Below are 57,671 nucleotides of genomic sequence, written 5' to 3' on the forward strand. Positions count from 1 at the left end.
GATTTATTTTTAATACTATTTTATAGGAGCAACCATGAAAATCGAACTGACCAACCAAACAGGCGGAGTCAAAGCCTTTCTATCGGGCTTTAAAACCGATGATGTCAGCGCTAAAATCGAAGCGTGCCGCAACGGTGCGTGCGAATGTGACTGCGATCCTGCTCTGATGCAAAAGATCGCCAAAATCGAACTCTCGACCGCCGAGGGTGGAACCACCATCACCATCGAGGGGGACGTCGATGCAGAGACCCTCGCACCGATGATGCAAGAATGTTTAATAGGAGACCACAAATGAAAATCGAAATTTTGGGAACCGGATGCGCGAAATGTAAAACTCTCGAAGAGGCGACTAAACAAGCGGTCGCCACAAGCGGGATGTTTGCCCAAATCGAAAAAGTCGATGATATCATGAAGATCATGGAATACGGTGTGATGAGCACTCCGGGACTCGTGATCGACGGAAAAGTCGTCAGTACCGGCAAAGTGCTAAGCGTGAATGAAATCATAGAGCTGATCAAAGCGCAGTAGATGGAAAGTTTCCTCTTAGGACTTCTCGAAACCCACGGAGCATTGGTATTTGCCGGAGCATTCAGTGTCGGAGCCCTAACCTCGATTGCCCCTTGCTCTATCATCTCCGTCCCGCTGCTGGTGGGAAGCGCACTGGGGATGAGTTCTCATCTCACAGCGCGAGAGAGGGTCGTCTTTACCTATCTCTTCTCCTTGCTGTTTGCGTTTGGGGTGACGGTGAGTTTTTCGATCCTTGCGTATATGGTGGCGAAAATGGGGTACTTTTTCTCCGTCGCACCGCTGGAAGCGTATATCGCCGGGGCGATTGCGGCCATCGCGATCGGTCTGTATTCTCTGGGGATACTCCCTGAGGTTATCGACAAATCGCGCTGGATGAGCCGTCTCATCACCCTGCGCTATGTGGGGGCATTTTTGATCGGGATGCTGTTTGGTCTCGTCTCCACCCCGTGCGCCTCGGCTCCTCTGGTGGCGATCATCACGGTGGCCTCCAATGCCCCCGATTGGTATGCCTATGCCCTTGTCCTCACCTTCGCGCTGGGGCATTCGCTCTTGCTTCTGGCGGCGGGGGTATCGGTGGGATTTGCCCAGAGTGTCGCCTCCAGCTCCACAATCGCGTTGATGACCGGATGGATCACCAAACTCTTCTCCTTTGCCCTGATCGGTATCGGAGTCTATCTTTTTACCCTTGCCTACGAGCAATTTTAAAGGATTATCATGTTTAAACTCATTTCACTTCTTGCTTTTTGCGCATCGTTATTCTCCGCCGAACTGCAACCGCGCCCGTATGCACTGGTCCTTCAAGAGATAGGCAAAGGGCAAACGGTTATGGTCGAAGCGGGTTCTACCAAATGCAATGCCTGTAAAGAGATGGGGGCACTGCTCTACCGTGAAATGGAACTCAACCCCAAACGAAAAATCTTTTTTGTCAATGTTGCAGAAGAGCGTAGCGCGGCGCGTGCTATGAAAATCCAGATGATCCCGACACAGATCGTCTACGATCCGCAGGGTCGCGAAATCGACCGTCATATCGGAGGGTTTACGACCGACGCTCTAAAACAGTTTTTAGCCAAGAATAAAATCTAGGAGAAATATATGAAAAAAATATTAGCGATTCTTCTGTTCGCAGGTTCACTTAGCGGCGAAACATTCGACCATTACCTCAAACGCTTCGATTACAATGAACGTACTGAAATGAAGATTAAAAGTCTTGAGGCCGTTGAACTCTATAAAATGGGAGAAGTTGAATTCGTCGATATACGTTTTAAAGAGGAACAAGCGATCTGGAGTTTTCCGTTTATGAAAAAAATACCTCTTAATGAACTGCCCGACCGTCTAAACGAACTCGATAAAAACAAAACGATCGTTACCGTTTGCCCTCACTATGATCGTGCTGAAATGGCCCGTATTTATTTGACTCTTAAAGGGTATAAAAGTCGCTATCTTACCGATGGAATGATTGGACTTGCGGGTTATCTGCGCGGAGATGAAGCAAAAGAGTTTATCGAAGAGACTAAGAAAAGATAGAAACGCTATTTTTTCCCTCTGCTTTTGCATTATAGAGAGCTTTATCGGCGCGTTCGAGCAATGTTTTCGGATTGATCCCCTCATGGTATTCTTCAAAACTAGCACCGATGGAAATCGTTACATAACCGTATGGAACATTTTCGGTATGTTCTATCTTTAACTCCTCCACATTCTTACGCATCCGCTCGGCGATGGAGAGCATTTGAGCTTCATTGTCAGCTGAGATAATTACGGCAAACTCTTCGCCCCCTAAACGAAAAGCATAATCCCCTTTACGCTGAAGGGAGTTTTCAATCGCTTTTGCCACTTTTTGGAGGGCGACGTCTCCGGCGTTATGTCCATAGGTATCGTTATAGCGTTTAAAATGGTCTATATCGAGATAAAGAGCCCCAATTGCATGTTCATCAAACTGCTTGTCCATATTCGCAAATATCTCGTCAAATGCCCTGCGATTTAATAATCCGGTAAGCGGATCATTTTTATTGATCTGTTCAAGCCGTGCAATATACCCTTGCATCTGTTCCAAGAGCTGCGAAAAACTCCCAGCCAAGAGGCCAATCTCATCACTTTGCTCTTTTGATGGGATATTTTTCGGATTTAATGTACCGAAGTCCCCTTTCAAATATTCAGAAAGGCTTTTAATCGGTCGGACGATATTGGCCGACAATAGCCCAAGAACAATAAGAGAAAGTGCCAATGCGATGATCGATTCCATGATAATATCATCTAAGATTCGCTGACGAATCGATGCGATCTCTGAGATATCAAAGGCTAAGTGTACCGTTCCGCCGTTTTTATTATCGGTTTTCAAAGCAATATAAAGTCGTTTTGCTTCAAAATCGACCGTCGTGTCAGATGTTTTTAAAAAAGGTTCCATCTGGTTTGCCATTTGAGCACTCATGTGACGATCATGGAAATAGGTACGCTTCATATCCTCTAAACGTGCGATTAAAAATTCAATTTTGACCTTGTCGGTCGAGGGATTACTCAAACGTTCCTTGAGCGAAGCGATCTGTGATGATGTCTGTTGTTCAAAATTTTGAGGATATGTTCCTCGCCAGAGTTCCCCTTTTTTCTTATCATAGTAAGCTTTATAATGAGCGGAAGAGTAATCGCTTCTCCCCTCAACCATCATCATGAGGAGCTTATGGTTACGTTTGAGTTCATTGACAAATTCACCCATTTGGAGGTTTGCATAGTTTTCTCCCGCAATTGCGTCTGAGCAGGTGCTGACGATGGCGTAAGAAGAGGCAGAGTGAACCTGGACGATGTTCTCTTTATACTGCTCGATTTGATCGTTGTAATGTTTATAGGAAAGCCCGACTATCAGTACAATGACCAAAAAAAGATGCGAAACAAAAATCTTTGTCGTTATCGAATAACGGCGCATTATTTAAATGCACCGATGATAGGAACCGCACACGTTCCGTTTTTACAGATATCGGCATATCCTTCATGGCATCGATAGCACGCGTCGATCGAGAGGGAAGGATGGGTACCGCTGATATCTTTGCCTTTACGGTTATAAATACCATACAAAGGCTGCCCCGCTATATGCTCCGTCACGAAGATAATATCCTGATCCTCATAAATTGCAACCGCAGTGATTCCGTCGCTGTAAGGACCGTGTTTTTTGTATTGAGTCAATTTATTTTGGGGGATAAAGATATTAAGCTTTGTACCCTGACCGTTATTGATCCAGTTGTACATCTTAACCGTCTCTTGAAGAAACATCGGGGTCTCTTTGGGAAGGACCACATCTTTTCCTGGAATGACACTCTCTTTGACCAATACCATCGATTTGATATTTTTGGGGAAAGTGGCTTGGGATGTGCCCCACGAATGAGTAACAAAAATAAGAATAAGCACTATAAATTTTTGGATCAAAACACCCTCACCATTACATGTTTTATTTAAAAGTATTATATCCTATTGAGAACTTATTATTTATTTTCATCCGTCACTTTTTCGATGATCACCCTCACTCTGTACCGATGTTTGCCTACAGCGTCGATAAAGAGAACTAACCGCTACGATAGGATAGAATTCTTTTAGACGAAAACTCAGAAAAAAGAGTCCTATGCGAATATTATCGCTGAACAAAAATATTGTCGCCCTCGGTGCCAACAGTTTTTTTACCGATTTCTCAACAGAGATGATTCTCCCCCTGCTTCCCCTCTTTATGGACCGATTTTTACATGCCAGCAAAAGCGAAATCGGTCTTATCGAAGGGTTGGCGGAATTCGGGGTTGCCATCTTGATCGCCCTTTCGGGATTTTATTCAGACCGGCTGGGAAAACGCAAAGGGCTGACGGTTTTCGGATACGGGATGTCCAATCTCATCAAACCCCTCGCTTTTTTTGCCCAGACGACGACGATGATCGCCGCTGTCCGTATCGGAGACCGTCTGGCCAAAGGTGTCCGCGTCGCTCCGCGTGACGCGCTGATCAGCGCCTTTACGACCAAAGAAGCAAGCGGATTTGTATTCGGATTTCATAAGATGATGGACGGAGCGGGCGCGCTGGCCGGGTCATTGACCGCATTTGGCGTATTATGGTTTTGGGGAGAGAGCGAGGAGACATTCCGAAGTATTTTTGCCCTCAGTCTGATACCGGGACTGATTTCGATGGCGATCCTCATTTTTTGGGTGAGCGATGCCCCCTTTACCCCCAGACGTGAGCGGCGTTTTCGCCCTGAGGCTCTGCCGACTCCTTTTTATTGGCTCGTCGGCTTTCAGAGCCTTTTTAGTCTTGTCGCCATGAACTACTCCTTCTTTCTCCTCAAAGCGGGAACCAACGGTTTTGCCCTCGCCATGATCCCTCTTGCCTATGCCCTTTATAATCTGACACAATCTTTTTTTGCCATCCCCATCGGCAAAATGGCAGACCGTTACGGCAAACCGGCACTGCTGGCGTCGATATACGTCGCATTCGGACTTGGCACTCTGTTCATGGCATCGGGAAGCATCTGGGGAACATGGATCGGATTCGGAATCTACGGTTTTTTTGCGGGAGGGTTCAATGCCTTGGCCAAAGCGATTATCTCCGATACGGCGCCTCTGGAGCTGAAAGCAACGGCATACGGTATCTATTACACCTCGATAGGATTTGCGACGCTCGCCTCGCTGAGTATCGGAGGGATCATCTGGGATCGTGTCGGAAGTACATTTTTATTTGAGTTTTCTTCAGTCTGCGCCCTTGGGCTCGGATTCATTCTGTTTCAAATGCGTCACCGCATTCATAGCATGACGCACGAATAAGGGTCAATGCCCTCCCATGACTTTCTCGATCTCCGAGGGTTTGTCATGGACTCCGAATCGGTCGATGATCGTACGCGATGCTTCATTCTGCCCGATAACTTCAACCTCTTTGCCCTCTTTGCGGAGTTTGATCACCGCTTTGTCCAACGCATAGACGGCGGATATATCCCAAAAATGGGCGCGCGTAACATCGATGATGACGTTTCGGACCTCTTCTTTGTAATCAAAGGCATCGGCGAAGCGGTCGGCTGAGTTAAAAAAGATTTGTCCGACAAATTTATAGACACGGGTACTGCTCGTCTCTTCGTACGATTTTTCCCAGTACATAAAATGGCTGATCTTGTTCGCGAAAAAGAGCGATGCGAGCAATACGCCGCTGAAGACGCCCAGAGCGAGGTTGTGGGTCGATACCACGACGATAACGGTCGTGAGCATCACCACATTGGTCGACAGAGGCAAGGTCTTAAGCCCTTTGATCGATCCCCAGTTAAATGTCCCGATAGAGACCATGATCATCACCGCGACCAATGCCGCCATCGGTATGATCTTGATCAGGTCACTCATAAAAACGACCATGATCAGAAGCAAAACCCCGGCGATCAGCGTCGAAAGGCGTCCGCGTCCGCCGGATTTGATGTTAATGACCGATTGGCCGATCATTCCGCATCCTGCCATACCGCCGATACATCCGGTTGCGATGTTCGCTATCCCCTGCCCTTTGGCTTCACGGTTTTTATCACTGTCGGTATCGGTCATATCATCCACGATTGTCGCCGTCATAAACGACTCCAGCAATCCGACCGCCGCCAGTGCCGCCGAATAAGGAAGAATAATCGAGAGCGTTTCCAAATTGAAGGGAACCTGCGGCCATAAGAAAATAGGCAAAGTATCGGGCAAAGCACCCATATCCCCGACGGTTCGTACATCGATTCCCATCCATACGACGACAGCGGTAAGGACGACGATATTAACCAGCGGCGAGGGGATGAGCTGACCGATTTTCGGGACATAGGGAAACAGATAGATGATCCCGAGACCGGCAGCCGTCAGAGCGTACACATGCCAGGTCACGTTGGTGAGTTCGGGCAGCTGTGCCATAAAGATCAAAATAGCCAAAGCGTTCACAAATCCGATCACGACGGTACGGGAGACAAAACTCATCAACGAACCGAGTTTCAAATAACCCGCAGCGATTTGGAGCACACCGGTCAAGATGGTAGCGGCCAAGAGATACTGCAATCCATGCTCTTTGACCAGCAGAACCATCAGCAGTGCCATTGCACCCGTGGCGGCTGAGATCATCCCCGCACGCCCTCCGACGAATGCGATGACGGCTGCGATAGAAAACGATGCATACAGCCCCACTTTAGGGTCAACCCCGGCGATGATCGAAAAAGCGATCGATTCGGGGATAAGGGCTAAAGCGACAACAATACCGGCGAGTATGTCCCCTCGGATGTTGCCGAACCACTCTTGTTTGGTTGACATCAATAACATAATTCTCCTTGTTATGATCAAATATGCAAAAACCGCTCTTAAAAAACCGTACTGTGTAATGAAAACCCAAACGAAGAAAGATTCGTAAAAGAGGAACAGAAGGATCAGTGTGCAGAAAATATCTAAAATAATAACGCAGAGAGCGTTAGAGACTGATTAACTCCCCGCAAAAAGTGCTAAACTACGCACAACTATTTTGTAAGGGATTTTCGCAATGTTGCGCTCGATTCATGACTCTTTGCAACCTAAGATTGTTTCACTTTTCAGACGCCAAGGCTACAGCAGAGAGGATTTTTTTGCTGATGCTATAGCAGGGCTTGCCGTTGCTATCGTCGCGCTTCCTCTCGCCATGGCAATCGCTATCGCTTCGAATCTTCCGCCTGAGCGGGGTCTGTTTACGGCTATCGTTGCCGGCTTTTTGATCTCGGCGCACGGCGGGAGCCGCTACCAGATCGGCGGGCCGACAGCCGCATTTATCGTGACGGTTGCGACGGTCGCTATGAAACACGGATATGAGGGGCTGGTTCTTGCGACCATTATGGCCGGAGTCATTTTGATGATTATGGCATTCGTCCGCGCCGGGGAGATGATTAAATTCATCCCCTACCCCGTGATTGTCGGATTTACCTCCGGGATTGCCCTTTTGATCGCCTTTTCCCAGATCCGGGATTTTTTCGGTCTCTCCATCGCCACGATCCCACCCGATTTTATCGACAAGTTCGGTGTCTATGTCGCCCATCTGCATGAAACAAATATTTTTGCCGTTATCGTCGCCCTCGCTTCGATCGCGATTATCCTAGCCGCCAAACGCTATATCCCCCATATCCCCGGCCCCATTATCGTCGTTATCCTCTCAGGACTCGCCGTATGGGCTTTTGGCCTTCCCGTCGAAACGATCGAAAGCAGATTCGGCGCGATTCCCTCGATGCTTCCCACCCCCGTTTTGCCGGAAATCACGTTTGAGAAGCTTCGGCTCTTGCTCCCCGATGCCATCACGATCGCCACCCTGGCCGCCATCGAATCCCTCCTCTCCGCCGTTGTTGCCGACGGTATGACCGGAACGCGCCATAAATCCAATGCGGAGCTTTTGGGACAAGGGGTCGCCAACATCGCTTCAGGTATCTTCGGCGGCCTCCCGGCCACCGGAGCTATCGCCAGAACCGCCACCAATATCAAAGCGGGGGCAAGAACTCCGATAGCCGGAATCATGCACGCGGTATGGCTGTTTATTTTTATGCTTCTTCTCGCCCCGCTCATCGTCAAAGTACCTCTCGCGGCATTAGCGGCGATTTTGATGGTCGTTGCATGGAATATGTCCGAGATCAAACATGTCAAAGAGATCATGAATGCCCCGAAAACGGACCGTATCGTCCTCTTGCTGACCTTTGTGCTGACCGTTTTGGTGGATCTCAATTTCGCGATTCAAGCGGGTATCGCCCTCGCTTCGATTCTCTTCATCGATCAGATGATGAAATCTACCCAGATTCGGGCCGTCTTGAGCGAAGAAGACGATCCCGACTCGATAGCCCACAAAATCATTCCCCCGCAGGTTGAAGTCTATGAGATCCAAGGGCCGCTCTTTTTCGGGGTTGCCGAGAAACTCGTCGATACCCTGATGCTTTTTGAAAGACCGCCGAAGGTCTTTATTTTACGGATGCGGTATGTTCCGCTGATCGATGCCGCCGGACTCCATGCATTGGAAATATTGCACGAGCGTCTTTCACACACCGATACACAGCTCATCCTCTCCGGGGTTAACGCTCAGGTGCACCGGTTTATCATGGCATCGCATATCGACGAAAAGATCGGTCATGCCAATATCGTCGATCACATCGACAAAGCCATCCTAAGAGCCAATATCATCGTAGGAGAGACACAGAAATGAAAATAATTTTATTCGGGACCGGATGCGAGTTGTGCAGAGAAATTGCGGGGAACATTGAGGAAGCGATTAAAACCGTTGACTTCCAGGTTGAGTTTGAAAAAACATCGGATATTTCAAAAATGCTCTCCTACGGGATAAAAAGTACCCCATCGGTAGTGATAAACAATCAAATCGTATCTATATCTAAACCTCTGAGCAGCGATGAGATGATTATCCTGATCAACGAGAGGAACAGCTCAGAATATCCTGCGTAAGCAACTCTTCAAAGACATTCGCCTGAACCGGTTTACGGCATTGGAAATGAAAAACAAATAGCGTTATGTTACAATTCAGATATGAAAATACTTTTATTGCTATTCGCTTTTTTTCTCCATCTCAACGCTTTTGAATTGCAAGAAAACTATGAATTCGAGGACCCCGTCATCCATTCTCAAGATCTGTTCCCGAATATCCCGAAGAGTTTTGAGATTCTTAAAATACCGGAGGGGAAAACACAGTATCGGATCGATGCGCAAGTCATTGCCAAAACGTTTGAACTCAACGGCATTATCATTGAGCTGGGCAAAACACGTTTTGTCAATTTTACCAAACGCAGTGCCGTCGATTTCAGTACTCTCAAACTTCAGCTTGAATTGATGCTGATCCGAAAATACCCTTCCATCCAAATCGATGAAATCACGATTCTTCCCAGAGGCTACCTCGAATCTTTGGGCAAAGAGACACGTGGGGTATTTGATGAGAGGTTTTACCAGCATCCGAAAGGGACCTTTTATATTCTGACCCGCGAGGGGGTCCGACGCTACCTTGATTACTCCGTACAAGCAACTTTGCCGGTTTTACATACGAACCAAAAAGTATCCCGAAAAGAGCCGTTAAGCGGTTTTAATACCATTCTCAAGCCGATTCCGCTTCAAACATTCAAGGACAAACCGCTTACTTCCCTCCCCGATCATCCATCGCGCTTCCGCTCGGTCCTAAAAGCCGGTCAGGTTTTAACCCTCCGGAATATCGAAGAGGTACCGATGGTTTTGAAAAATGAAAAAGTGATCGTCGAGGTTCGAAACGGGATGGTCGTAGTGGAGTTTGTGGCTACCGCTACGCAAGAGGGGTTACTCTATGATATTATTACAATCCAAAAAAGCGACGGCAAACGTGCCAAAGCCAAAGTGACAGGAGAAAAACGGGTGGAACTTCAATGAAAATAGTCGTCGGAATCAGCGGGGCAAGCGGTGCGGCTTTGGGTCTTAAACTCGTCCGTGCCCTCCCTCCCGAGGTACAAAAACATCTGATTGTATCCGATCACGCCACGATTGTATTGGAAAAAGAAGAAAACCTGACCCTCCATAAGAATGATGAGATCTGGGCTTCGGTCGCTTCGGGATCATACGGCGCCGATGCGATGATCATTACCCCGTGCAGTATGAATACCCTCGCAAAGATTGCCTGCGGTATCGCCGATAATCTGATCACCCGTGCCGCGAGCGTGATGATCAAAGAGCGTCGTACTCTGGTGCTCGCTCCGCGCGAGATCCCCTTTTCGCCGATCGCATTGGAAAACATGCATAAGCTTTCGATGATGGGGGTGATCATCGCCCCGCCGATTTTAGCCTATTACGGCGATCAAGAGGACTTGGAGTCGATGGAAAACTTTATGATCGGCAAGTGGTTCGATCTCCTCGGTATACCAAACGATCTCTATAAACGCTGGAGTGATCACAATGCATAAAATTGCCCTTTATCCGGGAACTTTTGATCCGATAACCAACGGCCATTTCGATATTATCGAACGGGGGCTTCGCCTTTTTGACGAAGTGATTATCGCCGTTGCCGATTCTCGCGATAAACGCCCCATGTTTACCCTCGATGAGCGGGTTGAGATGACCAAACTCGCCGTCAAAGATCTTGAACGCGTGCGGGTCGTCGGATTTGACAATCTCACCGTAGAACTGGCGAACACCCTCGGTGCGACCGTTCTGATCCGGGGGCTCCGTGCCGTGAGCGATTTCGAGTTTGAGCTTCAGTTGGGATATTTAAACAATTCTCTCGATCCGAATATCGAAACGGTCTATTTGATGCCGAAACTCAAACACGCGTTTATCAGCTCTTCCATCGTGCGCAATTTGTTGAAATTCAACGGAAAGACGGAGCATCTTCTCCCGATCCCCGTACAGAATGTCATCTGGAGTATGAAATCATGTACGCTGCCGGAGGCCACACCATGTACGTAGCCATAGAAGGGATCGATACCGCCGGCAAAAGTACGCAGATTGATGCCCTGCGCACCCTTTTTCCCGATGCTCTGATTACCAAAGAGCCTGGTGGAACCGCCGTAGGTATGGAGATCCGGAACATGGTTCTGCACGGCAGCCTTACGAGCAAGACGGCCGAGCTGCTCCTCTTTTTGGCAGACCGCGCCGAGCATACCGAATCTATCATATTACCCAATATGAATAGATTGATCATCAGCGACCGTTCTGCCGTGTCCGGCATGGCCTACGCCAGTGTCCAAGAGCTGTGCGACGAATCGACGCTGGTAATGCTCAACCGTCTTGCGACAGGCGGGACCTTGCCGCATTGCGTCTTTATTCTCAAACTGACCCCGGAAGCACTCGCATTTCGCCTCAGCCAAAAAGAACACGATACGATCGAAGCACGGGGTATGGACTACCTTTTATCGATCCAGGATGCCCTTATCGCTGCGGCGTATGCGCTGGGAATCAAAACCTATGTAATCGATGCGACACAATCTATCGATACAATTACGAATGAAATTACTACCCTTATCAAAGGAGCCTTATGATCCAATCTTTGCGCGGAATGAACGATATCCTCGTCGATGATTATGAACGATTCGAATATTTTTTAGCCACTGCTTCCACCATCGCCAAGCGATACGGATTTCACTATATCGAAACTCCGCTGCTGGAAGAGACGGCCCTGTTTAAACGTTCCGTCGGAGAGTCCAGCGACATCGTGGGCAAAGAGATGTATCAGTTCACCGACAAAGGGGGCAATGACGTCTGTCTTCGTCCTGAGGGAACCGCCGGTGTCGTAAGAGCTTTCATCCAGCAAAAGCTCGACAAAAAAGGGGGCATCCACCGTTTCTACTACCACGGACCGATGTTCCGTTATGAACGTCCCCAAAAAGGGCGTCTGCGGGAGTTTCATCAGTTCGGTGTCGAGAGTTTCGGCGTAGACTCGGTTTATGAGGACGCGTTGATGATCATGATGGTCGCCGATATCCTCAAAGCTCTGGGGATCGGCTATCGCCTGAAACTGAACTCTCTCGGAGATCAGAACTGTATGCCCGCTTACCGTGAAAAACTGATCGGTTTTATCGAGAGCTGCGATGATGCGATCTGCGGTGATTGCCAGCGCCGCAAGATAACCAATCCGATCCGTGTTTTGGATTGTAAAAATGAAGCTTGCCAGATTTTGTATGTCAATGCTCCGAAGCTTTTGAACAACCTCTGCGACGGTTGCCAGAGCGATTTTGACACCCTCAAAACGATCTTGGACAACCATGCGATCGCATATGAGATCGATACCAATCTCGTACGCGGTTTGGATTATTACTCCAAAACGGCATTCGAATTCGTCAGCGATGACATCGGGAGCCAAAGCGCCATCGCCGGCGGAGGACGCTACGACCGTCTGATCGAGTTTCTGGATGGGAAATCGACCCCTGCGGTAGGCTTTGCCCTCGGAATCGAGCGTTTGATGGAACTGATCGTTATGCCCGAGAGTGTACGCGAAGGATATTATCTGGGAGCGATGGATGCCGAAGCCCTCTCCCCGGTTCTTTTGTGTGCCGAAAAAGTGCGCCGATCCCAAAAAGCGGTCGTCGAATACGAACCGCGCTCTCTCAAAGCACATCTCAAAGGTGCCGATCGTATCAATGCCCGCTACTGCGCGGTCATCGGAGAAAACGAACTGGCTCAAAACAGTATCTGGGTCAAAGATTTAGTCGAAAAGACCGAATCTCTTGTCCCTTTGGAAGATTTTTATGTATAAAGGAGATGTAGTGAAAACGTACGGAATAGATATTTGGGGCGAAAACAACTTTATGATCGACCAAGGGAAGATCAAAGTCAACTATAAAAGCTCCCCGTCATTGCTTGAAATCACGCAGCAAATACGTAAAACCAATCTTCGCGGTCCGCTTATTCTCCGATTCCCGCATTTGATCAGCAAGCAGATCGAAGCTCTGTATTCGAATTTTCGACGGGCAATTTTCGAAAATGATTACACCGGTAATTTTCATGCCGTTTTCCCGCTCAAAGTCAACCAGTTTCCCGAAGCCGTTGATGCTATCGTTGAACTCGGCGAAAAATACAGCTACGGTTTGGAAGCCGGTTCAAAAGCGGAATTAGCCCTTGCCATGGCGAAAACTCCGCTCGGTTCTCCGATCACCGTTAACGGTTTTAAAGACGAAGAGATGGTGACCTTGGGCTTTATGGCCGCTCAGATGGGCCATAACATCACGATCACCATCGAAGGTTTGGGCGAGCTGGAGTGGATTATCGATGTCGCCCAGTCGTGTAATTTAAAAGTCCCGAAAATCGGTATCCGTGTCCGTCTTCAGTCCGAGGGGAGCGGTATCTGGGCAAAAAGCAGCGGTATGAGCGCTAAATTCGGTCTTACCTCGACGGAGCTTATCGAAGCGATGCTGATGCTCCAAGAGAACAACATGCTGGAACATTTTGCGATGATCCACTTTCACATCGGTTCGCAGATGCAGGATATCGCTCCGCTGAAACGGGTATTGCGCGAAGCGGGAAATATCTATGCGGAACTCAAAAAAATGGGTGCCGACAACCTCGGTGCCATTAATATCGGGGGAGGTTTGGCCGTCGAGTATTCACAGCACACCTCGACGCGTATGCGGAACTATACCCTCGAAGAGTTTTCCAACAGTGTCGTCTTCCTGCTCCGTGAGATCATGAATGCCAAAGGGGTTGCCCATCCCGATATCTTTACCGAATCGGGCCGTTTTATCGTCGCATCCCACTCCGTGTTGATTGCTCCGGTTCTGGAGCTGTTTTCCCATGACTATCAGGTCAAGTCCCTGAAACTCAAAGAGAACAATCCTCCGCTGATCGAAGAACTGCGGGAACTGAATTCCCTCCTCTCGCCGCGTACGTGTATTGAGTATATGCACGATGCCCTCGACCATATGGAATCCTTGCTCACCCTCTTTAACTTGGGCCACATCGATTTGCAGGACCGTTCCAATGCCGAGATTTTGGTGCATCAGATCATCAAAAAGTCCCTCTACCTCTCTCAGGACAACCCAATGCCGGAAATCGAGCGGCTTCAGGTCAAGCTCCAGGAGCGCTATTTGATCAACAGCTCTATTTTCCAGAGTATCCCCGATTACTGGGGACTGCAGCAGCAATTCCCGATTATGCCGCTGGATCATCTCGATATTCCTGCGATCCGCGCTGCGAGTCTGTGGGACATTACCTGTGACAGTGACGGGGAGATCCGTTTCAAACCCGAAACCCCCCTCTATCTGCACGACATCGATTTGGACGAAGAGGAGTATTTCCTCGCATTTTTCAACGTCGGTGCCTATCAGGAGACATTGGGGATGAACCACAATCTCTTCACCCACCCGAGCGAATGTACCATTCTCATCAACGATACGGGATATGAGATCGAAAACTTTACCGAGTCGGACAATGTCCTTAATATCCTCGAAGATATCGGCTATGACGCTTCTAAACTTCTAACCAACCTTAAAAATAAACTCGCTTCCAGCGATTTTAGGACAGAAGAAGAAAAAAGTGATACACTTCAAAAACTAGAAATGTACCTCTACCAAAACGGGTACCTGCGAACCACTCGATAAGGATTGAATTTGGGACTTTTTTCAGAAATAGCCGAAGATTTTTCGAACGTTTATAAAAACGACCCGGCTATCAGCTCTCGAATTGAACTCTTTTTTAACTATCCGGGGGTCTGGGCTATCTTTTGGTATCGTATCTCCAATCGTCTCTACCGCAGCGGCTTCCGTTCAATTGCTCGTATCCTGATGGGGATAAATCAGCTTTTTACCAATATTGATATCCATCCGGGTGCGACGATCGGCCGACGTGTTTTTATCGACCACGGCTTCGGTGTCGTTATCGGTCAAACAACGGTGATCGAAGATGATGTCCTCATTTATCAGGGGGTAACCCTCGGAGGAGTCAGCCTTATCGCCGGCAAGCGCCACCCTACGATCAAAAGCGGTGTCGTTATCGGTGCCGGAGCAAAAGTGCTCGGTAATATCACGATCGGAACCAACTCTAAAATCGGAGCGAACTCGGTCGTTGTCCGCGAAGTCCCCGATAACAGTACCGCTATCGGTATTCCGGCGCACGTCATCCAAAAAGGGCGGGATAAAGATCCCTTCAGCCATAACAAACTTCCCGACATCAACAAAGAGATGTTTGAATACCTTCTCCGCCGTGTTGCCGTCTTGGAACATTATATGGTTCAGGACAATACGGAGATTTTGGAACAGGATCTGCAGCTTGAAAACATCTATGAATCGTTTATCAAGGCTATGAAGAATTGATACCCCTCTATCGCGCTGCTTTCTTTACAGCATTAAGCGCGATAACGGTACTCGCGGTTATCCCTGATTATTCGTGTCTCCCCTCTGCCGTCTCCATCAGCGATCTCCTCAACCATTCCATCGCTTTTAGCGTATTGACGCTCCTCTATCGCCTCTCTTTTTCCCACACCTGGAAACGTATCCTCGCGTCATTGTTCGCCTATGCCCTTTTGATCGAGCTGGTGCAAGCTTTTTTGCCGACACGATGTGCCTCTATCGAAGATGTTGTTGCGGACAGTGTCGGAATGGTGATTGGGTTGATAGTGAGTCGGCAGATCGTGAAGTCCGTCCCGACAAGGGACGATAGAGATTAGATTAAAAAAGCCCTGAGAGCGATCTGCCGAGGGCATCTTCCAGCACCGGCTGCGCTTCGGCAAAATCCAGATTGACTTTGTTCGCGGTACTCACGACACGGGTACGATAGGTTTTCCATTCGATATTGCCCCCCTGTATCGATTGAGCGACAGTGGTCGAGCTCCCCTGCTTGAGGGTAGCCGCCTGGGTCTGCTTGACGACTTCTCCCGCCAGCGGACGTTCACGGATCTGAACGTCGGTAATCATACTGTAGTAGGTATCATCGACCATCGCATCCGCGACAACCCCCACCGCTGCACCGATCAGCCCGCCGATAGCGGCATTGGAGTTGGAATTATGCGACGCATACCCGACTCCGGCACCCACCACCGCACCGCCGAATCCGCCATCCAATGCACTTTGTGATCCGCGCAAATCGGTCTTGCCGACTTGCAGTACGTTGACTTGAAGCATGTAATTGGCTTGCTGCGGGCTCTGCGTAACCGTATAGCCGCGCGATTGGAGCGACGCAATAATATTTTCTTTGACGTTCATCTCTTTATCGGACGTATTGCGTACATCCACAAATATAATCTTTCTATTCGGTTCGGCAGGCTCTAGGAATATCGTTTCCGACATTCTGGTCTGCACATCAAGGTTGCGTTTTTTAATGGCGGTATGTGCGGCGCCGCATCCGGTAAACTCGATGGCGACCAAACTGAACATTCCCGCCATCAACAGCGCTTTTGCTATTGTTTTGAATTTCATATCTATTCCTCCACAACATTAAATCGATACATTTTAAATAAAATAACCTTAAAAACGGACGATCACCTAATCCGTGTTATTCGGTAGGATTGATCGTCTCGATGACATCCAGTCCGAATCCGCTCAAACCTGCGAAATCGGATACTTTGGATTCGGCGATGAGGCGCATATGTTTTACCCCGAGCAATTTCAATATCTGAGCACCGATACCGTACTCTTTCATATTGATCTGCTGATGGTGCGGTTTATTGATAAAGAGCAACACGCCGCTGTTGTGCTTCAAATATTGGATCGTATCGATCAGATGGGCATATTTGCTTTGGTTGAGCAGCAAGTCGATGTCCGGGACGACATTATGGACTTTGACATTGGCCGTTTCGCCCGCTTTGTAGAAAACGATAGCCGTATGGCGGTTATTCTGATGATCGGCAAACTCGTACTTTTTAACATGGACGCCGAAAAATTCGATCTCGTCTTCGGATACGGTTTTGACCAACGTCTCATTGGCGAGACGGAATTCGACGATATCCGAAATATAGACGGTTTTCAGATCGTGTTTTGCCGCAAAAAGATCCAAATCATCGCGGCGCGCCATCGTTCCGTCTTCTTTCATGATCTCACAGATGACTGCCGACTCCGCCAACCCCGAAAGACGGCACAGATCGACCGAGCCTTCCGTATGACCGATACGTACCAGTGTTCCCCCCTCTTTGGCGATCAGAGGAAAGATATGCCCCGGCATCACCAGCTCAGACGCGTGAGAGAGCGGGTTAGCCAGGATCTTGATGGTCATATCCCGCTCATAGGTCGAAATACCCGTTGTCGCCACCGTAGCGTCTACGGAGACGGTAAACGCCGTTTCGTGCATGGACGTATTGGATTTGACCATCGGCTCCAGGCTCAGGCGCTGAGCGATCCCCGGATTGATCGCGACACAGATCAGCCCTTTGGCATGGGTAGCCATAAAATTGACATGATCCGGTGTCGAAAATACGGAAGCGTATACCAAGTCTCCCTCGTTTTCACGATCTTCGTCATCGACCATAATGACCATACGGCCTTTTTTAAACTCTTCGATCGCATCTAAAACCCGTTGGACTGCTGACATAAAAACTCTTTTGTGTAATATTTGGACTAATTATAAAGTAAAAGGGTTAAAAAACAATCACAATTGCCGCAATGCTCTTTTTAAAACAGTTTTGCAAAATTGTACTTGACAAAATGAACAAAAGTGTCTATAATTTCGGCCTCACAACACACAATGTTGGGGTATAGGCAAATGGTATGCCAACAGTTTTTGGTACTGTAGATTGAAGGTTCGAGTCCTTCTACCCCATCCACTTTTATACCGCGGAATAGAGCAGTCCGGTAGCTCGTCGGGCTCATAACCCGAAGGTCGTAGGTTCAAATCCTGCTTCCGCAACCAAACTAGATTTAAACTTCTACCTATAAAGATAGACATACAAAAGTAAACTTTTCATACCGCGGAATAGAGCAGTCCGGTAGCTCGTCGGGCTCATAACCCGAAGGTCGTAGGTTCAAATCCTGCTTCCGCAACCAACCTCCTGTCACAATCACTTTTGACTTTTTTCATTCACTTCTTCATCTTACTTTCATATTTTCATCATTCCGATTTTTCCCATTATTATCACACGTCGTATGCTTCGATCAACCAACTGCTCAATACTTTAAAGTGCAGAAATAATGATTGATTTAGACATCTTCCGTTATCGTACTGCAATAATGCAGAATAAGGATAGTGATGTTTAACACCGGTAAAATCAAAGAACTGACTGAGAAAAACAAACAGCTTCAAGACGAAAACGAAGCCCTTAAACGTTCCCTTAATGAAGTTCATGAATCTCTTAACACATGTAAATATGAGCTCAGTGAACTTCAAAACGACAAATCAACCAAAGTCCAAGATGAAATTCTATCGACCCTCCTCGAAAGCTATGGCGATGGAATGCACTTTTTGCAGGGGACGATGGAAGAAAACCTCAAAATGCTCGCCAACATCAACGAAGTCAACAACAAAACAGCGATACGCAGTGAAAAACTTCGCGAACAGACCCATTTTGTTGTTGAGTCGATCGATAATATCCAGCAAATGAGCGGTAATATACAAAGCGACACCGCATCGCTCAACGACAGCGTTCTCTCGATTGCCCAGATCATCAACCTGATCAAAGACATCTCGGATCAAACCAACCTCCTTGCACTCAACGCCGCGATCGAAGCGGCACGGGCCGGAGAACACGGACGCGGATTCGCCGTCGTTGCCGACGAAGTTCGCAAACTCGCAGAGCGGACCCAAAAAGCGACGCAGGAGGTCGAAGTCAACATCGGCGGCCTCAAACAAAATTCTACGGCGATGACGGAAGCGAGCGAAACGTTCTACCGACTTGCATCGGAAGTGATGAGTACCTTGGGAGAGTTCCAGACCAATATCGATTTTGTCAATAAAAACTCTCAGGATATCCTCAACCAAACGATCAATGTCACAAACGAAGTCAGTATCAGCAATGGAAAAATTGATCACATCAATCTGAAACTCCAGGGGTACAAATCCGCTCTTTACCATGAAAAAGCGAATATCAGCGACCATCACAGCTGCCGTTTCGGCAAATGGTTCTCGACGGAAGTGGTCACACTCCTCGGAAACGATCAACGGACGATCAGCGAAGTCGGACGTCACCATGAAAATGTCCATACGGGCCTTACAAAGATGGTCACCATTTTTTCAGAGGGCAAAAACCTCTCTGAAGGGGTCCAGATTCTCAAAGATGTCGAAAAATCGAGTAAAGAAGGGTTTGAAATCCTTCTCGATGCGATTCAGAAAAAACGGCTTTAAATTATCGATGCCGCTTTATTCTTCCCTTTAAGCAAAAAACCATTATTGTACGGTAAATAATATTTTTCGCCAAAGGCACGCGTTGAGGATTCTCCATTTCTCCGACACCCATTTAGGGTTTAACGATCTTGAGGTCGTCAATGACTCCGGAATCAATCAGCGCGAAGCCGATTTTTACGATGCCTTTTCCCAAGTGATCGATGCCATTGTGGCGGAAAAACCCGATTACGTCATCCACACGGGCGATCTTTTCCACCGCCCTCACCCCTCCAACCGCGCCATCAGCTTTTGTCTTACGCAGCTCAAACGGCTCAGCGTCGCATGCATTCCGACGATCATCATCGCGGGGAACCATTCCACCCCCCGCACCCGTTCCGCATCCCCGATCCTCGCCGCACTGCGGACGCTCGATCATATCCATCCCGTATTCGAAGAGGCGTACGAGAAAGTCGCGTTCGATGATATAACCTTCCACTGCATCCCCCATATCAACGACGAAGAGGGCAATCTCGCCGCGATCGAGGAGTGCGAAGCCTCGGTGGATGAGAACAAGCGCAACATCATGATGCTCCACTGCTCCGTCGGTGCGCAGTTTATGATGGAGGAGTACGGCGAGCGGGTCTACCCCAGAGCAAAAGAGCCCCTGTTTGAGAAAATGGACTACGTCGCCCTCGGACACTGGCACGGCTTCGGAAGCGTCGGCAAACACCCCAACGTCTATTATGCCGGTTCCACCGAGCGGACCAGCAGCGCCGATGCCCGCAACGACAAGGGGTATGCCCTCATTACCCTAGGTGAGAGCCTTGATGTGACGTTTCACCCGATCACCCTGCGCCCCAGCCACCGCCTCCGCATCGATGCCCAAGCATCAGCGGATATATTCGAGGAATTACGCTCACTCGCCACCTCTTTGGACGTTGAGGGAGCGCTCCTCTCCATCACCTTAGAGAACCTGAGCGCCACCCAATCCATCGACATTGCCAACCGCGACATCGAGGGATGCTTCCCCGAGGCCTTGAACGTCCAAATCCAGCGCAAGTTCCGACGGAGCGAAGCCTCCGCCGCGACGGAGAGCGTCAACGCCGCCTCTTTGCAGGAGTATTTCGGCGCCTTTTTGGAAGAGCAGACCGCCACGGCAGAGGAAGCCGCACGCCTCAATACCAAAGTCGCGGCATTGTTCGCACGCTATGACGAGGTGACCCGTGACGCTTGAATCGCTGAAACTCCATAACTTCAAACGCTACGCCGAGTATGCAATCACGTTCGAGAGCGGTCTGTGCGGTATCCTCGGACGCAACGGACGGGGGAAATCGACGATCTTTGACGGCGTCTTCTTCGCCCTGTACGGCGAGTACAAAGGTTCCAAAGAGCTGATCCCGACCGCCGGAACCACAGGGGGCGTCAAAGTCGAGCTGAACTTTGAGATCGAGGGGAAAAGCTACACCGCCATCCGCGAATTCCGGGGCAAAGCCCTCACCGCCTACGCGACCCTCAAAGAGGGGGATGAGAGCATCGTGACGGGTGCCAGAGAGGTGACGACCGCCGTGACGAAACTGCTCGGGATGGGGAAAGAGGCGTTTTTGCACACCGTCTTCGCCTCCCAAAAAGAGCTGACCGCCCTCAGCTCGATGAAAAACGACGAACGCAAAGCGATGATGCGCCGACTCCTCGGTCTGGAGAAGATCGACAAGATCGAAGAGATGATCCGCGAGGAGCTGCGCGAACTCAACCGCGATATCAAAAGCGCTTCGGCGTTTCTGCTGGGCGAAGAGGTACTCAAAGCGCACCGGGAGGATCTGAAAACCAAGAGCGAAACGGCCCTCGTCCTCGAAACCCGTATCAAACAGCTCGGAGAAGAAGCTGCCGCCCTGAAAACCGCCTACGAGAGTTCGAAAAGTGCTCTCGACACCCACCAAAAAGCCAAAGAAGAACGGCAAAAGAAAGTCGAACAGCTCGACAAGCTTCAGCAAGCCCTCGCACTGGAGCAAAAACAGCTCACAGCCCTCGATGAAGAGCTAAAGACCCTCCACGCCCAGCAGAGCCGCTACACGTCACAGCTCCCTCTCAAAACACGCTTCGAAACCCTCGAAAAAGCGCTCACCGAGCAAGAGAGCCTCAAAGCCGCGTTTCTGAAAAAAGAGGGGCTGGAAAAAGAGCAGGAAGAGCTCCGCAAAAGCTACACAGAGCGAAAAGAGGAAGTCTCCCAGCTCACGAAAGAGATCGCACCGCTCGAAGCGCTGAAAACGCAGCTGACACAGGAGCAGGCTCACTTCAAAACCCTCAAAAGTGCGTTCGACACCCTCAGCGAGCAGATCACCCGAACCACCGCCGAGATCACCGCCAACCGCACCAACATCGCCGGCGTTCAGGAAAAAGTGTCCCGCATCACCGAGCTGGGTGCCGAATCCGCCTGCCCCGTCTGTACCCGTCCGCTGTTAGAGAACTACGACGCCGTCCTCAGCTCGCTCCATCGAGAGATCATCGACGTCTATCAGCGCCAGATCGACGAAGCGCAAAAGCGTCTAAACACCCTCAACGAGCAAAAGACCCAACAGCAAAAAGCCCTCAGCGAAGCCGAAACGCGCCAAAGCACGACCGACAAACAGGTCGCCCTGCTCCTGAGCAAGACCCAAGACCTCGCCAAAGCCCAAGAGCGGTTCCGTGAGGTCGAAACGCGCGGACTGGCGAACAAAGCCGCCCTTGCACAGCTCGTTAATATTATTTACGATGAAAAAGCGCATATTGCCCTCAGAGCCGAGCGCGACACCCTGAAACCACAGGTCGACGCCCTGCGAGCGCTCGAAGCCCTCATCGCCACGATCCCCGCCAAAACCGAGGCAGCTCAGAAGCTCAGAGTACAGATAGAAACCGACACCCAGAGCATCGCCGCACAGCAGAAGCTCATCACCGAGGACACCTACAGTGATAAAGCCCACGCCGATGCCGCCGTCCATGTAAAAACCGCCGAAACCGCCAAAGATGCCAAAGGGGTCGAACTCAACGCCGCCGTACTGGAGCAGACCAACATCCGCCGCGACATCGAAGCGATCGACAAAGAGATCAAACGCGACGAAGCACAGCGCGCTTCCCTCAAAACCCGTGAAAACGACCGTGACGACTACGAGAAACTCAAAGCGGTGATGAGTGAGTTCAAAACCCACATCAACGCCCGCGTCGCCCCCCGCATCGGCGAAGTCGCCAGCGACATGTATAGCCGCATCACCCGCGGACGCTATCAGCACATCGAGGTCTCTCCCGAGTTCGACTTCTACATCTACGACGACGGCGAACGCTACCCCATCGAGCGGTTCAGCGGCGGAGAGATCGACCTCGCCAACCTCGTCCTGCGCATCGCCATTTCCAAAACGCTGGGGGAACTCAGCGGCGGCGGCAATATCGGGTTTTTGGCATTCGACGAGGTATTCGGCTCCCAAGACGAGGAACGGCGCATCCAGATTATGGAAGCGTTTCACACGATCAGCGAATCGTATCGGCAGATATTTTTGATCTCTCATGAAACGGAGATCAAGGAGATGTTTGAGCGGGTAGTTGAACTTTAAAAGGAAATGAAATGAAAATCAAGTCACTAACTCTAAAAAATTTTAGAAGTTACCGAAACATCACGATCAATTTTGATAGCGATATGAATGTATTAATTGGAAAAAATGATGTAGGCAAATCTACAATTATGGAATCACTCGAAATCTTTTTTAATAATGAATTAGTAAAATTGCAGCAAGATGACTTAAATCTTGAAGCACAGAGTCTTGGCGACACCATTGTTCAAATACAAATATCATTTTTAATAGAAAGCACAGATCGAATTATTATAGATACATCATTTCCAACAAACTTGTCAGATGAATTTTTACTTGACAATGAATACCTAACTTTAATTAAAGAATGGGACTGTTCAAAACCAGTTAAAGCCACAAGTATGAAGTATTATCTGCAATGCAACTATCCACAAGTATGGGAGAATGAACCACTTTTAACATTAACACAAGCAAAATTGCGTACTAAAGTTAAAGAGTTAGAAAATATTTTAGATGAAAAAACTTATAAAGAAATCAAACTAAATGCAAATGCACCTATGCGTCAAGCATTACATGATTATTTACTCACACAAGATCAAAAGGATGATTTGGTTCCAATTACGCTTGATTTAAATAAAGGTGATGACACAAAAAATCTTAAAACCAATATCGATCAAGTATTACCTCTCTTTTTTCTATTTCAATCAGACCGAGCGAATAGGGATAGTGATAAAGACGTCCAAAACCCTTTAAATATTGCTATTCAAAAAGCATTAGAAATTCCTGATATCAAAAATAAACTTGATGAAGTCGAACGCTTAATGAAAGATCAAATTACATCTATTGGCAATGCCACATTGGCCAAATTGAATGAAATGGATTCATCAATAGCTTCGACATTAACTCCTGACTATTCAAAAGAGCCTGAATGGAAGTCTGTATTTAAATTTTCATTTACAGGTGATGGAATTCCATTAAATAAACGGGGTAGCGGGGTTAGGCGGCTTGTGCTTTTAAATTACTTTCGAGCAGAAGCTGAAAGACAGATTGATGATCGTATAAATAAAAGTGTTATTTATGCAATAGAAGAACCAGAGACTTCTCAGCATCCTGATTACCAAAAAATGTTAATTGAAGCTATATTAGAACTTTCTGAACATCCACACCATCAAGTGATTATAACAACACATACGCCAAATTTAGCAAAAATGGTTGAAGCAAAAAATGTAATAGCTTTAATCCGAGATACAAGTGGAAGAATTATAGAGTTTACAAATGAAGATGAAATGCTTGAAACTGTCACACAATCTTTAGGAATCTTACCAAGTCTTGATCTTGAAAATGTTCAGAAAGTTAAAGTTGTAGTTTGCTTTGAAGGATATACAGACATTGAATTCTTTAAAAACGTCAACCAAAATATTCAAGAATATAAAGATATTATTGATGTAAATGATGAATCGATTTTAATGATTTTCCTAGGTGGAAGTACATTGGAACATTGGGTTAACAATCGATATCTAGAAAAATTAAATATACCTGAAATTCATATATATGACAGTGATACAAATCAAATTGAACCATCAAATAGAAATAAGTACCGTAAATTTATTAATAAGATCAATAGAAGACCTAATGCTGATTATGCTGTTGAAACAAAAAAAGCTGAGTTAGAAAATTACCTGCATCCAGAGCTTATCAAGGAAAAATATCAATTTGAGACAATTTATCATACAGGAAATCCAGATTGGTTAGAAGTTTGGTCAAATCAACTTAATATGGAACGTTATGTTAAAGAAAATAAAACAAATCAAGAACATACAAAAAAAGGAATTTTTGCAGAATTATCCAAAAAAATCACTAAAACACATTTAGAAGAACTTGAGGCTTTTGAAGAAATAGAAGAATGGACTAAAAAAATAAAAGAATTAAGTGAATTATAAAAGACAGGAAATATCAAATGAATAAACAGGGCTTTTTAATTATTTTTGACGAATCAAGAAGAAATGATTTAATTAAGTCGTATGCTGATAGTAAAATACATATATTTTCAGAAGCATTAAGTGTAGAAGATTGGAAAATTAAAGAGTATGATATTGCATTCTTATCATTTGATATGGAAACAATTGATTATATTTCTTTAGCTAAAAAAGGAAGTCGAGTAGTTACTTCTAAAAATAAAGTCGAATTTATTGATATTATAGATTTACATTCAATAAGTATTGATTCTATTAATCAAAAGATGAAAAAAAGAATTCAAAACTATTTTATAAAAAGTTCCCAAGGAAATGGAGAGAGGTTAACACAAAAAACTTTCGAAGATTTAATAAAAATAATTAAGGAATTAAGACCGAATCTATGTGAAGATATAAATATTATATTAAATAAGAAAAATTTAATGCATACACATTTTAATGATTCAATAAAAACAGATATTTTTTTACAAGAAAAAGACGCTTTAGGAACTGCGTTAGATATTTTTTCTGGTTCTAATAAATTGAGAAATGAAGTACTACAATCATGGACTACGACCAATAGTGATAGACTAGAAGATAATACATTTTTTACAGGATTGAAAAAGAAATATTTATCCGAAGAAGACGCGTTACAGCACGATTTATTTAATTGGCCCGGAATGTCAGCTACTCATATTAAAGGACAAACTACATTTACAAATAAAAACAATAGATTAGATGTTTTTTATGCCAATAGAAATGCATTGGAAAAGACTGTTGGAGTTGATTTAATTTATTTTAATATGAAATATGATTCATTCATTTTAATTCAATACAAATTGATGGAAAAAGAAAACGATGGTTCATTCGTATATAGACCTAATAAACAATTTGATGAAGAAATCAATAGAATGAATACATTTAATGCAAGAATTACTAGTTCAAATAACATAAAATCTGATAAAGACATGAGACTAAATAATAATGGATTTATGATGAAGCTTACTCCCAATAAAGGATTTGAAGCTCTTGGTAATGAATTAATTTCTGGTATGTACCTTACCTTAGACTACGCAAACTTCTTAATAAGTCCAAATGGTCCAAAAGGGAAGAAAGGTGGACGTTTAATATCTTATGATAATGCACCAAGATATTTAAATAATTCAGATTTTATACGATTGGTAAATCAAGGATGGATTGGTACTAATACTATACAAAGTAATAAGATAAAAGATTTAATCAAAGAATTTTATGAGACTAATAGAGCAATAATCTTTGCAAGAGAGCATGGGTTGTGACCCTCTCTAAATCTCTCTACACCCGCGGAATCCAATGTTCCAAATCCCTCTGGCTGAAAAAGTACAGTTCCGAGGTGCTGACACCTCCCGATGCCACCGCACTGGCACGATTCGAGACGGGAAATATCGTCGGTGATCTGGCATGCGCCCTCTTCCCTAACGGGCGTGAAGTCCCCTATATGGAGAAAAACTTCGCAGGGATGGCGGAGCTGACACGGGAGTGGATGGATGAGGGGTTAGAATATATCTACGAGGCGACGTTTATCCATGAGGGAATCGTCGTTATGGTCGATGTCCTCCGTATTACTCCCTATGGTGTAGAGATATACGAGGTCAAAAGCTCCTCGGAGGTCAAGGATATCTATCTGCACGATGTCTCGATACAACGCTACGTCCTTGAGAGCCTCGGGCATACCGTCACCAACTGCTATGTCGTCCATATCGATACATCCTACGTTCGAGGCGATGATCTCGATCTAAGTGCCCTCTTTACTATCGCTGATGTGAGCGAAGCGGTCGATGCCCTGATGGACGGTGTCCCTGCCAAACTAGCCGAGTTTGAAGCGCATTTAAGTGACCGGAAGAACGAACCTGCCATAGAGATCGGCAAGCACTGCAAGAATCCCTATGAGTGCGACGCGATGCACTACTGCTGGAAAGTACAGCGGAGCATCCCCGATTACTCCGTTTTTAATATCTTTAACCTCGGGAGCAAAAATCAGGTCGAACTGTACGATCAGGGGATCGTTCGGATCGAGGAGATTCCCGATAGCTACAAAATGACCCCCATCCAACAGCAAAAGGTCGAGAACTGGAAAAGCCAGCGCACCTACATCGACCGTGACGCGATCCGTGAGTTTCTCTCTACCCTCGCCTATCCGATCTACCATCTCGATTTCGAGACGTTTCAGCAATCTGTTTCGCAGTGGTCAGGTATCAGCCCCTATCAGCAGATACCGTTTCAGTATTCGCTCCATATCGAACACGCGAACGGGGAGCTGGAGCATCGTGAGTTTTTAGCACCCTCAGGAGCTGATCCGCGCTACGCGTTGGCGCAACAGCTAATCCATGACATCCCCGATAACACTACGGTACTGGCATACAATATGGTATTCGAAAAAGGGGTGATCGAAAAACTCGCCCAGAACTTTCCCGATCTCAGTGAACACCTCATACGTATCATTCCTAACCTCCGCGACCTGATGGTGCCGTTCCAAAAAGGGTATTACTCCGTTCCTGCAATGAAAGGAAAACACTCGATCAAATATGTCCTCCCTGCCCTCGTCTCAGGGATGGAACAAGCCTACAAACAGCTCGAAGGAGTCCAAAACGGTGGCGAAGCGATGAACGCCTATGCTAATCTTGCCACAATGGAACCACAGGAGCAGGAACGGATACGCCGCGCCCTGCTCGAATACTGCCGCCTTGATACCCTCGCGATGGTCAGGGTGCATCAAAAACTGAGAGAGGTTATCCATGATTGACTACACGAAAAAAATAACGACCGACCGAGAATTCAACCCCATCGACAACCTCGATTACTCCATCGAAAGCGACCGCGGACGCATCTTCTCGGCACCGGCATTCCGACGGCTCCAAAAACGGACGCAGGTGTTCGCCCTCGAACTTAACGCCTCAATCCGCACGCGATTGACCCATTCACTCGAAGTGGCTCAGGTGGCACGGTTTATCGCCAAGACGATCCTCAGCAAGCTTAAACGTGAGGGGCTGGATACCTACGGTCTCGAAGAGCTCGAAAACGCGTTCGTCTCCACGGCGGAGATGACGAGTCTCCTGCACGATATCGGCAATCCCCCGTTCGGTCATTTTGCGGAACAGACGATCAACAAATGGATGCGGGAAAACGCGCTGCCGATGCTCGATCTCTTCCCCTCAACCGCAGAATCTGCGCAGACACTCAAAGAGATCGTTGCCAGAGACATCTGCAACTATGACGGCAATGCGCAGGCGATACGGGTTATCTCGAAACTCCAGCGGCTCAACCTCTCCTATACCCAAACCCTCGCGGTACTCAAATACACCCGCGGCGCCTATGAAAAGAAACCTCCCAAAGAAGATCCTCTGAGTTATCTCAAGAAAAAGCCGGGCTTTTACTACAGTGAACACGCTTTTATCGAAAAGGTACAGCAAACCCTCGGCGTCGCACCGGGGCACCGTTTCCCCCTCACCTACATCATGGAGGCGGCCGATGACATCTCGTATCTCACCGCCGATCTCGAAGACGCGGTCGAAAAAGGGATACTAAACCTCGATCAGGTCTACGAACTCATCAAAAAAGCGTGTGAAGACGAGGGGGAACATTATCTGCTCGAAGTGATTCAGGAGAAATACACCCAGGCAAAAGAGAACGATGAGCCTTATCAGTTCAATATGTTTTTCACCCTGATGAAAGCCAAACTCGTCACATCGCTGGTCTTTCATGTCGTGGATATCTACGTCGAAAACCATGCAGAAATATTTGAGGGGCGTTTCAACTGCGCACTGCTCGATTACGACACACAGAGCAAATATTATAAAGCGGTCAAAATCCTCGAAAAACTCTCTGCCAAATATATCTATCAACATCGTGAGGTCCAAACGCTGGAACTTCAGGGGTATACGATCGTCAATGGCCTCTTGGACATCTACAAACCGATTTTGGAACTGAGTGCGGCTGATTTCTCGGCATTGCTCCGTGATGAGAAGATCGAGTGCTTCATCGCGATGCGGCTCATCCGCCGGATTTCCTCGAAACAGATCGTCGCCTATCAAAACGACGTGAAATCACTGGCGGCAGAAGAGGTCGAATCTTTTCATATTTTGGAATGGTATTACCGTGTCCGGCTCATCACCGACTATATCAGCGGAATGACCGACGATTTCGCCCTCAAAGAGTATCAGACGCTGATGGCGCTATAAATTTTCGAAATCGCTTTAGCTTTTTTAATGTTATGCCGATATATCGGCATCTCTGCAACAAGAGAAATATAACGATACATACTCAAGGATGAGGCCGTAATGAAATTTTTAGACCAACTGCAAGCATCAGATTCACAATCAACACCGACATCAAGCTCTTCGGGCTCAGGACTCGGGCAAACACTCGATATACGAGGCTAAAAACTCCATTTCCGCACAGGACCATCGGCGTAATGCTTAATAAGAACACACTCAAAACTCTTTACCAGGATTTGGATGAGCTTATTCGGCAGTACCGCGAAAATGAGATCGACCGCTTTTCTTTTATCTCCGAAATCGAGCGTTTGCAGCAGGCGAATGATCTCCTCCTTAACGGCAATGAGGACTTCGCCGAGTTGGTCGAAAACGCCTTGATGGAAAAAGAGTATACAATCTTCGAATCGATGGCAAAATCCGCATTGGAAAAGATCAATCCCCCCTCTTCTCGTAAAAAAGTGCTTATCCTCAGCGGTGCAGGACTCAGTGCCGAAAGCGGTGTCCGTACCTTCAGGGAGAGTGACGGGTTATGGGAAGAGTATGACGTGATGGAAGTGTGTTCGGTCGAGGGGTACAGCCGAAACCCCCGATTGGTCGCTGATTTCTATGACGCGCGGCGTATGGATCTGAGCGAAAAACAGCCCAACCGTGCCCACGAAATGCTCTCACGGCTCAAAAACAAATACCCCTCCCAAATCGACATCCTGACCCAAAACGTCGATGATCTGCTGGAGCGTGCGGGATGCCCTGACGTGATCCATCTCCACGGCACCCTTACCCATTTGCGATGCGAGATGTGCGGCAATGTTTTCGAGATAGGGTACCAAAGCCAAAGCGATGCGAAATGCCCTGCGTGCCAGAGCAAAAAGGTTCGTCATAACGTCGTTATGTTCGGGGAAGAAGCACCGATGTACGCAAAGCTCCAGGAATCGATCGATGAGTGCGAGGCATTCGTCGTCATCGGGACGAGCGGGCAAGTGCTGGATGTCGCGTGGTATGCACAGTGGTTCGAACACTCACTGCTGAACAATCTCGACCCCGATGTGAGGCTGGACCCCTATTTCAAAGTCGTTTACCATGAGAAAGCAACGGCCGCCGCCGAGAAGATCGAAAAGTACGTCGAGGATCTTTTAGCGGAGTGATCCGATGGCGATCCGAATCCCTACGGGACAGTGATCTGAACCGGTGATCTCTTGAAGGATGAAAGCATCTTCCAGCGACTCTGCGAGATCCTCCGAGATAAAAAAGTAGTCGATACGCCAGCCGACGTTTTTCGACCGTGCGCTGAAACGGTATGACCACCAGCTGTATTCATTCTCTTTGTCGCCGTGGATATGGCGGAACGTATCGATGTAGCCGTGTGCCAAAAGTTTGTCGATCCATTCTCTCTCGATCGGGAGAAAACCGGAGGTCTTTTCATTCGATTTTGGGTTTTTCAGATCGATCGGACGGTGCGCGGTATTGACATCCCCGCAGATAATGATCGATTTTCCCTCTGCGCGAAGCGACTGGCAGTAGTCCAAAAAGCGATCATAAAACTCCAGCTTGTAGGCCAGACGCTCTTCGTCTTTTTGGCCGTTCGGAAAATAGACGTTCAGCAAGACGATATTGCCATAATGATGCTCGACGATGCGCCCTTCGCTCAAGAGATCGATGTCCGCACGCGTATCATAATGCGTCGGTTCCAGCGTACTCGCGATCAATGTCCCCGAATACCCTTTTTTAAGGGCACTGTTGACGGTACTGGAGGAGTAACGGCTGTTAAAAAGGTTTTCGGGGATCTGCTCCGGCAAGGCTTTGATCTCCTGAAGGCAGAGGATATGCGGCCGGCGCTCTTCGATCCACTCAAATGCACCTTTTTCCGCAACGGCCCGGATACCGTTCACATTCCAGGAAATAATCTCGATTGTCTCACGCATAAATTCTCGTATCCCTCATTAGCAATATTCTCTAGTATACTCAATTTTTCTCTATTCTACGCGGTTTCTGCCCCGTTCTTTGGCAAGATAGAGTTTTTCGTCTACTTGCGTGATATAGCGGTCGACCGTCTCTTGATTGATAACCACCCCAGTACCTGCGAGAACGGTCAATGTTCCGATACTGACCGTATAATGGATTGAGACATTATCGATCTCGACCTCGCTCATGGCGGCTGCATCACACACTTTTTGGGCAAGGACCAGAGCTTCCTCACTGTTGGTTACCGGCAGAAGAACCATAAACTCTTCACCGCCGAAACGGAAAATATAATCCGATTTTCGGAGAGTTTGCTCCAGCAAGCTTGAAAAATGTTTCAGTACGACGTCCCCCACCGCATGGCCGTAGGTATCGTTAATGACTTTAAAATGATCCAGATCGCACATCATCAGCGCGAACTCTCTTCCGGTTGCTTTGGAAATATCGAGTTTGTTCAAAATGATCTTATTGAAAAGGCGTCGGGTCAAGAGATGGGTCAGCGGGTCTTTGGCACTCTCTTCGATCTCATTGAGAAAAGCGATCTCATTTCCGATCTCCAGAGAATAATAATCGATCTTTTGCATCAAATGGATCAGCGTCGCGGGGCGAAAGGTCTTAGACTTGCAATAGTTGATCACATTGGCAGCCAGGCCATGGAGGTTGATGTGCAGTTTTTCGATAATCTTAAAGTGCGCCGTCGTGAGCAGATAGGAGGTGGACGCGCTGTGCATCCACTGTCCGAATTCGCAATGGTTCGGATTGAGTTCCGGATAGCTGTCATCCAGTTCATTCCGCTGGATATAGACAATAAGGTTGAGTATCCATCGGATGTGACTCTCATAATGTACCATAAATTTTTTATCCGGCATCAGCGCGATATGAGAGAGACGGAGTTCATTTTTCAGGGTGAGCTGATTTAAAAATTTTTTCATATAGAGATCGGTGATCCGGTCCTCATGATCGGTAAAAAAACGGTTGATTTCATGGATATTGTCACACTCTTGTTTTTCGGCAAGATTGCCGATGAGTCTGCGGACGATCGTGATGAGTTCGCTGTAGAGAAAAAGATACGATACATCATTTTCGATCGTGAAATGGACAAGTTCCTTCGTATTTTTTTCAATCTCCTCATCCGTAGTGGAAAGGAGAAGGGCTAAGAGAAGTTTTTTCTCTTCGCTAATCGCGAAGGTATAGAGGTAGTCGGCAGAGATATTGGACTGCAAACTCTCCACATTGATACTGTAATCGTTCACACATTCACGAATGTCGTCAAAATATTTTTCCATCAGGTACATTGAAAACCTCTCTCAATTTTCCAAGCTATAATTATTCATAATATACCCAATCTCTTGCTTTATAATCATTTATATATGATTTTATCTTTGTACGGCCCCTCTTCTTCTTGAATTGTATCAATAGGTAACTACGCGTTTTCAGTCCGATTCGATTATTTTTTTTAAAATACTCAGTGCTGTATATATTTTAATCAATAAAATGATTAGAAAGTTATTTAAAAAGATTACAATTATTCAGACAAAATAATCCTAATTAGGAGTGGGTATGAAATTCGGTGAATTAAAAAAAGAGGGACACTGGCCGTCACTGCTGGCCGCCTTTTTGTATTTTGACTTTAGTTTTATGATGTGGACGATGCTCGGACCACTGGCGACAGAGATCAATGAAACGCTCTCCTTGCGCGGAAATGCCCTGAACGATTCTCAGCTAGCATCCTTGTTAGCCCTGCCGATACTCTCCGGAGCGCTGCTGCGGATTCTCCTCGGATTCTTCGTCGATAAGTTCGGCCCTAAAAAGACGGCTCTCGGGTCTCAGCTGATCGTTATTGTCACCCTGTTTTTCGCGTATATCCAATCAGACGCCATCACCTATAATCAATTGTTGTTGGTTGCGCTCGGTCTCGGTTTCGGCGGGGCATCCTTCGCCGTAGCCCTTCCTCAGGCGGGTCAGTGGTATCCGCCGCGTTTGCAGGGTGTCGTTCTCGGGATTGCGGGTGCCGGAAATATCGGTGTGGTCATCGACTTTTTGTTTGCTCCGAAAATCGCCCAAATCTGGGGATGGCCGTCGGTCTTTCTCGTCGGCGCGATACTCTCAAGTATTATCTTCATTGCCTATCTGTTTTTGGCGAAAGATGCTCCTTCCAGCGTTTACAAACCGAATCCGAAGACGTTTAAAGACTATATGAAACTGCTCCGCGATAAAGACACCTGGTGGTTTAACCTCTTTTATGCCGTATCGTTCGGAGGATTCGTCGGATTTGCCAATTACATGAAAGTCTATCTGATGAATACCTATCAAAGCGATATGTCCGCTATCGGTCTGGATATTTTGAATGAAGACAATGTCAAAGTCATGGCCGGTTATTTCGGAGCGCTCTGTATCTTTGCCGGTGCGGTGCTTCGGCCTGTCGGCGGAGCCATCGCCGATACAATGGGCGGGGTAAAATCTCTGTATGTATTTTATGGTAGCATTGTGATTCTATCCCTGATCACGGCATTGATCGACCTGCCGTTTTGGGCAGCGATTACGGTGATGTTTTTGATCATGGCGAATCTCGGGATGGCAAACGGTTCGGTTTTCCAGCTCGTTCCTCAGCGCTTCGGCAAAGACATCGGGATCATGACCGGACTTATCGGTGCGGCCGGAGGATTGGGCGGATCGGCGTTGATCAAGACCTTCGGATGGTCACAGGGGGCGTTTGACGGCTATAGCGCCGGATTCTTGATCTTTGCCGGGTTTGTTATGGTGGCGATATCGGGTATCTCTCTGGTCAAAACGCGCTGGAGAACGACCTGGGGGGCTACGGCAGGCGGCCGTATCTGATTCATTGAGAAATTCAAAAAATGGGTAAAATCAAAAAATTTATCAAGGGTTTTCATGCTGCAACTGCAATCAAGTGAAAATATTCTCCCCAAACCCGGTTCGACCGGAGACGACGCATGCGCCTATGCCATTATCGATAATGCACTCTTCGTATCGGTATTGTGCGACGGTGTCGGCAGTGCCAAACGCGGCGGAACCGCCGCCCGTCAGAGTGTCAAATTTTTTATCAATCAGTTCAAAGCCCGCCCAAAAGCGTGGGATATTCCCAAAACAATGGAAGTCTTTACCCGCCATATCAACGGGCTCCTCTTTAAAGAGTCAATTTCCCAGTACGGGCAGATCGAACTGCTGACAACCCTCTGCCTCGCCGTCATCGAAGGCGAGAGCCTCTATACCCTCAATCTCGGTGATTCCCGCATCTATCTTTTGAAACAAGACGGCAATTTCAAGCGCCTCAGTACCGATCATACGATGGATGATGAATACATGTCGCACGTCCTGACCCAAGCCTGCGGCATGAGTGAAAACATCGATCCGCATATCGTCTCTACCCCGATCGCCGTCGGAGACACTCTGGTCTTATGCAGTGACGGCGTCTATAATCTGATCGATGAAAACAATTTCATGGATCTGGTACATCAGGGATTAGGGGCAGGAACGATCATCAACCATGCCGCTCAAGACGGCCAACTGCACGATCGTGACGATATGAGCCTGCAGATCTTTCGTATCGAATCGCTCGATCCGCTTCACGCACTCAAAAACAACGATCTTCCCATCCCCAAATCGCTGTATGAAGGTGACATTATCGACGGATATACCCTCGTATCGCCGATGATGGAACACCGGCGCATCTGGAAAGTGAGCAAGTACGGGCAATTCTATGTCATGAAATTCCCGATGCGTGCGTATGACGAACACGCCTTGGACGAATTCGTCCGCGAAGCATGGACCGCCAAACAGATCACCCACAAAGCTTTCGGACATGCGTGGATTCCCGAAGGGCGGAGTGTCCGCTATTATATGATGGACCTCGTTGAGGGGATCAATTTAAAAGAGTACGTCAAAAACCGCCCCCTCTCGGTCGATAATGCGATCGAACTGGGGAAATTTCTCCACCGTGCGGAAGCCCATCTGCTCCATCTGGGATTGGTTCACGGTGATATCAAGCCTGAGAATATCCTCGTTTACAAAAATGAAGGGCTCTCTGGTGTCAATTTCAAGATGGTCGATTTCGGATCCATTGTCGAAATCTTTTCCACCAACTCCCGTGCCGGAACCCCGACCTATCTCGCGCCCGAACGGTTCAGCGGAAGCGTTATCAATGAATCGACCGAAATATTCTCCATCGGTGTCACCCTCTACTGGGCTCTGACCGGCAAATATCCTTACGGCGAAATCGAACCGTTTCAAAATCCCCATTTCAAAACGGCCAAACGTCCGGTCAAACTCAACAACAATATCCCCCTATGGCTCGATTCCATCATTATGCGGGCCATCGCGGTCGATCCTAATCAGCGATATGCGCACTATTCGGAGTTTTTTTATGAGCTTAAAGCCCCTAATAAAGTCAAACCTTTCTTTACGAAAGAGACACCGCTCATCGAACGCTCTCCCGTCATGTTTTATAAAATCGGATTTTTTATTCTTTTATTCCTGGAAACTTTGACTTTTTGGCTTTATGTGTCAAAATAGCACTACTATTTAGAAAAGGTTCCCATGCTCTCCTCCGCTTGCCAAGATACTATCCGCGCCGCCGTTTGGCTCTCAACCAAACCTGAAGGTGAATTTCATCGCATCCATACCATCAGCGGAGAGCTTGGGCTCCCTTTTCACTTTTTGGCAAAATCTCTCCAAAAACTGGTCCATGCCGGTATTTTAGTCTCTCAGCGCGGAGCCGCAGGCGGGGTCTGTCTCGCTAAAAGCTCTTCGGAAATCACGCTCCTTTCCATTATCGAAGCGGTAGACGGGACCACTTTTTTTGATTCCTGCGTTCTCGGAATCGGTGACTGCGAATCGGAAAAACCGTGTGCCCTCCATGCTCAATGGGATATTTGGCGCCAAGAGATGATCACCATGTATTCCGCAATGCGTCTCAGCGAGATCACCGATGATGTCACTCTCCGCAAAGTGAAGCGCATTTAATCCTCCTCTTTTCTCCCCGCTTTTTGAAGTTTTTTAACGCCGTGGCGCTCAGGGATTCACCCTAAATACCCTTTAGATGTCTAATTTTCTCTAATATTTTCTTCTAAATTTAGAATAAACACCTTTGTGCTTATTTTTTAATCACATAACTGGATCATTATTCAGACTTTTTTGTCTACAATTATTTCAGATAAATTAATCTGAATAAGGAGCTTTCACATGAAAGGTTTGAATGTTTTAGGAAAAAGTCTGCTGCTGCTCTCGGCTGCCGCTTCAATTGCGTTAGCGGCACCGGAGAAAAAAAATATTAAAATCGGGTTCATCGCCCTCACCGACTGTGCGCCGATCGTCATCGCCAAAGAGAAAGGGTTTTTTGACAAACACGGTCTGAATGTCACTGTTGTCAAAGAAGGGGGCGGCTGGGCCGGTATCCAGCAAAAAGTGATCAGCGGCGAGTATGACTACTCACATGCCCTCGCGGGTATGCCTTTGGCATCGACCCTGGGGATCAGCGGCAATACGCCGATGTACGCCCTCCTCTCCCTCGATTACAACGGTAATGCGATCACTTTCGGAAACGACGTCATCGAAAAGATGGAGAAATACGGTCTGGATTCCGTGAAACGCCCCGTCAGTTCCGAATCTCTCAAAAAACTGATCGATGCCAAACATGCCGCAGAGGGATCAAACTACAAACCTCTCGAATTCGGTATGGTATTTCCGGTATCGACCCACAACTATGAAATCCGCTACTGGATGGCTTCGACCGGAATCGATCCGGATGCGGACACAACTCTTAAAGTATTCCCGCCACCGCAGATGGTTGCCAACCTCAAAGCGGGAAATATCGACGGCTATTGCGTCGGAGAGCCTTGGAATGAGCGTGCCGTGATGGAGAATCTCGGATCATCGTTGGTCACCAACTACGATATCTGGAACAACAATCCCGAAAAAGTGCTGATGTCCACCAAAATATTCGCCGATAAAAATCCCGAAACGACCCAGGCGGTCATGATGGCCATCATCGAAGCCCAAAAATGGCTCGATGCTTCGTGGGAGCACCGTAAAGAGGCTTCGAATATCTTGTCCCAGAAATCGTACGTGTATGCCCCGAAAGATGTTATCGACAACTCGATGACAGGGACGTTCCAATATCTTAAAGGGAAACCGACGGAACCGAACCCGATGTTTAACGTCTTTGCAAACTATTACGCTTCATATCCGTTTTACAGTCACGGGCTATGGTTTCTCACCCAAATGGTGCGATGGGGACAGATCGACAAACCGATCGATATGAAGAAAACGGTCGAGAGCGTCTACCGTCCCGATCTTTTCGCAACCGCAGCGAAAAAAGTGGGATATACCCTTCCGCCGTCTGCCTGGAAGATAGACGGGAAAGATCAGTTCAATAAATTTATTGACGGAAAAGTGTTCGATCCGAACAAAGCGGTGGACTACATCTTCGATAACAAAGTCAACCATTCCAAAGTCTCCAAAGCGGCTCTCGCAAAAGCGAATAAATGGAAAGTCAAAACGGCACAGCCTGCCTATGTCTGCCCTTACGGTCCGGCCGGATGTGCCAATCCGAAGTATGTGAAATAAGGCATAACCATGAATCCGAAAATTACTGAGTTGATTAAACGCATCGTTTTTCCTCTGATCGTTTTGATCTTTATCATCGCCGGATGGTCTGCGCTTGCGCAAAGCGTCGAGGGGTTTCCTACCCCATCGGATACCTATGACGTAGCCAAAGAGGTCTTTGCCGATCCGTTTTACGTCAATAACGAAGATGACAAAGGGATCGCATGGCAGGTGCTGAATTCTCTGGAGAGGGTTTTCGGCGGATTTGCACTGGCGATTTTGGTCGGTGTTCCTCTGGGTCTGCTGATCGGGATGAGCAACAACGCCATGATCGCGCTCAACCCCTATATCCAGATCTTTAAACCGGTCTCACCGCTGGCGTGGCTTCCGCTGCTGCTTTTTGTGTTTAAAGACATCAACCTGACCGCCATTACAACGATTTTCATCACCTCGATCTGGCCGATCATCATCAATACGGCGTTAGGGGTTCGCAGTGTCAGCCAGGATTATCTGAACGTCGCGAAAGTGCTGCAGTTCAGCCCTTTTGAAAAAGTGTTTCAGATCATCTTGCCCGTTGCCGTCCCTTTCATTTTTACGGGGATGCGTTTATCGCTCGGAATCGCCTGGCTCGTTATCGTCGCGGCGGAGATGCTCACCGGGGGAATCGGAATCGGTTATTGGATTTGGGATGAATACAATAATCTTAATTATCATCACATCATTATCGGAATCATCATCGTCGGTCTCGTCGGGCTTGTCCTCGATGCCATCATGGGAGTGATCGCCGATTTCTTTGATTACCGAAAGAAAGGCCACGTATGAGTGCAAAACCCTATTTAAACATTGACCATGTGGACAAAATCTTCCCTTTAGGGGGCGGAAAAGAGTATGTGGCGCTGCGTGATGTCAAACTCGACATCCGTGAAAACGAGATCATCTCCATCATCGGACATTCGGGATGCGGAAAATCGACCTTGCTGAATATGATCGCCGGATTGGACACCATCACCGGCGGTGCCATGTTTTTGGAAGAGAAAGAGATCAATGCACCGGGGCCGGAACGTGCCGTGGTATTTCAAAACCATTCGCTTCTGCCGTGGCTTAGCGTCTATCAAAATATCGAAATGGCCGTACGAAAAGTGCTCGGTGCCGATCTCAGCCCCTCTGAACTGCGGGACCATGTCATGAAGTATGTCGACATGGTCAATCTCGACCACGCCAAAGACAAATTTCCCGGAGAGATCAGCGGCGGGATGAAACAGCGTGTCGGAATCGCCAGAGCGCTTGCCATCGAGCCTAAAGTTCTCCTGATGGATGAGCCGTTCGGGGCACTCGATTCCCTGACCCGTGCCAATTTGCAAGATCACCTGATGCGGATTCAAATGCAGACAGGCAATACCGTCATTATCATCACCCACGATGTGGATGAAGCCGTCCTTTTGAGTGACCGCGTCATCATGATGACCAACGGCCCTGAGGCGACGATAGGTGAGATATTGGAAGTCAATCTTCCCCGTCCGCGGCTTCGTCTGGAACTCCAGCATAATGAGGAGTATCTCCGATGCCGCGAAGCGATTATCGAGTTTCTCTATTCAAAATTTGCCAAACACGATGACTAATCAACCAAACAACAAGGAAAAAAACATGAAAAAAATCACATTATCAGCAGTTGCCGTTCTCTCACTGGCCGGTACCTTTACAGCGGGGTTAAGTGCCGACGAGGGTTTCTCCCTTTTGAGCAATGCGAAGTTTAACGGTGAGGTTCGTCCACGCTATGAAAACGTAGAGGTTGAGAACTCAGCCAAAAATGACGCCAACGCCTTTACGGTACGGGCAACCATCGGAGTGGAAGCCAATCTGCTCGGTATTGACGGTTTGAGCGGAAAAGTGGACGGTACGACCGTTCAAGCGATCGGCGGACAGCATTATTTTGACGGTACCTATAACGGCATGACTGGCTATGAAACGGTGGTCGATCCGGAGCAAACCCGTTTCTCTCAGGCATATCTCCAGTATAAACTGGGCAAGACGGTTGCCAAAGCAGGACGGCAGGTGATCAACCTCGACAATCAGCGTTTTATCGGTTCGGTCGACTGGCGTCAAATGATGCAGAGTTTCGATGCTGCCGTGATCAGTGATAGTACGATTGACAATCTGACACTGACGGGTGCTTATGTATGGGGACGTGCAGGTGTTACTAATGCTCCGACCGCCAATACCGATTCTATCATTTTGAACGGATCGTACAAAGTCAGCGATATGCTCAAAGTAACGGCGTATGACTATATGATCTCTTCGGCAAGTGATACGGTCGGTATCTCATTGACAGGAAATGTACCGGTATCGGTTGCCAAGATTGCGTATCGTGCGGAATATGCTTCACAAGGGGATGCGTCACGCGATACCGATGATGCCCACAAAGACGTCAAAGCCGATGCCGATTACTATAACCTCGATGCGCTTGCCAATATCAACGGGATTCTTGCCGGTGCAGGCTATGAGCTTTTGAGCGGTCATACGACGGGTGACGGTAAAACGGCATTTTATGCTCCGTTGGGGACACTGCATGCTTTTAACGGATGGGCTGACAAGTTTCTCGCCTCAACCCCTACCGGCGGTTTAGCCGATATGAGTGCGACCCTCGGATACACCGCGGCAGGTTTTGGAAAAGCGATGGTGGTTTACCACGATTTCGAAACGGATGTGGCGATGAGCGGCAAAAGTGATCTCGGTAGCGAATGGGATCTGCTTTATACCAATGCCGTCCCGGGTGTCAAAGGGCTGAACGGTCTTGCCAAAGCCGCCTTTTTCAAAGCCGGCGATGTTGCAGGCTACAGCGTTGACGTCAGAAAAATCTGGCTTCAGCTCGATTATAAATTCTAGTCTTCATTCATGCCCTTCGGGGCATATCGGGCAGGCAGCAACCCCTGAAAACGACCTCCTTAAGTTAGTTTCTTTTTTAGCTGCTTGCCCGATGTGCTGACATACCAATCCTCATACGCTTTTGCGTTTGAGTCTCTCGCGACGGGTCTGGCGAAGCGCCCTACTTTCATCAGCGATAATGCTGCAATGCGTACCGATACGAATTACGCTCATACGCGGAAGGATTATCGGTATGGGCCAAGGATATGCTCCCTTTCATTTGGGTAATCGAAACATACTCATGTTTTTCCATCCAGTCGTTAATATTATTCAATATAACACTTACTTCTTCTTCGCCTTTCATCAAAAGCACCGACGTAAAGGCTGCCGCATCGGCGCCGCTCATGATCGCTTTCAAGACATCTTCCGCACTGTGGATCCCCGTATTGGCACAGAGCGAACAGGGGAGCTTTTGGTAGAGAATCGCACACCATCGCAGTGTTTCGCTCAAATTTGCAGACGTCGTGATATTCGCCCGCTGCAGCGAGGTCAGCAGTTCAATATCGACATCCGCTCTCGTCGGGTTGTCAAAAAGACTCAGACCGTCGGCTCCCGCTTCGACAAACCGTTTGGCCATGTTGGCCGGATTGGAAAAATAGGCGTTCATTTTAACGTTCAGAGGGATCGAAATATGCTCTTTTACCTGAGCTACCGTATCGATGTACATCTGCTCAACCATGTGCCCTTCCATCTCCATCGATGTCGGGATATAGGTGATGTTGAGTTCCAATGCGTCAGCGCCGGCTTCCTGCAGTTTTTGGGCGTATTTGATCCACCCGCCCGCCGAAACACCGTTGAGGCTGGCAATGATGGGGATATCGACCGCTTCTTTGACCTTACGGATCTCTTCGAGATAATGTTCGGAGTGGAGATTGTCAAATTCGACTTCATTGGGGAGATAGGTGAGTGCTTCAGGGTTTGAGTTGCTGTGCAGCTGCAAAAAATGGTCGATTTGGCGAATCTCGTGGTTGATCTCCTCTTCGAAAAGGGAGTGCATAATCACCGCGGCAATACCGTTATCTTCGAGCTTTTTGATGCTCTCCAATGATCCGGTTAAAGGCGATGCACTCGCGATAAGGGGATTACGGAGTTTTAATCCTAAAAATGTCGTTGTCAAATCCATCATTATTTCTCCCCGTCGGTTGGTTCGTAACGCTCATGCAGATTCTGGTACCGTTTATAGAGCGATTGTGCCGTATGCGCCGCCGTCTCCAAGAAAGTGCCTGCCGAGGCGCCGTTCATTTGCTCTACCATGCTAAAACGGGTCTCACGGTACATGAAATCCTTCACATCGATTTTAGGCCCTTTATAATCGAGACTCATCGGATTTTCCCCCTCTTTGATCTTGTCGGGGTTGAACCGGAATATCGGCCAAAGCCCGCTGTCAACGGCCCGTTTTTGCTGATCAAACCCATATTTCAGATCATACCCGTGAGCGATACAATGCGAATAGGCGATGATGATGGAAGGACCCTCATACCGCTCGGCTTCGACAAATGCTTTGACCGTCGCCTGATCGTTTGCCCCCATGGCAACTTTGGCGACATAGACGTTTTCGTAATTGATCGCCATCGCAGCGAGGTCTTTCGGAAGTCCGGCTTTCCCCCCTGCGGCAAATTTGGCCACTGCACCCGTAAAGGTCGCTTTGGACTGCTGCCCTCCGGTGTTGGAGTAGACTTGGGTATCCAGCACCAGGATGTTGACGTTTTTACCGCTGGCGAGGACATGATCGAGCCCTCCGTAGCCGATATCATAGGCCCAGCCGTCTCCGCCGATGATCCAAACCGATTTTTTGACGAGATAATCGGAGAGTTCGAGGAGGCTTTTCGCTTCGGGACTGCTCAGGCTGTGAAGTGCCGATTTGAGAAGTTCTACCCGTTCTCTTTGCTGATTGATTTGGATTTCATCCTGCTGTTTCGCCTCCAGTATCGTCTTTGCCAAATCACCCTCAAGGCTCTCTTTCAACCCTTCGAGCAAATCCCTTGCTCGATCGGTATGGTTGTCGATTGCGAGGCGAAATCCAAGCCCGAATTCGGCATTGTCCTCAAAAAGAGAATTCGACCATGCCGGACCTCTTCCCTCATCGTTTTTTCGCCATGGAGTCGTGGGGAGATTCCCTCCGTAAATCGAACTGCATCCGGTCGCATTCGCCACCACCATACGGTCGCCGAAAAGCTGGGACGCCAGTTTGATATACGGGGTCTCACCACATCCCGGACACGCCCCGCTGAATTCAAACAGCGGTTCAAGAAATTGGGACTCTTTCAGATCGTCATGATCGAGCTTCGATCGCTCCATCTTAGGCAAAGAGAGAAAATAATCCCATCTTTCAATCCCCTCCTCTTTTATCGGAGAGAGAGGCATCATATTGATTGCTTTGAGATTGGTCTGCGATTTGTTCTTCGCCGGACATACTTCGACGCACAAAGCACACCCGGTACAGTCCTCGACCGCTACCGAGATGTTGAAAACCTCGTTTTCGGCGAATTTTTTCCCTTTCGCAGCCTTGGATAGGAAGCCTGCCGGGGCATTTTGCAGATAGGAGGCGTCAAAGACATTTGAACGGATAACCGAGTGCGGACAGGCTGAGACACATTTGTTACACTGGATACAGGTATTGACATCCCAAACCGGAACCTCATGTCCGATATTCCGCTTCTCATACTGCGTCGTCCCTGTCGGCCAGGTCCCGTCACTCGGCATTTGGGAGACTTTGATCGAATCACCCTTATACGCCGTAATCTTGCCGATGACCTCGCGGATAAACGGCGTCAATTTTCCCTTTAGCGGCGGTTCCAGCTCCTGGGTACTCTCTGATTTTGTCGGTACCGTGACTTCGTAGAGATGCTCAAGGCTATTATCCACTGCCGCGAAGTTCATCTGTACGATCAGATCCCCTTTTTTCCCGTAGCTCTTTTGAATCGTTTTTTTGATTTTGGCGATCGCCTCCTCTTTCGGGAGGATACCACTGATGGCAAAAAAGCAGGTCTGCATAACGGTATTGATACGGTTCCCCATATCACTTTTCCGGGCCACTGCGTAGGCATCGATAGCATAAAACTTTAACCGTTTATCGATAATCCGCTGTTGTGTCACACGAGGAAGTCGGTGCCAGACTTCCTCACGCGGATATGGGGTGTTGAGGAGGAATACAGCCCCTTCTTTGGCATTCTCTAACAAATCAAGTTTTTCCAGAAATACCGGCTGATGGACACCGATGAAATCGGCCTCCTGTATCAGATAGGTCGAACGGATCGGTTCAGATCCGAACCGCAGATGCGAGATCGTCATCGACCCCGATTTTTTCGAATCGTACACAAAATAACCCTGCGCATAAAAATCGGTTTCATTTCCGATGATCTTGATCGTATTTTTGTTTGCCCCTACGGTTCCATCGGAGCCCAACCCGTAAAACATGGCCTGAAACTGGTTAGGATTTGCCAAAATGAAATCATGATCGTAGGAGAGCGAGGTAAAGGTAACATCGTCATCAATACCGATCGTAAAATGATTTTTCGGAGACTCTTTTGCCAATTCTTCATAGATGGCAATGATCATCGCGGGGGTAAACTCTTTGGACGAAAGACCGTAGCGTCCGCCGATGATGGCCGGCAATCCAAAGGGGAGTGCTGAACGCTTTTCAAACAATGCGGTAAGGACGTCATGATACAGCGGTTCCCCCAAACTTCCGGACTCTTTCGTCCGATCGAGCACCGCGACGGCTTTGAGCGATTGTGGAAGCGCTTCGATAAAGGAATCTATCGCAAACGGCAGAGCAAGCCGCACCTTGATCATCCCCACTTTTTCCCCCAGGGAATTGAGATAACGGACACTCTCTTCAACCGCTTCGGCACCGGAACCCATCAGGACGATCACACGTTCGGCATCCTCGGCCCCGATGTAATCAAACAGCTTATAGCTTCTGCCGGTTAAAGAGGCAAACGTATCCATCTGTTCTTGGAGTATCTTCGGCAATGCCTGATAATAAGAGTTGACGCTTTCGCGTCCCTGAAAATAGACATCAGGGTTTTGGGACGTACCGCGCAGTACCGGATGCTCGGGTGACAGACCCCGTTTTCGATGGGCTGCGACCAAATCAGGATCGATCATGGCACGAAGCACCTCATCGCTTAGTTTCTCGATCCGGCTGACCTCGTGAGAGGTACGGAACCCGTCAAAAAAATGGAGAAACGGAATACGCCCCTGCAGTGCAGCCGCCTGAGAGATCAGGGCGAAATCATGCGCTTCCTGTACCGAGTTGGAAGCGAGAAGTGCGAATCCGCTTTGGCGTACCCCCATGACGTCTTGATGATCTCCGAAAATAGAGAGTCCCTGCGCCGCAAGAGAGCGGGCGGCAACATGAAAGACCGTCGAGGTAAGTTCTCCTGCGATCTTATACATGTTCGGTATCATCAGCAGCAACCCTTGGGATGCCGTAAACGTGGTCGTCAGAGCACCCGCCTGCAATGCGCCGTGAACCGCTCCGCTCGCTCCCCCTTCGCTTTGCATCTCATAGACTTCAGGAACCGTTCCGAAGATATTTTTTTCTCCCTTGGAACTGTAGAGATCGCTGAACTCTCCCATCGGGGATGAGGGGGTGATGGGATAGATGGCAATAACTTCATTGATTTTATGGGCGACGAGGGCGACGGCTTCGTTACCGTCAACGGTGATAGTCGTATGCTCTATCATGCTAGTGCTCCGTTTTACAAATTATCCTATTCTACTACAGTTTAAGCAACAGCCCAACTCGTTTGCACCCTTTTCGGAGTAGTATCCGGTATCCAAGCTTGTTTAGGTATTGACCATGACCTTTGAAAAATTATCGAGATAGTTCCAAAACGATTGTATGTTCTCAGGGCTGACTCCCTCTTTTTCGAGTTCCGGTAAAAGTGCCGCATAGCATTCGAGCCATACCTGCCGCCCTTTTGCATCAATACGGAACCGTGCATGACGGGCCAGCATACGGGGGTCTCCGCGTGTTTGGGCGTAATAATCCGGACCGCCGCAGATTTGGATCAGAAAATCCCCTGCATGTTTTTTGACTTTTGCAAAATCCTCTTCATAATCGACCGGAAACATAAATGCGATAGCACTATGACTAATCAAATCATAATGATCACTCACCAGTTTCCGGAAGCGCTCTTCCCCGACTTGTTCCAGAAAACCTGGATTGGGTTTGATAATGGCAGGATTGGGGGTATCCGACGCGATATCCGTAATGGTCAAAGTCATTCTCATCCCTCTAGATATAATAAATATGCAGTATTCTAAAGGTCTGTTGAGAATAAGCTCCTTAAAGCGGATAGCTATGCATCAATACCAGAGGGTTTCTTTTTTAAGAAGCTGGCGGTTCTTTTTGGAGACCGTATGCATATCATCCAGAATCCGGTGCAGAACATCGATTGTATCAATGGCAAAAGCCCCTTTGTTCAGCATGACGCACTCTGCTCTCCCCGCCATTGCGGCATCGGTCACTTCGGCACGGCTGGGAAGGTTGTTTTTCATCTTGCTCTCCAATACCTGTGTCGCCCAGATGACGGGTAAATGCGCCGCATCGCAAATATCCAGAAGCGCTTCTTGGATATACGCCATATTCTCAAACCCTACCTCGATGGCCAAATCTCCGCGGGCGATCATCACCCCGCTCTTTTCGGATTTGAGCAGCTGTTCGAGTATTTCGGGCATATTGGCGACCGCTTGGCGTGTTTCGATTTTGGCAATGATCCCGATATCCGGTCTGCCATTTTCCAAAAGCAGGTTTTGGAGATCCGCTACGTCATCGACACTTTGGCAAAAAGAGAGACTCAAACTGTCCGCAAAATCCAATACCGACAATGCATTGATACGATCTTCTTGGGTCAGTGCCGGTATCGGGATATAGGTATCCGGGAAATTGATCCCTTTTTCCTCTTTCAACAATACCCCTCCCGCTTTGGAGACTACCACTTTGCAGGTAACGGCATCGATATTATTATAGACGACGGCCAGACCGATCTTTCCGTCATCAATAAAAATGTTTTCCCCTTCTTTGAGCGAAGCGAGCATCCCGCGGACACTGCATCCGATCATCGCCGGTAAAACCACATTTCGTTCTTCATCCAACAATGCGGATCTTCCCTTAATCTCATTTTCCGTAATGATCAGAGAATCGCCGACGAACAATCGGATAGGGTCTTTTTGAATTTGGAGATTCAGAATCTTACTCCCGTACTCACCGCATTTGAGTTTGGTTTTTTTGGTGACGAATACCTTCTTGTTGATAAAACCGCGCATTGTCGTATCACTCACTTCCTGCAAACGGATCATCGCTTTTTTGTGGTTGACATCGACAATCTTGATCGAATCTTTTTTCGTGATTTTTTTGAAAAACTTTTTATCGACCACAATCTGCGCAGGTATTTTTTCGAGGGTAACCGGGTCTGTCGTCTCTGATCGGGTTTCAGCGTCGTCGCAGCGGATCAGAACCTCTTTCTCCTGCTTGTTGCTTCCGATCATGATCGGGATATCTACCTCTTGAATCGATCCTGTCCGTATTTTAGGGCCGGCTAAATCAACAAAGATCTTGATCTTTTCTACCGATTCGCGTTCGCTGTTAATGCGGCCGATTATGTCGGCCATCGCTTTCCATGTCTCGATAGTGTCATGAGCCGTATTGATTCGAAAGACATTCACCCCGGCATGTGCGAGCTCTCGGATCAGCTGTCCGTCGTTTTGGGTCGCATGAGAAGGGAGCGTCACCATAACGGATGTACTTTGACGGCTTAGTTTGGAACTGGCTTTCCCCCCGAAAAGGGCTTTGCTGTTATTCGACGCGATCGCTATGGAATCGGAAATCGAGAGATGATGAAATTGCGCCATCATCTCTTCGCTGATTTGTTCCCGCCCCAGAGAACTGCTGAGCTGATCATAAAGGGTATCGATGCTCGCGGCAACATGGGCATACGACCGGCCTAACGAAGAGAGCGATAGCATAAAGAGTTTTTCTTGCAGCGGCGTGCGGTCTTTTTTTCGCAAGAGCATGTATTGATTCAGATTCAAAAGACTTTGCGCGCGGGGATGCTCGCTTTCCACTTCATCGCGGGCTGCCAACAAATATTTTCGAAGAATCTCGATATCTTCGAGTGCCGATTCCATCAGGGTTCGATCTAACACACTGTCTCCTTGGCAAAGATATTGAATTATCGTTGCCGGAGAATTATGCATATCCTCGATTACATCGCGGTTACTCTCTCCGCTCCGGGATTATTGGATATCGCAACGATCCAGTTTTTCAAATCCGGGAAGAATTTTTCCTTCCAGCAATTCCAGACTCGCACCGCCTCCGGTCGAGATAAAACTGAATTTGTCTTTCTCTCCCGCTTTTTCTACCGCATCGGCTGTATCCCCGCCCCCGACGATCGTATACGCATAGCTCTCCGCAATGGCAGTCGCCAATTTATAGGTTCCTTTGGAAAAACGGTCGATCTCATAAATCCCCATCGGACCGTTCCAGATGATGGTGTTGGAGAGTTCAATCGCTTCGGAAAAGAGTTTAAGGGTTGCAGGGCCGATATCAACGGAACGAAATCCTTCCAGCACATCTTGGACGGGCGTAATACGGATATCAACCGGGTGTTCGATCGAATCGGTAATCACGACATCGACCGGAAGATAGACCTTGACGTTATGGGCTTTGGCCTCTTCGAGCACCTCTTTCGCCGTCTGAAGATAATCAGACTCAACCAGCGATGCTTGCATATCGTATCCCAGCGCCTGCAAAAACGTATTGCTCATCGCGCCGCCGATAATCAGCTTGTCCACTTTTTGCATTACCGCCGTCAAAAGGGTTATTTTCGACGATATTTTTGATCCGCCGACGACCAATGCGATCGGACGGACCGGTTTTTCCAATGCTTTGGTAAAAGCTTCGATCTCCCTCATCATTAAAAAACCGGCGACTTTCACCGAAACATAATCCGTTATACCGTATGTCGATGCATGTTTGCGATGGGAGGTACCGAATGCATCGTTCACATAAATATCGCACAGTTCCCCTAAACGGCGGGAAAGTTCAGGATCGTTTTTCTTTTCCCCTGCATCAAAACGGATATTTTCCAGTAAAAAAATTCTCTCCGTCGAACACTGGGTATTTTGTACTTTCAGTTCGTCCAGTTCGTTGAGGAACTCAACCTTTTTTTGGAGAAGGCGTTCAAGCCGTTTTTGAACATGACGGAGGCTGAAGCGCTCTTCCGGACCGTTTTTCGGATTTCCCAGATGGGAAACTAGAGTGATAGAGCAGGCATTATGATCGATACAATAGTTGATCGTCGGCAATACCGCACGAATGCGGCTGTCATCGGAAATGTTAAAATGCGAATCCATCGGAACATTAAAATCGACCCGGATCAGCACCCGCTTACCGGATACATCAACGTCTTTAAGACTTTTGACCCCTGACATCGTGATAATGTTGCTGATCATCCTTTTTCCTTTATTCGCAGCAGTTATACATTTTTATATAGTACTCGTGAACCATGCGCCCCGAATCAAATGCGGGAATGACATCCGCCATGGCGGTTTTCATCATTTGGGTCCATTGTTCGGGTTTATTGTAATACATCGGAATGATCTCGTTTTCGAGCATATCCATCAAATTTTTATTGTCTTCGTAATCTTGGACCTCTATCGGCGTCGTATGATCAATCGGAGGGATCGTGAAAGAGTTGATAGCATGTCTTGAAAATTCCGGATGCCACCCGTCATTCGTAGAAAAATGGATAGAACCGTTCATACTCGCCGTCATTCCGCTCGTACCGCTTGCTTCGCGGGAAACACGCGGGGTATTGAGCCATATGTCAGACCCTTTTTTCAGGACACGGGAGAGTTCAAGCTCATAGCCGACCAGTACCGCCATATTTTTAATTTTATGGCTGATATGGATGAGTTCATTAAAAGAGTTGATGGCATTGGTATCAAACGGATACGGCTTTCCGGCCCAAATGACCTGAATCGGCTGATCTTCACGTTCCAAAAGTTTTTTAAACCGGGCAAAATCGTGTTTGAGCAGTCCGGGACGTTTGTACTCGGCAAAACGGCGTGCCCATACGATCGTCAGGATGTCAGGGTCAAACATTTTACCGGTCTGATCGGCAACGATGTTGAACAAAGTGCGTTTGAGATGTTTTTTGCGTCCCGTAAGTGCATAGTCTTCATGCTCGTCCAGCGAGGAGAGCATATCTTTGTCACTCCAGAACCGGCGGTTTTGCGCATTGGTGATATAAATGATTTCACAGACCCCCTCATAGCTTTGCCACATACGGTTAGCCACTTCGCCATGCATTTTGGAAACGGCATTGGTCTTTTTGGACGATCGCAGTGCTCCCAGCGTAAGGTTGAACTTATCCTCGTGCATATTCATGATTACGCGGACGGTATCGAGATCAAGTCCGTTAAAGAAACCGAATTTGTGGAGCAGCTCTATGTTATGCTTTTCATTGCCGGCATCTTCGGGGGTATGGGTCGTAAAGACAACCTGAGATTTAACCCGATCCATATCACGGTATTTTGCATACAGTTCAAATACCAGCGGCAGGGCATGCCCTTCGTTCATATGATAAATATCAATCTTTTGTTTCAGCGCTTCGAGGACTTTGACCCCTCCGATCCCCAGTACCACTTCTTGGGATATACGGGTCTCTTCGTTCACATCGTAAAGCTTATGGGTAATGGTCCGGGCTAAAAAATCATTTTCGGGTATATCCGTAGAGAGGAGGATGAGCGGAGCCGAACCGAAAACACTCGGAGGGAGATAAAATGCCTTGATATGGACATCCTGAGCGTGAATATTGACGGTTGCCTGCACCCCTAAATCTTCCAGAAAATAGTAATGTTTGCGGATAAATTCCGTTTTGAGACTGCGGTCTTCGTTACGCGATTGATCGTAATAACCGAAACTCCATAATATCCCCACACCGATCACATTTTGATGCAGATCGTATGCACTTCTCAAATGGGAACCGGCCAGAAATCCAAGACCGCCCGAATAGGTTTTTAATGCCTGATGAACGGCAAATTCCATTGAAAAATAAGCCACACTCGTCGCATATCTCGTATCAAATTCATAATCGTGTAAAATCATTGTTTCTTCTCTTCTGGTATCGTAGCTGATTATTGTATCGACATATCAATTGTTTTTTGGTTACCGATCCGCTTTAAATAAACGACCCCCAACGGAGGGAGTTTCAGAGAGAGGGAAAATTCGCGTCCGTGCATCGGTTCATTCCGGCTTGTAACGATCCCTTCATTACCGATATTCCACCCCTCATAATAGTGTGATTGCGAGTTAAATATCTCACGATATTCCCCTGCTTCGAGGACCCCTAAAGGAAAATTTTCTCTCGTCTGATCCGAAAAGTTACACACGACATAGACACTTTCATCCCCTATGTCACTCTTGCGAACAAAGCTGATGCAGTTATGGGTATGATCGCGGTCATCGATCCATTCGAAACCTTCGCGTTTCTCATCATACAGATGCAAGGCGCGTTCTTCCCGATAAAGGCGGTTGAGATCCGAAACCATTTTTTGCAATCCCTTGTGCAGCGGATTTTCCAGCAGATGCCAATCCAACGACCGCTCAAAACTCCATTCGGCAAATTGGGCGATTTCTCCCCCCATGAAAAGGAGTTTTTTACCCGGATGGGCCATCATATACCCGTACAATGAACGCAAATGGGCAAATTTCTGGTTCGTATCCCCGGGCATTTTGTTGATCAGCGAGCCCTTCATATGGACCACTTCATCGTGACTGAGGGGGAGCATGAAGTTTTCGTCAAACCCGTACCACATGCTAAAAGTGAGCTGGTGGTGATGATGCTGACGGTAAATAGGATCATAGCTCATGTATTTGAGCGAATCGTGCATCCACCCCATGTTCCATTTAAAACCGAATCCAAGTCCCCCTACATCTACCGGACGGGTCACCATGGGATAGGCGGTTGACTCTTCGGCAATCATCAATATATCTGAGAATTCGCCATACAGGCTGATATTGAGTTTTTTTAGAAATTCTACGGCTTCAAGATTAATATCCCCGCCGTATTTGTTAGGGATCCATTCCCCCTCTTTACGGGCATAGTTGAGATAAAGCATGGAGGCAACCGCATCCACTCGGATACCGTCGATATGGTATTTGTCACACCAAAACATCGCCGAAGAGATCAGAAATGATTTGACTTCGTTACGTCCGTAGTTAAAAATGATACTTCCCCACTCCGGGTGATACCCCTGACGCGGATCCTCATGTTCATATAAAGCCGTACCGTCGAAGTTGATCAACCCGTGCATATCCACGGCAAAATGAGAAGGAACCCAGTCCATAATAACGCCGATGCCATTTTGGTGAAGCGTATCGATCAAAAACATCAAATCCTGCGGTGTTCCGAATCGTGACGTAGCGGCAAAATAGCCGACGACCTGATACCCCCAGGAACCGAAGAACGGATACTCGGTGAGCGGCATAAACTCGACATGAGTATAGTTCATCTCTTTCAGATACGCTACCAACTCGACAGCAAGCTCTCGATAGGTGAGAAACCGGTTATCTTCTTCAACTTTGCGTCTCCACGATCCCATATGCATCTCATAAACACTGATCGGTGCATTATGGGCGTTATTCTCATGGCGATCCAGCATCCAAGCACTGTCTTCCCATCCGTATCCTTCGATATTCCATACACGCGACGCTGACTTGGAAGGTTCTTCGGCATAAAAACCGAAAGGATCGCTTTTATCATGGACAATATTATGGAATTTGGAGACGATGTGGTATTTGTAGGTGAGTCCCTGTTCTACCCCCTCGATAAACCCTTCCCATATCCCCGAACCGTCCTCTCTCAACCGCAGAGGATGCGCATCGACAGAGTAATCATTAAAATCGCCGCGGACACTGACACTGTGGGCATTGGGAGCCCATACGGCGAAACACACTCCCTCTTTGCCCTCATGAACCATAAAATGCGATCCGAACTTCTCATAGAGTTTGGTGTGGTTTCCCTGACGGAACAGATAGATATCCAGTTCACTCAATCGGGATACGTCATAACTGATCGGGTGACTCATTCATCGACTCCTTGCTGGCCTCTGCGACCTTGTATGACACGTCGGTAAAGGGCATCATACTCGCGTGCCGCACCTTCCCAATCGTACCGTTTTTCCATAGCATTGCGCTGCAGCCGCTCAAATCCCTCTTTGTCGTTGTGCCATACGTCTAGAGCCCAATGGAGGGTTCCGACCAGTGCATCGGAGGTTGCATCATAAAACTTGAATCCGGTACCGTGGGTCTGATCATTCCAATAATTTTCGATCGTATCATCCAATCCCCCCGTCGCACGGACGATAGGGAGCGTTCCGTAGCGGAGGCTGTAGATTTGGTTGAGCCCGCACGGCTCGAACAAAGAGGGCATCAAAAACAGATCGCTCCCTGCTTCGATTTGATGGGCAAGATCGTTGCGATAGCCGATATAACAGCCGAATTTATCGGAATGTTTTCCGGCAATATCACTAAAATAGTGTTCCGCCCATTTTTCCCCAGCCCCGAGAATAACGATCTGAATATCCATCTCCAAAAGTCTCCAGATCGCATGGGCGAGCAATTCGATCCCTTTTTGTTCGACGAGCCGTCCGACCAGCCCGATCAGAGGAATATCGCTCCGCTGCGGAAGATTAAACGTCTGTTGGAGCTGTGCTTTGCACACCGCTTTACCGCCCATATCCCCCAGGTCATACTGCTGTGCGATAAACGGATCAACGGAGGGACTCCACTCTTCGTAATCGACCCCGTTCAGGATTCCATGGAGTTTATATGAGTTAATATTAAGAAGTCCCTCCAACCCCCATCCAAACTCATGGGACCGTATCTCCTGCGCATATTTTTGGCTGACCGTGCTGATCACATCGGCATGGACGATTCCCCCTTTGAGGAGATTGACACCGTCATATTCCTCGAGTTCATGGGCATTAAAATGGCTCCATCCCACACCGAGGGCATCCATCGCACCTTTGTAAAATTTCCCCTGATGCTGGAGATTGTGGATACTCAGGAGCGATCCGGTATAAGCGAAATCAGGATCATACGCATAATGGGTGTTTAACATGACGGGTATAGCGGCCGTATGCCAGTCGTTAGCGTGGATAACATCGGGACGAAACCGGAGTTTTTTGGCAAGCTGCATGACGGCGCGTGAAAAAAAGATAAAACGGGTATCGTTGTCGATGAAACTGAATCCGTCTTCTTCATAGAGCCCTTTACGGCCGAAAAAGCCTTCATGCTCAATAAAGTAAACCGGAACATCCGATCCCGGGAGAACCCCCTCATAGACATCCGCCCACGCTTCGCCCAGATTTCCCATCGGAACACCCAGCGATCCTTCAAGACGTTTCAGCGCGTATTTTTCCTTGTCCACGATGTAATAGCGGGGCATCACCACCCGCACGTCATGCCCCATAGCCCGTAATGCTTTCGGAAGTGCCCCGGTAACATCCGCCAATCCGCCGCTTTTGGCAAACGGTACCACTTCGGATGCAGCAAGGAATATATTGAGTTTACCCATAACGTCTCTCTTGTAATAATTTTGCCCCGTCCATCGAAGCATTGTCCAACACACTGATCTCGATACGCAGATTCTGAAGAGATGGTCTCAGGGCAAATTCGCCCAGACGTTCACGCAACAGCTTCAGCAAATAAGGGTTCTCACGGATAATTCCGCCGCCGAGCACTAACAGAGCGGGATTTCCAAGTGTCACCAGTGTCCCGGCGGCACTTAGCAGCGCCGTTTCAAACTCTTTGACGATCATCTGCGCATTTGTATCGGATGAGTGTTTCAAACGCTCTAAAAACGGATCCTCATCTATTTTTAAACGGGTGCACCATTTGGCAATCCCCGACCCCGATGCAAACAGCTCGATACAGTTAGAGCGTCCGCATCCGCACACAAACGGTGCATGCCGATAAGGGATATGACCGATCTCAAAAGAGAGATTTCCGCTTCCGCGGATCAGTCTCCCGCCATCGATCACGGCAGAACCGATCCCCGTACCGACATACAAAGCACACAGAGTCTCCGTTCCCCAATGCTGCGCTTCCGCCATAATGGCACAATTGAGATCATTGTCGATCGCTAATGTGACATCATAGCGTGATTCGACAACGGCTTTGAGCCGATGTTCATCGATAGATATATTGGGGGCGGAAAGGATCTCCCCCTCATAAACCTGCCCTGCATACGAAATTCCGATAAAACCGATATCAGGATGCGCAGCCATTTGCTCTTCGATAAACGAGAGAAGCCCTTGGGCATCGGAGCGGATCGTTTGGGAAAATATCTCAGACCCGCTGTGCAGCTCGCTGCGTAAATAGGTCCCGCCGATATCAATCGTGAGTGTTTTCATCGGCTCAGCGTATCATAAAGATCTGCGTACACTTTGGCACTCTCCGTCCAGGAGAAATCACAGTTCATATTGTGTTTGACAATGGCATTGTAGAGTTTCTTATCCTGATAGAGGTCCATCGCTTTTGCCATTGCATGGAGACATGCGCGTTCGCTGGGACGCTCAAATGCGATGCCAAACCCGTTCTTTGCATCGGGATCGAATTTTTCAAACCGCTTGACCGAATCGATCAATCCCCCCACATGGTGAACGATCGGAACGGCGCCGTAAGCGAACGCTATCAGCTGATTCAATCCGCACGGCTCGAATAACGACGGCATCAATAAAAAGTCGGCAGCCGCATACATCCGGTGAGACTGGACTTCGTCATATCCGAAATGAAAATAAACATTCCGATGCGCATGGGCGAGTTTTTCCACCTCTTCACGGTAACTCTCTTCCCCTTCTCCCAAAATTGCCACATTACATTCCAATCCAGCAAGTTTAGGAAGGGTATCGATCAGAATTTGCATCCCCTTTTGTCCGGTGAACCGTCCGATAAATACAAACAAAGGTTTGTTGATTCCTTTGAGCGAAACGGATTTGAGATAATCGCTCTTATTGATCCGTTTCCCTTTAAGATCGCTATAGGGGGTCAGGAGTACCGTATCATTTTGGGGAGAGAAATGTTCGGTATCTATCCCGTTGAGGATACCGACGAGCTTTTTTCGGTGGGCCCGTAAAAAACCTTCCAGCCCGCAGCCGAACTCTTCGGTCAAGATCTCTTTCGCATACGTCGGGCTAACCGTGGTTACAGCATCAGCGTAAGCGATCGCCGCTTTCATGAAACTGACCTGCCCGTAAAACTCGATCCCCTCCATCGTGAAGTATTTTTCATCGATCCCCAAATCAGACAGGATTTCTGAGGGAAATGTCCCCTGGTAGGCAAGATTATGGATGGTAAAGAGGGTTCGAGTATGAATCTCGGGACGTTCATGAAGCAACAGTGCCACGAGGGCACATTGCCAGTCATTGAGATGGGCTATCGCGTACTCGGACATTTGCATCATCGCTAAAAGAGCATAGTTGAAGATGCCGAAACGGAGGGCATTGTCCTCATACCCGCTATGCGGAGGACCATATAAAAATTCACGCTCACACAGCAGCGGCGAGTAAACAAACCGATACCGCACCTCTTGATAGGTACATCCGAAAAGCTGAACCTCATACGCCGCATTGCCCATACTCACTTCAAATTTTTCCCCGATCGGGCGGATAGCGTATTGTTCCCGATCAATCGATTGGTATAGCGGCATCACGACATCAACATCAAACCTTTCCGTCAAAGCCTTGGGAAGTGCATGCGCGACATCGGCCAATCCCCCCGTTTTGGCAAAGGGATACACTTCACTTGCGGCGAACAACAGACGTTTTTTCGACATTTCAACCCTCCTTGAGCAATTTAGCCGCCACTTCGGGCGCTACAGGATTAATCAGTATTCCCGTGGTGAGTTCAAACCCCCCATGAGTATAGATACGCGGCATGATACGAATCGAAAATTGGTGTACCTCGTCCACCGGTATATCCATCCCCTCATGCAGAGATTGCAGCGGAGGAGTCGTTATACTCAGGTTAAAATGGAGTATCCTCAACTGGCGTTTGAGCTTTTTGAGTATCCGATACAATATCTTGGACAATTGTTCGATATGCCCTTCGCTGAGGGTGTCGATCTGCCCGATTTTTTGGCTTGAACTGATGATCAGTTCAAAAGGATACGCACTCGCATAGGGGCAATAGGCACTGAATTCCCCTTCCCGATCCACGATCCTATCCCCGGCTTCCTCTTCATGCTGAAGAATCGATTGCATCAGCCCTTTTGCCGTTGATTGATAATACTCGACTTCCCGCAAAAACTGCTCACGCTCTCGTTTCGGTATCAGCGGCAATCCGATTACCTGCGTATGGCAATGAGGCTGTGTCGATCCGCCGGAGATCCCTTCATTTTTAAAAAGGGTGATATGGGCGATACGGGTATCACGGCGCAAATCACCGAAGCGCTGCTTCAACGTCTTCAGCCACAATCCGATTTGGGTATCATCCCATTCCTCCATTGAGGTATGGTGCTGCGGCGTATCGATAATCACCTCATGCGCCCCGAACCCTTCCCAATACTCATGAAGTCCGAAATGATGGATATAAGGCGCTTCGATTTGCACCGCTTTATAAAGGTTCGGCACAACCCTCGTCTGCCAGCCGCGTTCATTCGAAAAAGTGTTGACCGGACGAACCGCAAAAATTTCCGGAGGGGTCATCGATTCATTCCCTTCGCAAAAAGGGCACTCACTCCGGGAAGGATCATCCGGTATTACACAGGCAAAATCGGGATGGTGCAGCCGCTCCGGAGCGATGATGACATGATTGTCATAGAGCCGATCATACCGTATTTCAGACATCGCTTACCTCGATCCTTCCTGAAAGAGAAAATCCGATATTAAACGGAAGAACAATCGCGATACTGATCCCCTGAACGGTGAGATCAAGCCCCTGCTCACTTTGTGAAAGGGTTTTCAATTTAAAGTACATGAATTCACAGGCAGTCCCCAAACAAATACAGATTTTCTTCTGAAGGACTCCGTCCGTAATTTCCAAGCGGCTGAGTTCGCCCAAACTGCCCGACTCCATCAGAGGCGTATCATTCATCAGTACTTTGTCATAATCGGAAAAATGAAAATTATGCTCGAGAATATAGACGAGCTCTGCCCCCGAATTGGTCAAAAGCGTAATATCGAAGTCCAGACCGCGATGAAGCGGACGATAGATTTTTTCCAATCTCGCTTTCTCTTTATCGGGGAAATAGACTCCCCC

The 57,671-nt window shown here is 47.9% G+C and carries 50 protein-coding genes and 3 tRNA genes (1 of these 53 running past the window's edge); 34 read left to right on the plus strand and 19 right to left on the minus strand.

All coding sequences use genetic code 11. The annotated features are described in order from the left end of the window. Nucleotides 1-34: 34 nt before the first annotated feature. From WAO38_RS09325 to WAO38_RS09345, 5 genes are read left to right on the plus strand one after another with little or no spacing between them, the layout of a single operon-like run. Nucleotides 35-295, plus strand: coding sequence for a hypothetical protein (locus tag WAO38_RS09325; RefSeq protein WP_422236476.1), 261 nt, complete (start codon nt 35-37; stop codon nt 293-295). After that, the gene (locus WAO38_RS09330) at nt 292-528 is read left to right on the plus strand and encodes a thioredoxin family protein (protein ID WP_422236478.1); all 237 of its coding nucleotides are present in this window, start codon (nt 292-294) and stop codon (nt 526-528) included. The genes WAO38_RS09325 and WAO38_RS09330 overlap by 4 nt, the downstream gene beginning before the upstream one ends. Next, complete coding sequence (locus tag WAO38_RS09335; RefSeq protein ID WP_422236479.1) at nt 529-1,233, plus strand: cytochrome c biogenesis CcdA family protein; 705 nt, start codon at nt 529-531, stop codon at nt 1,231-1,233. Between the two features lie 9 nt (nt 1,234-1,242). Then, entirely contained in the window at nt 1,243-1,611 is a 369-nt protein-coding gene (locus WAO38_RS09340; RefSeq protein WP_299993428.1) for a thioredoxin family protein, read from the plus strand. A 9-nt stretch (nt 1,612-1,620) separates the two neighbouring features. After that, nucleotides 1,621-2,052 carry a rhodanese-like domain-containing protein gene (locus WAO38_RS09345; protein ID WP_422236481.1) on the plus strand — a complete coding sequence of 144 codons (432 nt, stop codon included), beginning with the start codon at nt 1,621-1,623 and terminating at the stop codon, nt 2,050-2,052. On the opposite strand, the gene WAO38_RS09350 is transcribed toward WAO38_RS09345, so the two are convergent. Together WAO38_RS09350 and WAO38_RS09355 are read right to left on the minus strand one after the other, a co-directional pair. Beyond that, on the minus strand, nt 2,039-3,442 hold the full coding sequence (locus WAO38_RS09350) for a diguanylate cyclase domain-containing protein (RefSeq protein WP_422236483.1): 1,404 nt from the start codon (nt 3,440-3,442) through the stop codon (nt 2,039-2,041). The genes WAO38_RS09345 and WAO38_RS09350 overlap by 14 nt on opposite strands. Beyond that, a complete protein-coding gene (locus WAO38_RS09355) occupies nt 3,442-3,921 on the minus strand; it encodes a hypothetical protein (protein ID WP_422236485.1) in 480 nt (159 codons plus the stop codon). Before WAO38_RS09355 ends, WAO38_RS09350 begins: the two co-directional genes overlap by 1 nt. Nucleotides 3,922-4,132: 211 nt before the next feature. Here WAO38_RS09355 and WAO38_RS09360 point away from each other — a divergent pair, with 211 nt between their 5' ends. After that, nucleotides 4,133-5,311: an MFS transporter gene (locus tag WAO38_RS09360; RefSeq protein WP_422236487.1), complete on the plus strand. Its 1,179-nt coding sequence runs from the start codon at nt 4,133-4,135 to the stop codon at nt 5,309-5,311. Nucleotides 5,312-5,314: 3 nt separating this feature from the next. On the opposite strand, the gene WAO38_RS09365 is transcribed toward WAO38_RS09360, so the two are convergent. Further along, nucleotides 5,315-6,808, minus strand: a complete 1,494-nt coding sequence (locus WAO38_RS09365; RefSeq protein ID WP_422236489.1) for a SulP family inorganic anion transporter — start codon at nt 6,806-6,808, stop codon at nt 5,315-5,317. 214 nt (nt 6,809-7,022) lie between these two features. On the opposite strand from WAO38_RS09365, the gene WAO38_RS09370 reads away from it, so the two are divergent. The 10 genes from WAO38_RS09370 to WAO38_RS09415 all read left to right on the plus strand — a co-directional run bounded on the left by WAO38_RS09370 (nt 7,023) and on the right by WAO38_RS09415 (nt 15,611). Beyond that, complete coding sequence (locus WAO38_RS09370; RefSeq protein WP_422236491.1) at nt 7,023-8,693, plus strand: SulP family inorganic anion transporter; 1,671 nt, start codon at nt 7,023-7,025, stop codon at nt 8,691-8,693. Beyond that, nucleotides 8,690-8,947 (plus strand): thioredoxin family protein, encoded by a 258-nt coding sequence (locus WAO38_RS09375; protein ID WP_422236493.1) that lies wholly within the window; start codon nt 8,690-8,692, stop codon nt 8,945-8,947. Before WAO38_RS09370 ends, WAO38_RS09375 begins: the two co-directional genes overlap by 4 nt. An 81-nt stretch (nt 8,948-9,028) precedes the next feature. Continuing rightward, entirely contained in the window at nt 9,029-9,892 is an 864-nt protein-coding gene (gene flgA / locus WAO38_RS09380; protein WP_422236495.1) for a flagellar basal body P-ring formation chaperone FlgA, read from the plus strand. Beyond that, nucleotides 9,889-10,419 (plus strand): UbiX family flavin prenyltransferase, encoded by a 531-nt coding sequence (locus WAO38_RS09385; protein ID WP_422236497.1) that lies wholly within the window; start codon nt 9,889-9,891, stop codon nt 10,417-10,419. Before flgA ends, WAO38_RS09385 begins: the two co-directional genes overlap by 4 nt. Beyond that, nucleotides 10,412-10,921, plus strand: a complete 510-nt coding sequence (gene coaD, locus WAO38_RS09390) for a pantetheine-phosphate adenylyltransferase (RefSeq protein ID WP_422236499.1) — start codon at nt 10,412-10,414, stop codon at nt 10,919-10,921. Before WAO38_RS09385 ends, coaD begins: the two co-directional genes overlap by 8 nt. After that, entirely contained in the window at nt 10,912-11,493 is a 582-nt protein-coding gene (gene tmk, locus WAO38_RS09395; protein ID WP_422236501.1) for a dTMP kinase, read from the plus strand. Before coaD ends, tmk begins: the two co-directional genes overlap by 10 nt. After that, a complete protein-coding gene (hisS, locus tag WAO38_RS09400) occupies nt 11,490-12,707 on the plus strand; it encodes a histidine--tRNA ligase (RefSeq protein ID WP_422236503.1) in 1,218 nt (405 codons plus the stop codon). Before tmk ends, hisS begins: the two co-directional genes overlap by 4 nt. A 10-nt stretch (nt 12,708-12,717) precedes the next feature. Next, nucleotides 12,718-14,547 carry a biosynthetic arginine decarboxylase gene (gene speA / locus WAO38_RS09405; protein ID WP_422236505.1) on the plus strand — a complete coding sequence of 610 codons (1,830 nt, stop codon included), beginning with the start codon at nt 12,718-12,720 and terminating at the stop codon, nt 14,545-14,547. A 9-nt stretch (nt 14,548-14,556) separates the two neighbouring features. Further along, entirely contained in the window at nt 14,557-15,258 is a 702-nt protein-coding gene (gene cysE / locus WAO38_RS09410) for a serine O-acetyltransferase (RefSeq protein WP_422236507.1), read from the plus strand. Next, nucleotides 15,255-15,611: a VanZ family protein gene (locus tag WAO38_RS09415; protein ID WP_422236509.1), complete on the plus strand. Its 357-nt coding sequence runs from the start codon at nt 15,255-15,257 to the stop codon at nt 15,609-15,611. Before cysE ends, WAO38_RS09415 begins: the two co-directional genes overlap by 4 nt. A 1-nt stretch (nt 15,612) precedes the next feature. Here the strand turns inward: WAO38_RS09415 and WAO38_RS09420 are convergent, their stop codons facing one another. Together WAO38_RS09420 and WAO38_RS09425 are read right to left on the minus strand one after the other, a co-directional pair. Continuing rightward, the gene (locus WAO38_RS09420) at nt 15,613-16,359 is read right to left on the minus strand and encodes a complement resistance protein TraT (protein ID WP_422236511.1); all 747 of its coding nucleotides are present in this window, start codon (nt 16,357-16,359) and stop codon (nt 15,613-15,615) included. 76 nt (nt 16,360-16,435) lie between these two features. After that, a complete protein-coding gene (locus tag WAO38_RS09425; RefSeq protein WP_422236513.1) occupies nt 16,436-17,467 on the minus strand; it encodes a bifunctional 3,4-dihydroxy-2-butanone 4-phosphate synthase/GTP cyclohydrolase II in 1,032 nt (343 codons plus the stop codon). A gap of 157 nt (nt 17,468-17,624) precedes the next feature. On the opposite strand from WAO38_RS09425, the gene WAO38_RS09430 reads away from it, so the two are divergent. The 11 genes from WAO38_RS09430 to WAO38_RS09480 all read left to right on the plus strand — a co-directional run bounded on the left by WAO38_RS09430 (nt 17,625) and on the right by WAO38_RS09480 (nt 30,096). Beyond that, nucleotides 17,625-17,699 (plus strand) — tRNA-Gln (locus WAO38_RS09430). A 9-nt stretch (nt 17,700-17,708) separates the two neighbouring features. Beyond that, nucleotides 17,709-17,785: transfer RNA gene (locus tag WAO38_RS09435), tRNA-Met, on the plus strand. A gap of 57 nt (nt 17,786-17,842) precedes the next feature. After that, nucleotides 17,843-17,919: transfer RNA gene (locus WAO38_RS09440), tRNA-Met, on the plus strand. Nucleotides 17,920-18,121: 202 nt separating this feature from the next. Further along, complete coding sequence (locus WAO38_RS09445) at nt 18,122-19,213, plus strand: methyl-accepting chemotaxis protein (RefSeq protein WP_422236515.1); 1,092 nt, start codon at nt 18,122-18,124, stop codon at nt 19,211-19,213. Nucleotides 19,214-19,295: 82 nt separating this feature from the next. Beyond that, nucleotides 19,296-20,426 (plus strand): metallophosphoesterase family protein, encoded by a 1,131-nt coding sequence (locus WAO38_RS09450; protein ID WP_422236517.1) that lies wholly within the window; start codon nt 19,296-19,298, stop codon nt 20,424-20,426. Beyond that, the gene (locus tag WAO38_RS09455) at nt 20,416-22,773 is read left to right on the plus strand and encodes an AAA family ATPase (RefSeq protein ID WP_422236519.1); all 2,358 of its coding nucleotides are present in this window, start codon (nt 20,416-20,418) and stop codon (nt 22,771-22,773) included. The genes WAO38_RS09450 and WAO38_RS09455 overlap by 11 nt, the downstream gene beginning before the upstream one ends. Before the next feature lie 11 nt (nt 22,774-22,784). Then, a complete protein-coding gene (locus WAO38_RS09460) occupies nt 22,785-24,689 on the plus strand; it encodes an ATP-binding protein (protein WP_422236521.1) in 1,905 nt (634 codons plus the stop codon). Nucleotides 24,690-24,706: 17 nt separating this feature from the next. Continuing rightward, nucleotides 24,707-25,999, plus strand: a complete 1,293-nt coding sequence (locus tag WAO38_RS09465) for a hypothetical protein (protein WP_422236523.1) — start codon at nt 24,707-24,709, stop codon at nt 25,997-25,999. After that, the gene (locus WAO38_RS09470) at nt 25,996-27,483 is read left to right on the plus strand and encodes a DUF2779 domain-containing protein (protein WP_422236524.1); all 1,488 of its coding nucleotides are present in this window, start codon (nt 25,996-25,998) and stop codon (nt 27,481-27,483) included. Before WAO38_RS09465 ends, WAO38_RS09470 begins: the two co-directional genes overlap by 4 nt. Next, entirely contained in the window at nt 27,476-28,918 is a 1,443-nt protein-coding gene (gene dgt, locus WAO38_RS09475) for a dGTPase (RefSeq protein ID WP_422236526.1), read from the plus strand. Before WAO38_RS09470 ends, dgt begins: the two co-directional genes overlap by 8 nt. Nucleotides 28,919-29,361: 443 nt before the next feature. After that, entirely contained in the window at nt 29,362-30,096 is a 735-nt protein-coding gene (locus WAO38_RS09480; RefSeq protein WP_422236586.1) for an SIR2 family NAD-dependent protein deacylase, read from the plus strand. Here the strand turns inward: WAO38_RS09480 and WAO38_RS09485 are convergent. Together WAO38_RS09485 and WAO38_RS09490 are read right to left on the minus strand one after the other, a co-directional pair. Beyond that, nucleotides 30,085-30,873: an exodeoxyribonuclease III gene (locus WAO38_RS09485; RefSeq protein WP_422236528.1), complete on the minus strand. Its 789-nt coding sequence runs from the start codon at nt 30,871-30,873 to the stop codon at nt 30,085-30,087. The two genes, WAO38_RS09480 and WAO38_RS09485, sit on opposite strands and share 12 nt — an antisense overlap. A gap of 51 nt (nt 30,874-30,924) precedes the next feature. Continuing rightward, entirely contained in the window at nt 30,925-32,205 is a 1,281-nt protein-coding gene (locus WAO38_RS09490) for a GGDEF domain-containing protein (RefSeq protein WP_422236530.1), read from the minus strand. A 265-nt stretch (nt 32,206-32,470) separates the two neighbouring features. Between WAO38_RS09490 and WAO38_RS09495 the strand changes: the two genes are divergently transcribed. The 7 genes from WAO38_RS09495 to WAO38_RS09525 all read left to right on the plus strand — a co-directional run bounded on the left by WAO38_RS09495 (nt 32,471) and on the right by WAO38_RS09525 (nt 40,357). Beyond that, the gene (locus tag WAO38_RS09495) at nt 32,471-33,748 is read left to right on the plus strand and encodes an MFS transporter (RefSeq protein ID WP_422236532.1); all 1,278 of its coding nucleotides are present in this window, start codon (nt 32,471-32,473) and stop codon (nt 33,746-33,748) included. Nucleotides 33,749-33,802: 54 nt separating this feature from the next. Next, the gene (locus WAO38_RS09500; RefSeq protein WP_422236534.1) at nt 33,803-35,443 is read left to right on the plus strand and encodes a protein kinase domain-containing protein; all 1,641 of its coding nucleotides are present in this window, start codon (nt 33,803-33,805) and stop codon (nt 35,441-35,443) included. A 24-nt stretch (nt 35,444-35,467) separates the two neighbouring features. Continuing rightward, on the plus strand, nt 35,468-35,893 hold the full coding sequence (locus tag WAO38_RS09505; protein ID WP_422236536.1) for an RrF2 family transcriptional regulator: 426 nt from the start codon (nt 35,468-35,470) through the stop codon (nt 35,891-35,893). A 219-nt stretch (nt 35,894-36,112) separates the two neighbouring features. Next, entirely contained in the window at nt 36,113-37,495 is a 1,383-nt protein-coding gene (locus WAO38_RS09510; RefSeq protein WP_422236538.1) for a CmpA/NrtA family ABC transporter substrate-binding protein, read from the plus strand. Nucleotides 37,496-37,504: 9 nt separating this feature from the next. Then, nucleotides 37,505-38,296, plus strand: coding sequence for a nitrate ABC transporter permease (gene ntrB / locus WAO38_RS09515; RefSeq protein WP_422236540.1), 792 nt, complete (start codon nt 37,505-37,507; stop codon nt 38,294-38,296). After that, nucleotides 38,293-39,093, plus strand: a complete 801-nt coding sequence (locus tag WAO38_RS09520) for an ABC transporter ATP-binding protein (RefSeq protein ID WP_422236542.1) — start codon at nt 38,293-38,295, stop codon at nt 39,091-39,093. Before ntrB ends, WAO38_RS09520 begins: the two co-directional genes overlap by 4 nt. A gap of 25 nt (nt 39,094-39,118) precedes the next feature. Continuing rightward, on the plus strand, nt 39,119-40,357 hold the full coding sequence (locus WAO38_RS09525) for an alginate export family protein (RefSeq protein WP_422236544.1): 1,239 nt from the start codon (nt 39,119-39,121) through the stop codon (nt 40,355-40,357). A 169-nt stretch (nt 40,358-40,526) separates the two neighbouring features. Here the strand turns inward: WAO38_RS09525 and WAO38_RS09530 are convergent, their stop codons facing one another. The 12 genes from WAO38_RS09530 to WAO38_RS09585 form a co-directional block, all read right to left on the minus strand. Further along, the gene (locus WAO38_RS09530; protein WP_422236546.1) at nt 40,527-41,522 is read right to left on the minus strand and encodes a dihydroorotate dehydrogenase-like protein; all 996 of its coding nucleotides are present in this window, start codon (nt 41,520-41,522) and stop codon (nt 40,527-40,529) included. After that, on the minus strand, nt 41,522-45,088 hold the full coding sequence (nifJ, locus tag WAO38_RS09535; protein ID WP_422236548.1) for a pyruvate:ferredoxin (flavodoxin) oxidoreductase: 3,567 nt from the start codon (nt 45,086-45,088) through the stop codon (nt 41,522-41,524). Before nifJ ends, WAO38_RS09530 begins: the two co-directional genes overlap by 1 nt. 102 nt (nt 45,089-45,190) lie before the next feature. Beyond that, the gene (locus WAO38_RS09540) at nt 45,191-45,631 is read right to left on the minus strand and encodes a globin (protein ID WP_422236550.1); all 441 of its coding nucleotides are present in this window, start codon (nt 45,629-45,631) and stop codon (nt 45,191-45,193) included. A gap of 81 nt (nt 45,632-45,712) precedes the next feature. Beyond that, complete coding sequence (locus WAO38_RS09545; RefSeq protein WP_422236552.1) at nt 45,713-47,551, minus strand: pyruvate kinase; 1,839 nt, start codon at nt 47,549-47,551, stop codon at nt 45,713-45,715. 90 nt (nt 47,552-47,641) lie between these two features. Continuing rightward, entirely contained in the window at nt 47,642-48,859 is a 1,218-nt protein-coding gene (locus WAO38_RS09550; RefSeq protein ID WP_422236554.1) for a phosphoglycerate kinase, read from the minus strand. A 10-nt stretch (nt 48,860-48,869) separates the two neighbouring features. Next, nucleotides 48,870-50,516 carry an alpha-glucan family phosphorylase gene (gene glgP / locus WAO38_RS09555; RefSeq protein ID WP_422236556.1) on the minus strand — a complete coding sequence of 549 codons (1,647 nt, stop codon included), beginning with the start codon at nt 50,514-50,516 and terminating at the stop codon, nt 48,870-48,872. A gap of 29 nt (nt 50,517-50,545) precedes the next feature. Beyond that, complete coding sequence (gene glgB / locus WAO38_RS09560; RefSeq protein ID WP_422236558.1) at nt 50,546-52,498, minus strand: 1,4-alpha-glucan branching protein GlgB; 1,953 nt, start codon at nt 52,496-52,498, stop codon at nt 50,546-50,548. Beyond that, the gene (gene glgA / locus WAO38_RS09565; protein ID WP_422236560.1) at nt 52,495-53,988 is read right to left on the minus strand and encodes a glycogen synthase GlgA; all 1,494 of its coding nucleotides are present in this window, start codon (nt 53,986-53,988) and stop codon (nt 52,495-52,497) included. Before glgA ends, glgB begins: the two co-directional genes overlap by 4 nt. Further along, complete coding sequence (locus WAO38_RS09570; protein WP_422236562.1) at nt 53,981-54,826, minus strand: ROK family protein; 846 nt, start codon at nt 54,824-54,826, stop codon at nt 53,981-53,983. Before WAO38_RS09570 ends, glgA begins: the two co-directional genes overlap by 8 nt. Beyond that, on the minus strand, nt 54,823-56,247 hold the full coding sequence (locus tag WAO38_RS09575; RefSeq protein ID WP_422236564.1) for a glycogen synthase: 1,425 nt from the start codon (nt 56,245-56,247) through the stop codon (nt 54,823-54,825). Before WAO38_RS09575 ends, WAO38_RS09570 begins: the two co-directional genes overlap by 4 nt. Before the next feature lies 1 nt (nt 56,248). After that, a complete protein-coding gene (locus tag WAO38_RS09580) occupies nt 56,249-57,259 on the minus strand; it encodes a UTP--glucose-1-phosphate uridylyltransferase (RefSeq protein ID WP_422236566.1) in 1,011 nt (336 codons plus the stop codon). Then, nucleotides 57,252-57,671, minus strand: partial view of an alpha-amylase/4-alpha-glucanotransferase domain-containing protein gene (locus tag WAO38_RS09585; protein WP_422236568.1) — the 3' end only. It continues 1,623 nt past the right edge of the window; only the last 420 of its 2,043 coding nucleotides appear in the window; its start codon lies off the right edge, out of view; its stop codon occupies nt 57,252-57,254. Before WAO38_RS09585 ends, WAO38_RS09580 begins: the two co-directional genes overlap by 8 nt.

It is taken from the genome of Sulfuricurvum sp. (genome assembly GCF_049277495.1).
GTDB lineage: Bacteria > Campylobacterota > Campylobacteria > Campylobacterales > Sulfurimonadaceae > Sulfuricurvum.

Bases quoted from the DNA above. Each gene is read 5' to 3' on its own strand.
- glgA (WP_422236560.1), bottom strand. From the start codon at position 53,988: ATGGGTAAACTCAATATATTCCTTGCTGCATCCGAAGTGGTACCGTTT.
- tmk (WP_422236501.1), top strand. From the start codon at position 10,912: ATGTACGTAGCCATAGAAGGGATCGATACCGCCGGCAAAAGTACGCAG.
- WAO38_RS09490 (WP_422236530.1), bottom strand. From the start codon at position 32,205: ATGTACCTGATGGAAAAATATTTTGACGACATTCGTGAATGTGTGAAC.
- WAO38_RS09575 (WP_422236564.1), bottom strand. From the start codon at position 56,247: ATGTCGAAAAAACGTCTGTTGTTCGCCGCAAGTGAAGTGTATCCCTTT.
- WAO38_RS09330 (WP_422236478.1), top strand. From the start codon at position 292: ATGAAAATCGAAATTTTGGGAACCGGATGCGCGAAATGTAAAACTCTC.
- WAO38_RS09530 (WP_422236546.1), bottom strand. From the start codon at position 41,522: ATGATGGATTTGACAACGACATTTTTAGGATTAAAACTCCGTAATCCC.
- WAO38_RS09495 (WP_422236532.1), top strand. From the start codon at position 32,471: ATGAAATTCGGTGAATTAAAAAAAGAGGGACACTGGCCGTCACTGCTG.
- WAO38_RS09550 (WP_422236554.1), bottom strand. From the start codon at position 48,859: ATGATCAGCAACATTATCACGATGTCAGGGGTCAAAAGTCTTAAAGAC.
- WAO38_RS09520 (WP_422236542.1), top strand. From the start codon at position 38,293: ATGAGTGCAAAACCCTATTTAAACATTGACCATGTGGACAAAATCTTC.
- WAO38_RS09370 (WP_422236491.1), top strand. From the start codon at position 7,023: ATGTTGCGCTCGATTCATGACTCTTTGCAACCTAAGATTGTTTCACTT.
- coaD (WP_422236499.1), top strand. From the start codon at position 10,412: ATGCATAAAATTGCCCTTTATCCGGGAACTTTTGATCCGATAACCAAC.
- WAO38_RS09420 (WP_422236511.1), bottom strand. From the start codon at position 16,359: ATGAAATTCAAAACAATAGCAAAAGCGCTGTTGATGGCGGGAATGTTC.
- WAO38_RS09340 (WP_299993428.1), top strand. From the start codon at position 1,243: ATGTTTAAACTCATTTCACTTCTTGCTTTTTGCGCATCGTTATTCTCC.
- WAO38_RS09375 (WP_422236493.1), top strand. From the start codon at position 8,690: ATGAAAATAATTTTATTCGGGACCGGATGCGAGTTGTGCAGAGAAATT.
- flgA (WP_422236495.1), top strand. From the start codon at position 9,029: ATGAAAATACTTTTATTGCTATTCGCTTTTTTTCTCCATCTCAACGCT.
- glgP (WP_422236556.1), bottom strand. From the start codon at position 50,516: ATGATTTTACACGATTATGAATTTGATACGAGATATGCGACGAGTGTG.
- WAO38_RS09580 (WP_422236566.1), bottom strand. From the start codon at position 57,259: ATGTCTGAAATACGGTATGATCGGCTCTATGACAATCATGTCATCATC.
- WAO38_RS09425 (WP_422236513.1), bottom strand. From the start codon at position 17,467: ATGTCAGCAGTCCAACGGGTTTTAGATGCGATCGAAGAGTTTAAAAAA.
- glgB (WP_422236558.1), bottom strand. From the start codon at position 52,498: ATGAGTCACCCGATCAGTTATGACGTATCCCGATTGAGTGAACTGGAT.
- WAO38_RS09360 (WP_422236487.1), top strand. From the start codon at position 4,133: ATGCGAATATTATCGCTGAACAAAAATATTGTCGCCCTCGGTGCCAAC.
- WAO38_RS09570 (WP_422236562.1), bottom strand. From the start codon at position 54,826: ATGAAAACACTCACGATTGATATCGGCGGGACCTATTTACGCAGCGAG.
- WAO38_RS09505 (WP_422236536.1), top strand. From the start codon at position 35,468: ATGCTCTCCTCCGCTTGCCAAGATACTATCCGCGCCGCCGTTTGGCTC.
- WAO38_RS09460 (WP_422236521.1), top strand. From the start codon at position 22,785: ATGAAAATCAAGTCACTAACTCTAAAAAATTTTAGAAGTTACCGAAAC.
- WAO38_RS09465 (WP_422236523.1), top strand. From the start codon at position 24,707: ATGAATAAACAGGGCTTTTTAATTATTTTTGACGAATCAAGAAGAAAT.
- ntrB (WP_422236540.1), top strand. From the start codon at position 37,505: ATGAATCCGAAAATTACTGAGTTGATTAAACGCATCGTTTTTCCTCTG.
- WAO38_RS09485 (WP_422236528.1), bottom strand. From the start codon at position 30,873: ATGCGTGAGACAATCGAGATTATTTCCTGGAATGTGAACGGTATCCGG.
- WAO38_RS09445 (WP_422236515.1), top strand. From the start codon at position 18,122: ATGTTTAACACCGGTAAAATCAAAGAACTGACTGAGAAAAACAAACAG.
- WAO38_RS09385 (WP_422236497.1), top strand. From the start codon at position 9,889: ATGAAAATAGTCGTCGGAATCAGCGGGGCAAGCGGTGCGGCTTTGGGT.
- WAO38_RS09345 (WP_422236481.1), top strand. From the start codon at position 1,621: ATGAAAAAAATATTAGCGATTCTTCTGTTCGCAGGTTCACTTAGCGGC.
- WAO38_RS09325 (WP_422236476.1), top strand. From the start codon at position 35: ATGAAAATCGAACTGACCAACCAAACAGGCGGAGTCAAAGCCTTTCTA.
- WAO38_RS09335 (WP_422236479.1), top strand. From the start codon at position 529: ATGGAAAGTTTCCTCTTAGGACTTCTCGAAACCCACGGAGCATTGGTA.
- WAO38_RS09525 (WP_422236544.1), top strand. From the start codon at position 39,119: ATGAAAAAAATCACATTATCAGCAGTTGCCGTTCTCTCACTGGCCGGT.
- WAO38_RS09365 (WP_422236489.1), bottom strand. From the start codon at position 6,808: ATGTTATTGATGTCAACCAAACAAGAGTGGTTCGGCAACATCCGAGGG.
- hisS (WP_422236503.1), top strand. From the start codon at position 11,490: ATGATCCAATCTTTGCGCGGAATGAACGATATCCTCGTCGATGATTAT.
- WAO38_RS09500 (WP_422236534.1), top strand. From the start codon at position 33,803: ATGCTGCAACTGCAATCAAGTGAAAATATTCTCCCCAAACCCGGTTCG.
- WAO38_RS09510 (WP_422236538.1), top strand. From the start codon at position 36,113: ATGAAAGGTTTGAATGTTTTAGGAAAAAGTCTGCTGCTGCTCTCGGCT.
- WAO38_RS09480 (WP_422236586.1), top strand. From the start codon at position 29,362: ATGGCAAAATCCGCATTGGAAAAGATCAATCCCCCCTCTTCTCGTAAA.
- WAO38_RS09540 (WP_422236550.1), bottom strand. From the start codon at position 45,631: ATGACTTTGACCATTACGGATATCGCGTCGGATACCCCCAATCCTGCC.
- nifJ (WP_422236548.1), bottom strand. From the start codon at position 45,088: ATGATAGAGCATACGACTATCACCGTTGACGGTAACGAAGCCGTCGCC.
- dgt (WP_422236526.1), top strand. From the start codon at position 27,476: ATGATTGACTACACGAAAAAAATAACGACCGACCGAGAATTCAACCCC.
- WAO38_RS09350 (WP_422236483.1), bottom strand. From the start codon at position 3,442: ATGCGCCGTTATTCGATAACGACAAAGATTTTTGTTTCGCATCTTTTT.